Below are 56,813 nucleotides of genomic sequence, written 5' to 3' on the forward strand. Positions count from 1 at the left end.
GGATTGGGATCTTTCAGGTGCTGTTGGATGGAATCCTGACTATGAAGATCCATCAACTTATCTTGACATCCTTAAATCAACTAATAGTGAGCAAACGAAAACTTATATGGGCTATGATGACCCATCAAATGCAGCTACAGCAAAAGTTGGTATGAAAGATTACGATAAATTGCTTGATGAAGCTGGAAAAGAAACAAGTGATCTTAACAAGCGTTATGAAAAATATGCTGCTGCTCAAGCTTGGTTGACAGACAGCTCACTCTTCTTACCAGCTATGTCTTCTAGTGGTGCTGCACCATTTATTTCTCGTGTTGTACCATTCTCAGCTTCTTATAGCCAATCTGGAGATAAAGCTTCAGATGTCTACTTCAAATATGTTCAGTTACAAGATAAGGTTGTAACAAAGGCTGATTATGAACAAGCTCGTGAGAAATGGCTCAAAGAGAAAAAAGAATCAAACGAAAAAGTTCAAAAAGAATTGACTAAACACGTTAAATAAATAACTCTCAAGAGAACTTTCTCTCCATGAGGAGAAGGTTCTTTTGGGATTTAAAAAGGAAACGATATGAAGAAATATATTTTTATGCGTGTCTTGCGTTCATTGTTGTCTATTTTCTTGGTGACAACTTTAACCTACACGATTATCTATACGATGGTACCTCGTAAATTGATTTTTAAACAGGATACCAACTATAATAAGATTGCAACTACTCCAGATAAACGAGATAACTATGAAAATACTGTTTATGAGCGTATGGGCTATATCGAGTATTACGATACCAAGGAGCTGCAAGAAAAAGCTAGTAAATTAGACTCATCGGTAACAGTTGATGCTAATGATAGCAATAAAGCGATTTATGAAAAATACATTAATCAATTAGGTAATGGTTGGACACTAGGTGTATTTTCAGAGAGTGGTCAGTTCTATGCTACGCGTGAAATTCCAATTTTTGAACGTGTTTTCAAATTCTATGCTAACTTGCTTGATATTGATCATACAAACAAGATACAAGACCCTGAAAATCCAAACTTAGAACGCTATCTTCGCTTTGAAAATGACCCTGCTATTGGATGGTCGTTGGTTGGTTCAGGTACAAAACATAAGTATCTGTTGTATTTTAACAACCAATTCCCATTTGTACACCAAAACTTTGTGAATGTTAATTTAGGTGATTCTTACCCAACTTATGCAAACACTCCCGTACTTCAAGTCATTACACAAGGTCAAGGACAAACAAAGACTGGACAAGTTCAATTCCCTACTGGTAAGAAGACTTCATCTGTAGATATTTACTCACGTACTTATAAATCACCTAGTCAGGCAGACGCTCGTGAGGTAGCCAACTATGGTAAAAATGATCCGTATACAGCTACAGAGAGCAACTATCAGTATCCATCAATGATTGCAAGCTCTGCTGTTGCTGGATTAATTGGTTTGATTATTTCGTATGCTATTGCAATCCCTCTTGGGTCTGCTATGGCTCGCCACAAGAATACTTGGATTGATAGCTTCTCGACAGGTGCTTTGACCTTCTTGCTTGCTCTTCCAACGATTGCTTTGGTTTATATTGTTCGTTTGATTGGATCATCTATTGGTCTTCCAGATTCGTTCCCTATCTTGGGTGCTGGAGATTGGCGTTCTTATGTCTTGCCAGCAGTTATTCTAGGGTTGCTAGGAGCACCAAGTACAGCTATCTGGATTCGTCGTTACATGATTGATTTGCAATCTCAAGACTTCGTTCGTTTTGCTCGTGCCAAAGGTTTGTCTGAAAAAGAAATTTCAAACAAACATATCTTTAAAAACGCAATGGTTCCTTTGGTTTCAGGTATTCCTGGTGCCGTTATCGGAGTTATCGGTGGTGCAACTCTTACTGAAACAGTCTTCGCCTTCCCAGGTATGGGTAAAATGTTGATTGACTCTGTAAAAGCATCTAATAACTCTATGGTCGTAGGTCTTGTCTTCATCTTTACATGTATTTCTATCTTCTCACTTCTTTTGGGAGATATTTGGATGACTATTATTGACCCACGTATTAAATTGACTGAGAAAGGAGGCAAATAATGTCTACAATCGATAAAGAAAAATTTCAGTTCGTAAAACGTGACGATTTTGCCTCTGAAGCCATTGATGCGCCAGCCTATTCATACTGGGGCTCAGTGTTTAGACAATTTATGAAGAAGAAATCAACTGTAGTCATGTTGGGAATCTTGGTAGCTATCATTTTGATGAGTTTCATCTACCCAATGTTTTCTAAGTTTGATTTCAATGATGTCAGCAAAGTAAACGACTTTAGTGCTCGTTATATCAAGCCAAATGCTGAGCATTGGTTCGGTACAGACAGTAACGGTAAATCTCTCTTTGACGGTGTCTGGTTCGGAGCTCGTAACTCTATCCTCATTTCTGTGATTGCGACAGTGATTAACTTGGTTATCGGTGTTTTTGTCGGTGGTATTTGGGGAATTTCAAAATCAGTTGACCGTGTGATGATGGAAGTTTATAATGTCATCTCAAACATCCCATCTCTTTTGATTGTCATTGTCTTGACTTACTCAATCGGAGCTGGATTCTGGAATCTGATTTTTGCTATGAGTGTGACTACTTGGATTGGTATTGCTTACTCAATTCGTATTCAGATCATGCGTTATCGTGACTTGGAGTATAACCTTGCTTCACGTACACTTGGAACACCAACCTTTAAGATTGTTGTAAAAAACATTATGCCACAATTGGTATCTGTTATCGTTACGACGACATCTCAAATGCTTCCAGCCTTTATCTCATACGAAGCTTTCCTTTCATTCTTTGGACTTGGATTGCCGATTACAGTTCCAAGTTTAGGTCGTTTGATTTCAGATTACTCTCAGAACGTAACGACAAATGCATACCTCTTCTGGATTCCATTGACAACTCTTGTCTTGGTATCCTTATCCCTTTTCGTAGTTGGTCAAAACTTAGCGGATGCTAGTGATCCACGTACACATAGATAGGAGTAGAAATGACAAAAGAAAAAAATGTAATTTTGACTGCTCGCGATATTGTCGTGGAATTTGACGTTCGTGACAAAGTATTGACAGCCATTCGCGGCGTTTCCCTTGAACTAGTTGAAGGAGAAGTATTAGCCTTGGTAGGTGAGTCAGGATCAGGAAAATCTGTTTTGACAAAGACTTTCACAGGTATGCTTGAAGAAAATGGTCGCATTGCCCAAGGTGGCATTGACTACCGTGGTCAAGATTTGACAGCTTTATCTTCTCACAAGGATTGGGAACAAATTCGTGGCGCTAAGATTGCGACTATCTTCCAAGATCCAATGACTAGTTTGGACCCAATTAAAACAATTGGTAGTCAGATTACAGAAGTTATTGTAAAACACCAAGGAAAAACAGCTAAAGAAGCGAAAGAATTGGCCATTGACTACATGAATAAGGTTGGGATTCCAGATGCAGATAGACGTTTTGATGAATACCCATTCCAATATTCTGGAGGAATGCGTCAACGTATCGTTATTGCGATTGCTCTTGCCTGCCGACCTGATGTCTTGATTTGTGATGAGCCAACGACTGCCTTGGATGTGACCATCCAAGCTCAGATTATTGATTTGTTGAAATCTTTACAAAACGAGTACCATTTCACAACAATCTTTATCACCCACGACCTTGGTGTGGTGGCAAGTATTGCAGATAAGGTAGCGGTTATGTATGCAGGAGAAATCGTTGAGTATGGAACTGTTGAGGAAGTCTTCTATGACCCTCGCCATCCATATACATGGAGTCTCTTGTCTAGCTTGCCTCAGCTTGCTGATGATAAAGGGGATCTTTACTCAATCCCAGGAACACCTCCGTCACTTTATACTGACCTGAAAGGGGATGCCTTTGCCTTGCGTTCTGACTATGCAATGCAAATTGACTTCGAACAAAAAGCTCCTCAATTCTCAGTATCAGAGACACATTGGGCTAAAACTTGGCTACTTCATGAGGATGCTCCAAAAGTAGAAAAACCAGCTGTGATTGCAAATCTTCATGATAAGATTCGTGAAAAAATGGGATTTGCCCATCTGGCTGACTAGGAGGAAGGAAATGTCTGAAAAATTAGTAGAAATCAAAGATTTAGAAATTTCCTTCGGTGAAGGAAGTAAGAAGTTTGTCGCAGTTAAAAATGCTAACTTCTTTATCAACAAGGGAGAAACTTTCTCGCTTGTAGGTGAGTCAGGTAGTGGGAAAACAACTATTGGTCGTGCCATCATCGGTCTTAATGATACAAGTAATGGGGATATCATTTTTGATGGTCAAAAGATTAATGGTAAGAAATCGCGTGAACAAGCTGCAGAATTGATTCGTCGTATCCAGATGATTTTTCAAGATCCTGCCGCAAGTTTGAATGAACGTGCGACTGTTGATTATATTATTTCTGAAGGTCTTTACAATCATCATCTGTTCAAGGATGAAGAAGAACGTAAAGAGAAAGTTAAAAATATTATCCGTGAAGTGGGGCTTCTTGCTGAGCACTTGACTCGTTACCCTCATGAATTCTCAGGTGGTCAACGTCAACGTATCGGTATTGCCCGTGCCTTGGTCATGCAACCAGACTTTGTTATTGCGGATGAGCCCATTTCAGCCTTGGACGTTTCTGTGCGTGCTCAAGTCTTGAACTTGCTCAAAAAATTCCAAAAAGAACTTGGTTTGACCTATCTCTTCATCGCCCATGACTTGTCTGTCGTTCGCTTTATTTCAGATCGTATCGCAGTTATTTACAAGGGTGTTATTGTAGAGGTTGCAGAAACAGAAGAATTGTTTAACAATCCAATTCATCCATATACTCAAGCCTTGCTTTCAGCGGTACCAATCCCAGATCCAATCTTGGAACGTAAGAAGGTCTTGAAGGTTTACGACCCAAGTCAACACGACTATGAGACTGATAAGCCATCTATGGTAGAAATCCGTCCAGGTCACTATGTTTGGGCTAACCAAGCCGAATTAGCGCGTTACCAACAAGGGTTAAACTAATAATGGTTTTATAATTTCCATATCAATTTTTATGGGAATTATAAACCTTTTTTTGTTGGACTGATTTGAAAAAATCTTTGAAAGTATCCTGAAAGAATTTTCGAAAAATTTTAAAAAATTCTGAAATATTCTTGACAGCTGATGAAAAAGGTGGTAAGATAGGAAACATCAAAAAAGAAAGCAGAAAAAGAAATGAATAAGAAACAAGCTGCAACGATGAATCAAAACTTTTACTTTAGCTACTTTAGATAGTGTTTGTAGACATGTCACCATGGATGCAAACAGTTCAAGCAATTTGTTTGTATCTATGTGGCTAAGATTTTTGATTGTGGTCCATATAGATGAATATCTAAATGGACTAGCTAAGTTGTAACTTGTTAGATTATTTCAAGCATCCGTTTAGGTATTATCTAGGCGGTTTTTTGTTTTATACTCTTCGAAAATCAAATTCAAACCACGTCAACGTCGCCTTGCCGTACTCAAGTACAGCCTGCGGCTAGTTTCCTAGTTTGCTCTTTGATTTTCATTGAGTATTATCTTTTCTGAGAAGGAGTTTCATTATGAAAGTTGTTCGAAAATTACTAGCACCCCTCTTGGTAGTGGGAATTCTCTTGACCTCTCTGATCAGTTTGCATCAGTTGAAGGCAGATAAGAAAAAAGATGTGTTTCGTATCGGTATTTCGCAATTTATTACCCACCAGTCCTTAGACGCTACTAGAGAAGGGTTTGTGGATGAGCTAGCCAAGCAAGGCTATGTTGAGGGGAAAAATATCGAGATTGATTTGCAAAATGCACAGGGAGAACAACGAAATCTAAAAACGATTTCCCAGCAACTAGCAGAATCTAGTGATGTCGTTCTAGCTATCGCAACGCCTTCTGCTCAGAGCTTGGCCAATACAACACAAACGACACCTGTTATCTTTTCAGCGGTAACAGATCCTGTCAGTGCCAAGTTGGTTGAGTCAAGAGAGCATCCTGGGGGCAATGTAACTGGGACAAGCGATCAGTCATCAGATGCCATTTCAACCCAAATCAATTTGATAAAGAAAGTGTTGCCAAAAGCTAAAACAATTGGAATTCTTTATACTCAGAGTGAGCCAAACTCAGTTGTCCAAAAGGATGAAGCTAAGCGTCTTCTGGAAGAAAAAGGCTTTACCGTTGTTGAAAAAACAATCTTGGACAGTAACAACGTCAAGGCGGCTGCAGAAAGCTTGATGGCAGAGGTGGATATGGTTTTTGTACCAACGGATAATATCATTTCATCAACCATGGAAACAGTCAAGCAGGTTTCTATTAAACACAAGGTTCCAGTATTCGGTGGTTCAACAGAAATGGTTGCGGTTGGTGGCTTGTATAACTACGGAACCAATTATGAAGAATTGGGACGTCAGACAGCAAGAATGCTGGTTCGTGTCTTAAAAGGTGAGAAGCCAGAAAATATAGCAGTTGAGTTGCCTGAAAAACTGGAATTACATACAAATCAAGAAATGGCAGATGCATTGGGAATTGATATTAGTAAGTTAGAAGGCAAGGAATAAGGAGGTTTAAGATGAATTTTGTATTATCTAGTTTATCAGAAGGTTTATTGTGGTCGATTATGGCGATTGGGGTTTACTTGACTTTCCGTATTTTGGATATTGCGGATATGACTGCTGAAGGTGCCTTTCCACTTGGGGCGGCTGTCGTCGTATCTCAGATACAGGCAGGGATAAATCCTTGGATTGCGACCTTACTTGCTTTGCTGGCAGGTATGGTAGCAGGTCTTGTATCAGGAATGCTCCATACCAAGATGAAAATTCCAGCTCTCTTGACAGGGATTGTGACCTTGACAGGGCTTTATTCCATCAATATTAAAATCATGGGAAGTGTGCCTAATCTTTCCTTGGGAGATTCTTCAACTGTCTTTAAACAATTAGCGAGCTTGGGGATGACAACTGAAGAAGCTGTTTTCACGCTCAGCTTGGTTTGTCTCTTACTTGTTTGTTTGGTCTTGACTCTTTTGATGAAAACGGAGATTGGCTTGGTTTTGCGTTCGACTGGGGACAATATTCCTATGAGTGAGGCTAATGGGGTCAATGTAGACACCATGAAGATTGTTGGTTATATGATTTCAAATGGTTTGATTGCCCTGTGTGGTTCCTTGTTCGCTCAAAATGATGGATTTTCAGATGTGACTTCTGGGACAGGAACCATCGTTGTTGGCTTGAGTGCAGTCATTATTGCAGAAGTATTGATACACGACTTGACCATTGGAGGTCGCTTGTTATCCATCGGAATCGGTGCTATTGTTTACCGTTTGATTATTTTAAATATCTATGAAATTCCAAATCTAGATCAAAATTTGGTTCGTCTCTTTAATGCAATCTTGTTAGCCTTGGTTCTATTTGCACCAGAGTTGCAAAAGAGATTAAAGATTCGTGGTTTGAAACTGAGAAATGAATAGGAGGAGAAAGTTATGGCAAGTTTGTTAACACTTGAAAATATTCATAAAACATTTGAAGCAGGTACGGTCAATGAAAACCATGTCCTCAAAGGATTAGATTTAGAGGTTGAAGAGGGAGATTTTATCTCTGTGATTGGTGGAAATGGCGCAGGGAAATCCACTTTGATGAATATCTTGGCTGGAAATCTATCTGTGGACGAAGGGGACCTTTTGTTGGAAGGGAAATCCATTAAAAATCTGAGTGTACGAAAGAGAGCCAAGGATATTGCCCGTGTTTTTCAAGATCCTAAGATGGGGACAGCTTCTCGTTTGACGATTGAGGAGAATATGGCTATTGCCTTGAGACGTGGGCAGAAGAGAGGACTTGGTTGGGGCGTGAAGGAGAAGGATAGAATCCAGTTCCAAGAGGCCTTAAAAGAATTGAATATCGGTCTTGAAAATCGCTTGAAAGTAGATACTCAATACCTTTCAGGAGGACAAAGACAGGCCTTGACCCTAGTCATGGCAGCCTTGGTGAAGCCTAAGCTCTTGTTATTGGATGAACACACTGCGGCCCTTGACCCGAAAACGAGTCAAATGGTGATGGATTTGACGCAAAAGATTGTGGAGCACCATCAGTTGACTACTCTGATGATTACCCACGATATGAACCATGCGATTGAGTACGGTAATCGTCTCATTATGCTCTATCAAGGCAAGATAGTGGTTGATGTCAAAGGAGAAGAGAAAAAGCATCTGACAGTTGAAGACCTCATGCATCTCTTCCAGAAAAATAGTGGCCAAAGCCTCGTCAGTGATGAATTGGTTTTGGGATAAAGAAAAAGGCTGAAATCTAGTGTTTCAGTCTTTTATTTCTTACGTTTTGCAAAATCTACAAATCTGAATTTTTCGAGTTTATGGCGGCTTTCAGTAAACTGAAACTGGCGCCCGTCTTGGAGATAGACTTTTGACTTGATTGAAACGACATAAGGGTCTTTGCCTATGTCCATGAGAATCTTGTCTCTGTCATTTGAGTGGTCAATGGTTATTTCCTTTTGAGCATAATCAATAAGGAGTTTGAGGTCGTCCTCTATATAAGAATAGATGGACTGCTCAGCAATTTGGCGAGTGATATTTGGGATTAGTTCCATATCCAGATAGTCCGTATCCAGAACGGATACCAGATCATCCACCACACGCTGGCGGACCACCTTCCAAACCATACGAAACTCTGGGAAGCCAGTTATTAGTGAGGATTTTTTATCAATAATAATCTTGTCCAGACTGACCACGTTGGTTTTAGAGCGCAGTCTAAGTTCTTGAACTAGTTCTTGGTAGCTGGTTAGGTTGGATACAGGGAAATTGACAGTTTCTTCTTTGACGACTTGAGAACCTTGCCCTCTTATCTTTTTGATCAATCCTTCCTCTTGGAGGAGAGACAGGGCTTTTCGGACGGTATCACGGCTTACCTGATACTGGTTCATAAGGTCGTGCTCACTAGGAAGGAACTCTCCGACAGCGTAAGTCTCGTTTTGAATGGTTTCTTGGATTTGCTTAAATAATCGTTGGTATTTCTTCATTTTGCTTCCTTAAATGGCTTTTTAGTCTAGTTTAATGAACACCTGTATCTATTTTACCATACAAGTCCCAGAAAAATGACAAAAAAATTCTCTTTTTATGCCAAACAAGTTGCATACAAGTTTGGTATCGTTTACAATATACTTATCAAATCAAACTTGCTTTGACAAGTATAAGGAGAATCAAATGGGAAAATTTGAACAAGAAGCCAAAGATTTGCTTCAAGCAATTGGAGGCAAAGAAAATGTGACTGCCGTAACCCACTGTGCGACACGGATGCGGTTTGTTTTAGGAGATGATAAAAAGGCTAATGTTAAGGCTATCGAGTCAATTCCAGCTGTTAAAGGAACCTTTACCAATGCAGGTCAATTTCAGGTGATTATTGGGAATGATGTGCCCATCTTTTATAATGATTTTACAGCTGTTTCAGGCATTGAGGGTGTTTCTAAAGAAGCAGCCAAGTCAGCAGCTAAGAGTAATCAAAACGTGGTCCAACGTGTCATGACCACTCTGGCGGAAATCTTTACTCCGATTATTCCAGCCTTGATTGTTGGTGGATTGATCCTCGGTTTTCGTAATGTCTTGGAAGGTGTCCATTGGTCTATGTTGGATGGTAAGACCATCACAGAAACCTCTCAGTTTTGGGCAGGTGTCAATCACTTCCTCTGGTTGCCTGGTGAAGCTATCTTCCAGTTCTTACCAGTAGGGATTACTTGGTCTGTATCTCGTAAGATGGGAACCAGCCAGATTTTAGGAATTGTGCTCGGAATCTGTTTGGTTTCTCCTCAGTTGCTTAATGCCTATGCGGTTGCTTCGACACCTGCATCAGAAATTGCAGCAAACTGGGTTTGGAATTTTGGCTATTTTACTGTTAATCGTATCGGTTACCAAGCCCAAGTTATCCCAGCCTTGCTTGCAGGTTTGAGTCTGTCTTATCTTGAAATTTTCTGGCGCAAGCATATCCCAGAAGTGATTTCTATGATTTTTGTACCTTTCTTGTCTTTAATTCCAGCCTTGATTTTGGCTCATACTGTTTTGGGACCAATCGGTTGGACAATCGGGCAAGGACTTTCATCAGTTGTCTTGGCAGGATTAACTGGTCCTGTTAAATGGCTCTTCGGTGCAATTTTTGGTGCCCTCTACGCTCCATTTGTCATTACAGGTCTGCACCATATGACCAATGCTATTGATACACAATTGATTGCAGATGCTGGTGGAACTGCCCTCTGGCCTATGATTGCTCTTTCTAATATTGCCCAAGGTTCGGCCGTATTTGCTTACTATTTCATGCACCGTCATGATGAGCGTGAGGCTCAGGTTTCACTTCCTGCCACTATTTCAGCCTATCTCGGTGTCACAGAACCAGCCCTCTTTGGGGTTAATGTAAAATATATTTATCCATTTGTAGCTGGAATGACTGGTTCAGCCCTTGCAGGCATGTTATCCGTTACTTTTAATGTGACTGCGGCTTCTATTGGTATCGGTGGTTTGCCAGGTATCCTCTCTATTCAACCTCAATACATGCTGCCATTTGCAGGAACTATGCTAGTCGCTATTCTTGTTCCAATGCTCTTGACTTTCTTCTTCCGCAAGGCTGGTTTCTTTACAAAAACTGAGGATGATACAGACTTGCAGGCAGAATTCGTTGCACAAGAAGAAGCAGAATTTGTGAGCCATGAACCAGTAGAACATACTCCAGTAGAAATTGTTAGCCCACTTGAAGGACAAGTAAAAGAACTAAGTCAAGCAACTGATCCAGTCTTTGCTTCAGGTGTCATGGGGCAAGGTCTGGTCATTGAACCAAGTCAAGGTGAGTTGACTTCTCCAGTCAATGGGACAGTTACGGTTCTTTTCCCTACCAAGCATGCCATCGGTATTGTCTCTGACGAGGGGGTGGAATTGCTCATTCACATCGGTATGGATACAGTAGGTCTGGATGGCAAAGGTTTTGAAAGTTTTGTAGCCCAAGGAGACCATGTCACAGTTGGTCAGAAACTGATTCGTTTTGATATGGATGTCATTAAGGCCGCAGGCCTGGTAACAGAAACTCCTGTTATCATCACCAACCAAGATGCTTATACAGCGACCATCACTGGAACTTATCCGACAACAATCCAAGCTGGAGAAGCTCTCATGGTCGCAACACGAATCTAATCAAAATAGCACAAATAGGGAAGGAAGACTGCTTCCTCCCTTTTATCAGAAAAGGAGAAACAGATGACACTTGATAAAGGAAAAGTAGTCTATCAAATCTATCCAAAATCTTACAAAGACACCACTGGCAATGGTATTGGGGACTTACGTGGAATTATCGAAAAAATCCCCTATCTAGCCAAGTTGGGCGTGGATATGGTCTGGCTCAATCCATTCTATCCAAGCCCTCAACGGGATAATGGTTACGATATTTCAGATTATATGGCAGTTGATCCTCTTTTTGGTGATATGGCTGATTTTGAGGAAATGGTGCGTGTCGGTCAAGAGCACAAGATTGTCTTTATGCTGGACATGGTACTCAATCATTGTTCGACAGAGCATGAATGGTTTCAGAAAGCCCTAGCTGGTGACAAGTATTATCAAGACTTTTTCTTCATCCAAGACCAACCAACAGACTGGCAGTCTAAGTTTGGTGGCTCTGCATGGGCGCCCTTTGGGAATACAGGGAAATACTACCTTCACCTCTTTGATGAGACCCAGGCTGATCTTAACTGGCGCAATCCCAATGTCCGTAAGGAGCTTTTCAAGGTTGTTAATTTTTGGCGCGATAAGGGTGTCAAAGGTTTCCGATTTGATGTGATCAATTTGATTGGCAAGGACGAGGTCTTAGTGGATTGTCCTGAAAATGAAGGAAAGCCAGCTTACACAGACAAGCCCATCGTTCATGACTATTTGCGTATGATGAATCAAGCCACTTTTGGTTCCGACGATAGCTTTATGACAGTTGGGGAAATGTCTTCTACAACTATGGAAAATTGTGTCCTCTATTCATCGCCTGACCGTCAGGAATTATCCATGACATTTAATTTTCATCACCTCAAGGTGGACTACAAAGATGGACAAAAGTGGACCTTGGCTCCCTTTGATTTTGAAGAGTTGAAAAGTCTTTATCATAGCTGGTGCAAGGAGATGAGTGATAAAGATGGGTGGAGCGCTCTCTTCTGGAACAATCACGACCAACCACGCGCTTTAAACCGTTTTGTCGATATTCAGAACTTTCGCAAGGAAGGGGCTACCATGCTAGCAGCCAGCATTCACCTGTCACGTGGAACACCTTATATTTATATGGGCGAGGAAATCGGAATGGTTGACCCAGACTATGATTCCATGGCTGACTATGTGGATGTCGAGTCCATCAATGCCTATCAGATGCTCTTAGAAGAAGGGAAGAGTCAGGAAGAAGCCTTCCAGATTATTCAGGCTAAGTCGCGTGATAATTCACGAATTCCCATGCAGTGGGATGCTTCGGAAAATGCAGGATTTACAGTAGGGACACCTTGGCTCAAGGCAGGAAAATCCTCCCCTCACATCAATGTAGAAAATGAAATCCAAGGCCCGATTTTCACCTTCTACCAAGACTTGATTCGACTTCGTAAAGAAATGCCTATCATCTCAGAAGGAAGTTACAAACCAGCTTTTGAAGACAGTCAGCAAGTCTACGCTTTTGAACGCCAGCATGAGGATCAAAAGTTACTAGTGCTCAATAATTTTTATGCCACAGAAGTGGAAATCGACTTATCAGTAGCCTACCAAAATGGACGAATTTTGATTTCAAACTATGAAGATGCAGAAGTGTCTGAAAAAATTCTACTCAAACCTTATCAAACACTGGCTATCCATGTAAATTAAACTCAGTAAGGAGCTCTCTTTCGCAGAAAAGCAGGGTTCTTTTTGCTGTCTATTCCCTCCCTGAAAGCGTAAAACAAACTGGTCAGGGTGGCTAGTTTGTGGTATAATGAAAGAGACTTAAAAAGAAACAGGAGAAATATGATGGATTTACTTTTAGCAATTGTATTGATTGTGCTAGCTTTTCTAGGAGGAGCTCTTGGAGGAATGTACTTGATTCGTAAGCAAATTGAAAAAGAATTCGCTGACAACCCACGTTTGAATGCTGAAGCAGTTCGTACTCTTTTGAGTGCAAATGGTCAAAAACCAAGCGAAGCTAAGGTACAACAAGTTTACCACCAAATCATCCGCCAACAAAAAGCAGCCCTTGCTAACAATAAAAAGAAAAAATAAATAAGGAAAAGTCTGGGATGAAAGTTCCAGACTTCTCACTATGTTGGCTAAGGGTTTAGGGATGAGACTTTTTCCTTGCATTCTATTGATATTTGATTATGATTAAGAGAGATAGTTGTTGATGAAGTTGTTCTTCAGTTCATAAAGACAAGTAATCATAATGAACTATCAATCAGAAAAAAGACTAGAAAGAAGACTGTATGGATAATCGACCAATTGGTTTTTTGGATTCGGGTGTCGGGGGCTTGACCGTTGTGCGCGAGCTCATGCGCCAGCTTCCCCATGAAGAAATCGTCTATATTGGAGATTCGGCACGGGCGCCCTATGGTCCCCGTCCTGCTGAGCAAATTCGTGAATATACTTGGCAGTTGGTCAACTTTCTCTTGACCAAGGATGTCAAGATGATTGTCATTGCTTGTAATACTGCGACTGCGGTCGTCTGGGAAGAAATCAAGGCTCAACTAGATATTCCGGTCTTGGGTGTGATTTTGCCAGGAGCTTCAGCAGCCATCAAGTCCAGCCAAGGTGGGAAAATCGGAGTGATTGGAACACCCATGACGGTACAATCAGACATCTACCGTCAGAAAATCCATGATTTGGATCCGGACTTACAGGTGGAGAGTTTGGCCTGTCCCAAGTTTGCTCCTTTGGTGGAGTCTGGGGCTCTGTCAACCAGTGTCACTAAGAAAGTAGTTTATGAAACCCTACGTCCCTTGGTTGGAAAGGTGGATAGCCTGATTTTGGGTTGTACCCATTATCCACTGCTCAGGCCTATTATTCAAAATGTCATGGGACCAAAAGTTCAGCTCATCGATAGTGGGGCAGAGTGTGTACGGGACATTTCAGTCTTACTCAATTATTTTGAAATCAATCGTGGTCGCGATGCTGGAACACTTCATCACCGTTTTTACACAACAGCCAGCAGCCAAAGTTTTGCACAAATTGGTGAAGAATGGCTGGAAAAAGAGATTCATGTGGAGCATGTAGAATTATGACAAATAAAATTTATGAATATAAGGATGAACAGGACTGGTATGTCGGGTCCTATGGTATTTTTGGTGGCGTCCGGACGTTGACGGATGATGACTTGGATTTTCCTCTATTGGAGTTTGCTCAAAGATTTCGAGATGAGGATCGAGGTTTTCCTGTTTCTGTTACTGTTTTACGCTATGGTTCTCTCTATCGTTTATTGTCTTTTGTGGTAGATATCCTTAACCAAGAAATGGGACGAAATGTGGAAGTCATCCAACGTCAGGGGGCTCTGCTCTTGGTTGAAAATGGGCAACTCCTGCATGTAGAATTGCCTAAAGAAGGGGTCAATGTTCATGATTTCTTTGAGACAAGTAAGGTGAGAGAAACCTTATTGATTGCGACTCGTAACGAAGGCAAGACCAAGGAATTCCGAGCTATATTTGACAAGCTAGGCTACGATGTGGAAAATCTCAATGACTATCCTGACTTGCCTGAAGTAGCAGAAACAGGCATGACCTTCGAAGAAAATGCCCGTCTCAAGGCAGAAACTATTTCTCAATTAACGGGCAAGATGGTTCTGGCAGATGATTCTGGACTTAAAGTCGATGTCCTTGGCGGCTTGCCAGGCGTCTGGTCAGCTCGTTTCGCAGGTGTGGGAGCAACTGACCGTGAAAACAATGCCAAGCTCTTGCACGAATTGGCCATGGTCTTTGAACTCAAGGACCGCTCGGCTCAATTCCATACAACCCTAGTCGTAGCCAGTCCAAACAAGGAAAGTTTGGTTGTTGAAGCAGACTGGCCTGGCTACATTAACTTTGAACCTAAGGGTGAAAATGGATTTGGCTATGATCCTCTCTTCCTTGTAGGAGAGACAGGTAAGTCATCAGCTGAATTAACCCTTGAAGAAAAAAATAGCCAATCTCACCGCGCCTTAGCCGTTAAGAAACTTTTGGAGGTATTTCCATCATGGCAAAGCAAACCATCATTGTAATGAGCGATTCTCATGGCGATAGCTTGATTGTGGAAGAAATCCGTGATCGCTATGTGGGCAAAGTTGACGCCGTTTTTCATAACGGCGATTCTGAACTACGTCCTGATTCTCCCCTTTGGGAAGGCATCCGTGTTGTTAAAGGGAACATGGACTTTTACGCCGGCTACCCAGAACGTTTGGTGACCGAGCTTGGTTCGACCAAGATTATCCAAACCCATGGTCACTTGTTTGACATCAATTTCAACTTTCAAAAGTTGGACTACTGGGCTCAGGAAGAAGAGGCCGATATCTGTCTCTATGGTCACTTGCATGTGCCAAATGCTTGGATGGAAGGAAAGACCCTCTTTCTAAATCCAGGTTCTATCAGTCAACCACGTGGGACCATCAGAGAATGTCTCTATGCTCGTGTGGAAATTGATGACAGTTATTTCAAAGTCGACTTTTTGACACGAGATCATGAGGTGTATCCGGGCTTGTCCAAGGAGTTTAGCCGATGATTGCCAAGGAGTTTGAGACTTTCTTGTTGGGGCAAGAAGAAACTTTTTTGACTCCTGCTAAAAATCTAGCCGTTTTGATTGATACCCACAATGCAGATCACGCGACCCTCTTGCTCAGTCAGATGACCTATACCCGTGTTCCTGTTGTGACAGATGAAAAACAGTTTGTTGGGACGATTGGGCTCAGAGATATTATGGCTTATCAGATGGAGCATGACTTGAGTCAAGAAATCATGGCAGATACGGATATCGTTCATATGACGAGAACGGACGTAACGGTTGTTTCGCCTGATTTTACCATTACGGAGGTCTTGCACAAGTTGGTAGATGAGTCCTTCTTGCCGGTTGTGGATGCGTCTGGTATTTTCCAAGGGATTATCACGCGCAAGTCTATCCTCAAGGCAGTGAATGCCCTCTTGCATGACTTTAGTAAGGAATATGAGATTCGATGCAAATGAGAGACAGGATTTCAGCCTTTTTAGAGGAAAAGCAGGGCTTATCTGCCAATTCTAAGCAGTCATATAAGTATGATTTAGAACAGTTTTTAGATTTGGTAGGTGAGCGGATTTCTGAGACCAGTCTCAAGATTTACCAAGCCCAGCTAGTCAATCTAAAAATCAGCGTCCAGAAGCGAAAGATTTCGGCCTGTAACCAATTTCTCTACTTTCTCTATCAAAAAGGAGAAGTGGATAGTTTTTACCGCTTGGAATTAGCTAAACAAGCTGAAAAGAAGACAGAAAAGCCAGAAATTTTAGATCTAGACTCTTTTTGGCAGGAAAGTGCCTATCCAGAGGGCCGTTTACTGGCTCTTCTTATCCTAGAAATGGGGCTCTTGCCGAGTGAGATTTTGGCTCTCAAGGTTGCAGATATCAATCTGGATTTTCAGGTGTTGCGAATCAAGAAGGCTTCCCAACAGAGGATTGTCACCATTCCTACGACCTTACTGTCAGAATTGGAACCCTTGATGGCCCAGACCTACCTCTTTGAAAGGGCAGGGAAAGCCTATTCTCGTCAGTGGGCCTTTCGTCAGTTAGAAGCTTTTGTCAAGGAGAAAGGTTTTCCAGCCTTATCAGCCCAAGCCTTGCGGGAACAGTTCATTCTACGACAAATTGAAAACAAGGTCGATTTGTACGAAATTGCAAAAAAATTAGGATTAAAAACAGTCCTCACCTTAGAAAAATATAGATAATGGATATTAAATTAAAAGATTTTGAAGGGCCCCTGGACTTGCTCTTGCACCTGGTTTCTAAGTACCAGATGGATATCTACGATGTGCCTATTACAGAAGTCATCGAACAGTATCTAGCCTATGTCTCAACCCTGCAGGCCATGCGTCTGGAAGTGACGGGTGAGTACATGGTTATGGCCAGTCAGCTCATGCTGATCAAGAGCCGCAAGCTCTTGCCAAAGGTAGCAGAAGTGACAGACTTGGAGGATGACCTAGAGCAGGATCTTCTCTCTCAAATCGAAGAATACCGCAAATTCAAGCTCTTGGGTGAGCACTTGGAAGCCAAGCACCAAGATCGGGCCCAGTATTATTCCAAAGCGCCGACAGAGTTGATTTACGAAGATGCGGAGCTCGTGCATGACAAGACGACCATTGACCTCTTCTTGGCTTTTTCAAATATCCTAGCCAAGAAAAAAGAGGAGTTTGAACAGAATCATACGACTATCCTGCGGGATGAGTATAAGATTGAGGACATGATGGTTATCGTGAAAGAGTCCTTGGCTGGACGAGACCAATTGTGCTTGCAGGATTTGTTCAAGGAAGCCCAGAATGTCCAAGAGGTCATCACCCTCTTTTTAGCAACCCTAGAGTTAATCAAAACCCAGGAACTAATCCTCGTGCAAGAGGAGAGTTTCGGAGATATCTATCTCATGGAAAAGAAGGAAGAAAGTCAAGTAGCCCAAAGCTAGACTTGATAGAGAGGAAAGATGAGTACTTTAGCAAAAATAGAAGCGCTCTTGTTTGTAGCGGGTGAAGATGGGATTCGGGTCCGCCAGTTAGCTGAACTCCTCTCTCTGCCACCGACAGGCATCCAACAGAGTTTAGAAAAATTATCCCAGAAGTATGAAAAGGCCCCAGATTCCAGTTTGGCTCTGATTGAGACAGGGGGTGCTTATAGATTGGTGACCAAGCCTCAGTTTTCAGAGATTTTGAAGGACTATTCTAAAGCGCCCATCAACCAGAGTTTATCTCGGGCTGCCCTTGAGACCTTGTCCATCATTGCTTACAAACAGCCCATCACACGGATAGAGATTGATGCCATCCGTGGGGTCAATTCGAGTGGGGCTTTGGCAAAGTTGCAGGCATTTGATTTGATACGAGAAGACGGGAAAAAAGAAGTGTTGGGTCGTCCCAACCTCTATGTGACTACAGATTATTTCCTAGATTACATGGGGATAAATCATTTGGAAGAATTACCAGTGATTGATGAGCTTGAGATTCAAGCCCAAGAAAGCCAATTATTTGGTGAAAGGATAGAAGAAGATGAGAATCAATAAGTATATTGCCCACGCAGGTGTGGCCAGTAGGAGAAAAGCAGAAGAGTTGATCAAGCAAGGATTGGTGACGGTTAACGGCCAAGTGGTGCGTGAACTCGCAACGACCATCAAGTCAGGCGACAAGGTCGAAGTTGAAGGTCAACCTATCTACAATGAAGAAAAGGTCTACTATCTGCTTAACAAACCACGCGGTGTCATTTCCAGTGTGACAGATGACAAGGGCCGCAAGACGGTTGTCGACCTCTTGCCCAATGTCAAAGAGCGCATCTACCCTGTAGGTCGTTTGGACTGGGATACATCAGGAGTTTTGATTTTGACCAATGATGGAGACTTTACGGATGAAATGATTCACCCCCGTAATGAAATTGATAAGGTCTATGTCGCGCGTGTTAAAGGTGTGGCCAATAAGGACAATCTCCGCCCCTTGACCCGTGGACTTGAGATTGATGGCAAGAAAACCAAGCCAGCTGTTTATGAAATTCTCAAAGTGGACCCAGTTAAAAATCGCTCTGTGGTGCAGTTGACTATCCATGAAGGGCGTAACCATCAGGTTAAAAAAATGTTTGAAGCTGTTGGTCTTCAAGTGGACAAGTTGTCGCGTACACGTTTTGGGCACCTAGACTTGACAGGCCTTCGTCCAGGTGAATCCCGTCGTCTGAATAAAAAAGAAATCAGCCAACTACACACCATGGCTGTAACCAAGAAATAATGAAACGAATCTTAATAGCGCCAGTACGCTTTTACCAACGTTTTATCTCGCCAGCCTTTCCACCCTCTTGTCGCTTTGAGCCGACTTGTTCCAACTATATGATTCAGGCTATTGAAAAACATGGCTTTAAGGGTGTCTTGATGGGTTTGGCTCGGATTTTACGTTGTCATCCCTGGTCTAAAACAGGCAAGGACCCCGTCCCAGACCATTTTTCCCTCAAACGGAATCAAGAAGAAAAATGAGGCTAGGTAAAAATATTTTAGTGAAATGATAAAAACGCATCCTATCAGGTTTGAGTGAACTTGTACTGACCCCAAAAAGTTAGACAATTAATTTATCCAAAGGATTTAGTTCTGTATTGCACAGGGCTAAGTCCTTTTAGTTTTACCTTAATTCGTTTATTGTTGTAGTAATCAATATAGTCTACAATGGCTTGTTCCAATTGCTTAAGCGACTGAAATGACTTCTCATAACCATAAAACATCTCCGATTTCAGAATGCCAAAGAAAGATTCCATCATGCCGTTGTCTGGGCTGTTACCTTTACGTGACATGGATGCTTGAATTCCCTTACCCTCTAGAAACTGATGATAAGAATCGTGTTGATATTGCCAGCCTTGGTCACTATGGAGAATCGTATTCTCGTAGCGCTTCTCTGTGAATGCTTGTTCCAACATTGTTTTTACTTGTTCTAAGTTGGGTGAAGTTGAAAGATTATAGGCGATAATTTCGCTATTAAAGCCATCTAAAACTGGTGATAAGTAAAGCTTTTGAGCGCTTGCTGGAATGGCAAATTCTGTCACGTCCGTATAACACTTTTCCATTGGTTTAGCTGCTTCAAATTGGCGTTGAATAAGGTTGTCTGCTTTCTTGCCAACATCTCCTTTATGAGAAGAATACTTGCGTTTCTTGCGGATTCTAGCTTGTAAATTGAGCACTTTCATCAAGCGTTGAACTCTTTTATGATTGACCACATAACCACGATTTCTTAATTCTAAATGGATTCGACGATATCCGTAATTTCCTTTTTGTTCGGTAAAAATAGCTTGAATTTCAGCTTTAAGCTTTTGATCCTTATCTGGTTTGTCTAGCTGTTTCAAATGATAGTAGTAGGTCGAACGAGCGAGTTTAATGGTTTTTAGAAGAATATCTAACGAAAAATCAGTGATTAATTCTTGAACAATTTCTGTCTTTCTTCTTTCTCTTTTTCCTCCTTCAAGCGGAGTTCTCTCAACTTTTTTAGGACAGCATTCTCCGCTCTCAGATACTCGTTTTCTGCTTGAAGTCGTTCTAACTCTGTCATCTCTTCGGGTTTCTTCTTTGGTTTACGTCCCATTTTAGATGGTCTCCCTTTTGTTTTCTCAACAATAGTATACCCGTTTTTCTTGTATTGTGCCATCCAATTTGGAAGCATACCACGATTTGGGAGAGCATATTCGAGAGAAACTCTATCTTGAGACCAGTTTTCATGTAGAACTTTATCAATCATTTCTTGTTTTAATTCAGGAGAATAGTAACGATTTTTTTCTTTTTTGACGAACTCTATTCCGTAACGATCAATCAATTTAATCATGTACCTAATATTAGAATTGTTTATCCCAAATTTATTTGAAAGCTTCTCCAAGCTATAGCCTTGTTTTCTAAGTTCATAGATCTGAACTTTATCATCATAAGTTAATTTCATAATAAAAACACCCCAAAAGTTAGATTTTTTCTGTCTAACTTTTGGGGTGCAGTTCAACTTGATAGGATGCGTTTTATCATGTAAAGATGTGATTGAGTTTAAAGTAGCTTATTTCAAGGCTTTTTGTGCGTCTTCAATCATGAGTTTTGTTGATTCAAGTCCGCCTCCGCTTAGATACCAGAGGTCTGGTGTTAGTTGGATAATTTTACCATTTTTAGCTGCAGGTGTTTCAGCAATGAGGGCATTTTCTAGGACGCCATCGTTGCTTGAGTTGTCACCACCGATAGCAAGGGTACGGTTGATGACAAAGAGGATGTCAGGATTGATTTCTTTGACACTTTCAAAGCTGACTTCTTGTCCGTGGCGAGAATCTTCAAATTGAGTATCAGTTGGTTTGAATTTCAAGGTTTGGTACAAGAAAGAGAAACGAGATTGGGCACCAAAGGCTGCCATTTTTCCTTCATTGAGGAGAATTGCGAGGGCTTTTTTGTCAGAGCTTTCATTTTTAGTAGCGACTTCTTGGATGCTCTTGTCTAGCTTGGCCAATTCTTCCTTGGCTTTCTGTGTACCAGTTTCACCAAAGGCGCTTGCTAGGGATTCGATATTAGCCTTGGTAGAAGTCCAGTAGTCATCTTTGCCTGCTTGGAAGAGAACAGTCGGAGCGATTTCGTTGAACTTATCTACGAATTTTTGGGTACGTGGTGAAGCGATAATTAGGTCTGGTTCAAGAGCAGCAAGGGCTTCTAGGTCTGGCTCAACCATAGAACCAACATTTTTAACTTTTCCAGCTAGGTCTTTAAGATAAGTCGGAACAGTTTTTGTAGGCATTCCGACGATATTCTTTTCAAAACCTAAAACGCGAATAGTATCCGCAGCACCGAGGTCAAAGGTAATAATCTTTTCAGGCGCTTTTGAAAGTTTGACCTCGTCTAGTGAACTTTTAATGGTTACCTCTGTTGGAGCAGAGCTGCTTGTCTCCGACTGGCTGGTACTTGAGTTTGTACTACATGCACCAAGTAGGAGCAAGAAGCTGGCCACTAGGGCAGTGAAATAAAGTTTAAGGGATGTTTTCATGATTTCTCCTTTTTAAAATGTGATAACGATGTAGGGAGTCTCTAGGTTTTATTGACTAAGAGACAAAATTTCTTCTAACTCGAGTTTCTGAGTTGCTAGCTATAGATACAGATCTTTTTGCCATTGATGTCAGCCAGCGTGATGGGAATCTCATATAGTTGACTGAGCAGGTCAGACTGCATGATTTGATTGGTTGTTCCCTTGCTAAAGACTTGACCGTCCTTGAAGGCGACAATTTCATCTGCATACTGACTGGCCATGTTGATATCGTGGAGGACGATGATAATGGTCTTGCCGAGTTCCTCCACCAGTCGCCGAAGAATCTGCATCATGCTGACGCTTTGCTTGATATCGAGATTGTTGAGTGGTTCGTCCAGCAAGATAAAGTCCGTATCCTGGGCCAGTACCATAGCGATAAAGACCCGCTGGAGCTGGCCTCCAGACAGGCTATCGATGTAGCGGTCTTTTAAGGTGGTCAGTTCTAGATAGGTCAGGGTTTCTCGGATTTTTTCCCAATCTTCTGATCTAAGTCGACCTCGGCTGTAAGGAAAACGTCCAAAACTGACCAGTTCTTCAACAGTCAATTTGGCTTGGTAATTGATTTTCTGCTTTAGGATAGTCAGTTCTTGAGCCAGTTCTTGTGAATTCCAGCTTTCGATTTCACGGCCTTTGATACTGAGTATTCCCTGATCCTTCTTGGTCAGTCTGCTCATGATGGATAGGAGAGTCGATTTTCCAGCACCATTGGGACCAATAAAGGCTGTCAGTTTCTGAGGACTGACTTCAAGCGAAATGCCTTGCAAAATATCCTGTTTTTGAATGGATTTGTCAATGTTTTCCAGTTTCACTGACGCGCCCTCCTGTATAGTAAGATAAAGAATAGGAGCCCCCCTACACTCTCGATGATCATGCTGATGCGAATTTCCAGTGCAAAGACTCGTTCAATCAGGGCCTGCCCCAAGGTCAAGCTAATAAATCCAACCAGAATGGCTACGATAAAGAGTAATTTGTGCCGATAGTCTTTGACAATCAGGTAGGTGAGGTTGGCCAGCATAAAGCCGAAGAAGGCCATAGGCCCTACCAGGGCAGTGGCCGTTGAGGTCAAAAGCACGATGCCCCAGAGGAGTTCTTTCTGTTCTTTTTCAACATCGAGTCCCAATATCTGAGCCGTTTCTCTTTGCAGGTGCAAGACATCCAAAATGACTGCTTTTCGAAAGAAAGAGATCGTCAAAGCGAGGATGATCAGAGAACCGATGGCTAGGATGGAAGTGTTGAGATGTTGAAAGGAGGCAAAGAGACTGTTCTGCAATTTATCGTATTCATTTGGATCCATCAGGACCTGAAGGAAGGTACTGATATTTCGAAAGAGACTTCCGAGTGCTAGACAGATCAACAGGATGAAGACCAGGTCTTGTTTCATCAGTGTCTTCAAGTAACCTTGTAAGGCAAGAAAGAAGAGGGATTGGACGAGAAGTAAGATTAGGAATTCTAAGATGGGAGACTTCCCGAGTTGAAGAAATTTGCTTTCAAAAACCAGTAGTAGAGTTTGTAGTAGGACGTAGAAGGATTCGATTCCTAAAATACTTGGCGTCAGGAAACGATTTTCCGTCAGGGTTTGAAAACTAATGGTCGAAATCCCAGTCGCGATAGCTACCAAGAGATAAACGATGATCTTTTGGGAACGCAACTTCCAAGCAAAGACAGATAGGTGAGTAATGGGCCAAAAGTAGAGAAGGCAAGCTCCGATGGCCAGAATAATGAGAAGACCGAAGAGTTTGGTATGTTTGCTTTTAAACTGCATCTTTTCGTCCCCCTCTCCATAGAAGTAGGATAAAGACGAGGCTACCAATGATTCCTAGTAGAAGACTGACAGACAGCTCATAGGGCCGAATCAGAACTCGGGAAAGGATATCGCAGGCCAGAACTAGATTGGCATCGACCAGTGCTAAGATGAGTTTGGTATGACTTAGATTATCTCCATAGCGCTTGCGAACAAGATTGGGAACAATAACTCCGAGAAATGGTAAGCCACCCACGGTAATCATGGTGACACTAGTTGTTAGCGCCACCAGAAAGAGGGCCAGTTTTTCAAGTAGAGAGTAAGAAATCCCCAAACTTTCACTGGTTTCTTTTCCTAGATTCATGATGGTAAAAGTTTGGGATAATTTCCAAACGGCTATCAGGATAATGAGCCCTAAGAAAAGCCATTCATACTGATGAGTCTGAATCATGGAGAAGGAGCCCTGGGTCCAAGCTGTCATACTCTGAACCAGATTGAAACGGTAGGCGATAACTTCTGTCACAGAACCGATAATTCCACTATAGATGATCCCAATCAGAGGCAACATCCACCTTTCCTTTATAGTAAAAATGGTCATAAAGGCTAGGAAGAAGAGGGTGAATACGATGGATGAAACAAAAGCAAAGAGCATCTTTTGGGTCAGACTAGCCGACGGAAAGACAAAGAGGCTCAATACCATTCCCAGTTTGGCGGCTTCAGTCGTTCCAACTGTACTCGGAGCAGCAAACTGATTTTGGGTAATAGTCTGCATGAGGAGTCCTGCCATACTCATACTAGAGGCGGTCAGGAGAATGCTAATGGTTCTTGGAAGACGAGACTCTTGAAAGAGAAGCCAGGTCTGCTGGTCGAAAGCAAAGAGTTTTCCCCATGAAAAATCACTGGTTCCAATGCTAATAGAGAGAAAGACTAGGAGTAGGAGTAAGCCAATTAAATAATGAGAAAGTTTCATACCCCATCCTTTCATGTTGATTTGGTACCGAAAGATACCTGCGGATATTACTGTAACACGATTTCTTTAATCTGTGAATAAATTTTCTGACAATTTAATGAATAAAATAAAGAGAGAGCGCCGAGGCTTTCTCCTTTGTTATCCTATTCCAAAATGTTTTTGCCTTCTTTAACACGCCAATGATAATCTGATAAAATAATATCTTCAAGAGAGTAGCTAGCCTTCCAATCAAGATATTTTTTAGCTTTTGATGCGTCTGCTAGGACGCTGGCTGGGTCACCAGCACGGCGAGCAACAATTTCGTGTGGTATTTTTTGATTCAGTAATTCTTCAGCAGTTTTAAAGATTTCTTTGACGGTATAGCCTTTTTCAGTTCCTAAGTTAAAGATTTGAGAAGAACTGTCTTCTTGAAATAGGTAGTTCATTCCTTTAACATGAGCCTGTGCAAGATCCAAGACATGGATGTAATCTCGAATACATGAACCATCACGTGTATCGTAGTCATCTCCAAATATTTTCAGACTATCATTTTGTCCCAAAGCGGTCTTGTTGATATTTGGAATGATGTGAGTTGGATTTTTCACACGCAGACCGTTTGAAGTATCCATTTCAGCCCCAGCTACATTAAAGTAACGGAAAATGACATATTTCCAATCGTAGCGATTGGCCATCCAGTAAATCATTCGTTCGCCCATCAATTTTGTCTCTGCATAAGGATTGACAGGGTCGAGCGGGGTATCTTCAGTCGCCGGCTTGTCAATACAGTTATTACCATAGAGGGAAGCAGTCGAAGAGAACATGATTTTTTGAATGCCAACTTCAGACAAGACTTTGAGAACTTGGTTCATACCAGCAACATTGGCAGTGAAGTATTTGCTTGGGTTTTCAATGCTTTCGCTCACAACAATTTCACCTGCACAATGAAGAACAGCATCAATCTGATTTTCTTCTAAGTAAGCTTTTAGGGCACTAGAATCATAAACATCCAGTTGTTTAAAGCTAGCACGACTATCTACAGCTGAACGATTTCCTGTAGAGAGATTATCTAGAACATGTACCTGATAGCCAGCATTTAAAAGAGCTTTAACGGTATGGGAGCCAATGTAGCCAGCTCCACCTGTAACAAGAATTGTTTTGGTCATGATTTTTTCCTTTTCCTAGTTTTCTACTATTTTAAAGAAATAAGAAGGCGAAGTCAACCGTTTTCTGTAATTTTCGTGAAAATGTAAAAAATATATCATTGAATTATTTTTTTGTTTGGGAATTAATAGTTTGATTGGTCTTGGAATAGTTCTTAGATTTCACCTCACATGCAAGAAAATACAAGCTTTTTCTAAGATACAGTAAGACTAAGATACTAATTTAGAAATCCACCTTCCCGCTATCCTTCTCCTATAAAAAGTGGTAAAATGGATGAAAGAAAGAAGGAACTGAAATGACAACATTATTTTCAAAAATCAAAGAAGTAACAGAACTTGCTGCGGTCTCAGGTCATGAAGCACCTGTCCGTGCTTATCTTCGTGAAAAGTTGACACCGCACGTGGATGAAGTGGTGACAGATGGTTTGGGTGGTATTTTCGGGATTAAACATTCAGAAGCTGCAGATGCACCGCGCGTCTTGGTCGCTTCTCATATGGACGAAGTTGGTTTTATGGTCAGCGAGATTAAGCCAGACGGTACCTTCCGTGTCGTAGAAATCGGTGGCTGGAACCCCATGGTGGTTAGCAGCCAACGTTTCAAACTCTTGACTCGTGATGGTCATGAAATTCCTGTGATTTCAGGATCTGTTCCGCCACATTTGACTCGTGGTAAGGGCGGACCAACCATGCCTGCTATTGCAGATATCGTCTTTGATGGTGGTTTTGCGGATAAGGCTGAGGCAGAAAGCTTTGGCATCCGTCCTGGCGACACCATTGTTCCAGATAGTTCTGCAATCTTGACAGCCAATGAAAAAAATATCATCTCAAAAGCTTGGGACAACCGCTACGGTGTTCTTATGGTTAGCGAGTTGGCGGAAGCTCTGTCAGGTCAAAAACTCGGGAATGAACTCTATCTTGGCTCTAACGTCCAAGAAGAGGTTGGTCTTCGTGGTGCTCATACATCTACAACTAAGTTTGACCCAGAAGTCTTCCTCGCAGTTGACTGTTCACCAGCTGGTGATGTCTACGGTGGTCAAGGTAAGATTGGAGATGGAACCTTGATTCGTTTCTACGACCCAGGTCACTTGCTTCTCCCAGGAATGAAGGATTTCCTTTTGACAACGGCTGAAGAAGCTGGTATCAAGTACCAATACTACTGTGGTAAAGGCGGAACAGACGCTGGCGCAGCTCATCTGAAAAATGGTGGTGTCCCATCTACAACAATCGGTGTTTGCGCTCGTTATATCCATTCTCATCAAACCCTCTACGCTATGGATGACTTCTTAGAAGCGCAAGCTTTCTTGCAAGCCTTGGTGAAAAAATTGGATCGTTCAACGGTTGATTTGATTAAAAATTATTAAATCATAAGGGAGGTGGTAGGGATGGTAGAACCAAACCTAGAAAGCCTTGTAAAAGATCTTTACAATCATGCTCGACATGATTTGAGTGAGGATTTAGTTGCTGCTCTCCTAGAGACTGCTAAAAAACTGCCTACTACAAATGAGCAATTGCTGGCAGTTCGTCTCTCAGGCCTGGTCAATCGTGAATTGCTCAAGAATCCCAGACATCCGGCACCTGAGTTGCTCAACTTGGCTCGCTTTATCAAAAGAGAAGAAGCCAAGTACAGGGGAACTGCAGCTTCTGCGCTTATGTACGGGGAGCTCTTTAAAATGCTTTGATTCCATTGTGAATCAAAGCATTTTTCTATATGGTAGAAGAGCAATTCTTGATTAGGAGAAGAAAAAGCCATCCCATTTAGGATAGCTTCTTGGTTCTTAGATTTGTTCAGCGATGACCTTTTCAGCTAGATTCATAGCGTGATCAGACACACGAGTGTAGTGGGAAATGATGTCGATAAAGTTGACCCCAGCTTGTGTTGAACACTCGCCCTTGTTGAGGCGCTTGATGTGGGTCTTTCTGAGAACACGTTCCATATTGTTGATTTCTTTATGGCGGTCAATCAGACTTTGAGCTTTTTCAATATCATTGTTTTCTACACTATCAAGGGCATCCTTGATAAAGCCAGTAGTTTTTTGATAGATATCAGCCAATTCCTGCAAAGCAGCTTCAGAGAACTCAACATTTTTACGTTGAAGGTAGTCAGTTAGATTGATTAGGGCTTCTGCGTGGTCCCCAATCCGTTCCAAATCACGGGATGAATCCAGGATGTTGGTGAGCACTTCGCTTTCTTTCTGGCTAAGGGCTTCACTTGAAAGAGTAATAAGGTAACGAGTCAATTTTTCATCAATGGTATTGATGGCTTCTTCTGTCTTGTGGCCTTTTTCAGCTACCTTTTCATTAAGGTCAATGATGTAGTTGTATGAAAGGTCAAAGGCTTTAGAAGCATAATTTCCCAAGTGAAGGAGTTCTTTTTTGGCATTTCCGAGAGCGATTGATGGAGCTTGTTTAATCAAATGCTCATCAAGATAAAGTGGCTCGTACTTGACAACTTCATCTTCACCAGGGATGAGCTTGGTTACAAAGTAGGCCAAGGCTCCGATGAATGGAAATTGGATAATAGTATTTGTGATATTAAAGGTTCCGTGGGCGAAGGCAATGGTCATTTCTGGAGCCAGATTGAGTGTAGATTCAAACCATTGAATCAAGCCAGTGAAAGGTACAAGGAAGACAATACAGATAACCGTACCAATCACGTTAAAGGCGACATGGGCACCAGCAACACGTTTGGCAGCGATATTAGCTCCAAGAGAAGCAATAATAGCTGTAATGGTCGTTCCGATATTATCACCAAACAAGACTGGTAGGGCACCTTGTAGATCAATCAAACCACTTGCGTAAAGATTCTGTAGGATACCGATAGTTGCGGAAGAAGCTTGAATGAGTAGGGTTAGTCCAGTTCCGACAAAGACACCTAGAATAGGACTCTTACTTAGTTCAACCATATAGTCTCTAAAGACTTGCAGGTCTTTTAGAGGTTCCATTGCACCGCTCATAAGATTGAGAGCGAAGAAGATACCACCTACACCAAAAATGATACGTCCGATGTTATTGATAGAGCGATTCTTGGTGAAGAAGAGACAAAACGCTCCGATGAAAAGCATTGGTAAGGCGTAATCTCCTAGCTTAAAACCGATGATAAAGGATGTAACGGTAGTTCCAATATTGGCACCCATGACAATACCGATAGCTTGACGCAAGGTCAAAAGTCCTGCGCTGACTAGCCCCACTGTAATGACTGTGACACCAGAACTTGACTGAATTAGCGCCGTCATACCGATACCAACTAGCACACCGAAGAACGGATTGCTGGTATACTTGTCAATGTAAAAACGAAGGCGATCTCCAGCAGCTTGTTGCAAACCGTCTCCCATGGTCTTGATACTATATAAGAATAGTCCCAGCCCACCTAAAAAGTGAAATAAAATTTCCTGCCAATTAATGGACATTTCTTTTTCCTCCGAAAAATAATAACGGAATTTCTCCTATTCTATTTTAAAGGATAAAAGTAAATCTAACAAGTGTTTAGCTAAGATTTTAGAAAGAAAATTCGTTAGAATGGGCCTTAATTATATTAATTTTACCAATTTCTAGCCTAGATATAGGTATTTCCTTTTATATATTGACATTTAAAAGAAATATTTTAAAATGAGGGAGGAATTATCTTGGTCCCTGTGATTGGGATAAAAATTTTATAAAGAAAGTTAAGCGCTTTCTTTTGTGCAACAAAATCAATCTTTTATTTAGGAGGAGAAAATGAAGAATTCATTTTTTGAAAGACGTTGTCGTTACAGTATTCGTAAGTTATCAGTAGGAGCCTGCTCACTGATGATTGGGGCTGTTTTATTTGCTGGTCCAGCCTTGGCAGAAGAAACTGCAGTTCCTGAAAATAAGGGAGCCAATACAGCGCTTGTTTCAGGAGAGAGTGAGCATCCAACTAATGAAGCTGACAAGCAGCATGAAGGAGAACATGCTAGAGAAAATAAGTTAGAAAAGGAAGAAGGAGTAGCGACAGTATCTGAAACTGCTTCGCCAGCAAGCAATGAAGCTGCGACTACTGAAACCACAGAAGCAGCTAGCGCAGCTAAACCAGAGGAAAAACCAAGTGAGGTGGCTGCAGAAACATCATCTGTAGAAGCAAAACCTAAGTCTGACAAGGAAATAGAAGCAAAGCCTGAAGCAACTAGCCAAGGAGATGAGTCTAAGCCAGCAGCAGAAGCTAATAAGATTGAAAAAGAAGTCCAGCCAGATGTCCCTAAAAATACAGAAAAAACATTAAAACCAAAGGAAATCAAATTTAATTCTTGGGAAGAATTGTTGAAATGGGAACCCGGTGCTCGTGAAGATGATGCCATCAACCGCGGCTCTGTTGCCCTCGCTCCACGTCGGACAGGTCATTTGGTCAATGAAAAAGCTAGCAAGGAAGCAAAAGTTCAAGCTCTATCCAACACCAATTCTAAAGCAAAAGACCATGCTTCTGTTGGTGGAGAAGAGTTCAAGGCCTATGCTTTTGACTATTGGCAATATCTAGATTCAATGGTCTTCTGGGAAGGTCTCGTACCAACGCCTGACGTTATTGATGCAGGTCACCGTAACGGGGTTCCTGTATACGGTACACTCTTCTTCAACTGGTCTAATAGTATTGCAGATCAAGAAAAATTCGCTGAAGCTTTGAAGCAAGACCCAGATGGTAGCTTCCCAATTGCCCGTAAATTGGTGGATATGGCCAAGTATTATGGCTATGATGGCTATTTCATTAACCAAGAAACAACTGGGGACTTGGTTGAACCTCTTGGAGAAAAGATGCGCCAGTTTATGCTCTATACCAAGGAATATGCTGCTAAGGTAAACCATCCAATCAAGTATTCTTGGTACGATGCCATGACTTATAACTATGGACGTTACCACCAAGATGGTTTGGGAGAATACAACTACCAATTCATGCAACCTGAAGGAGATAAGGTTCCAGCAGATAACTTCTTTGCTAACTTTAACTGGGATAAGGCTAAGAATGATTACACTATTGCAACTGCCAACTGGATTGGTCGTAATCCTTATGATGTATTTGCAGGATTGGAATTGCAACAGGGTGGTTCCTACAAGACCAAGGTCAAATGGAATGACATTTTAGATGAAAATGGGAAATTGCGCCTTTCTCTTGGTTTATTCGCCCCAGATACCATTACAAGTTTAGGAAAAACTGGTGAAGATTATCATAAGAATGAAGATATCTTCTTTACAGGTTACCAAGGTGATCCTACTGGCCAAAAACCAGGTGATAAAGATTGGTATGGGATTGCTAACCTAGTTGCGGACCGCACGCCAGCAGTAGGTCATACCTTTACTACTTCCTTTAACACAGGTCATGGTAGAAAATGGTTCGTGGATGGTAAGGTTTCTAAGGATTCTGAGTGGAATTACCGTTCAGTTTCAGGTGTTCTTCCGACATGGCGCTGGTGGCAAAAATCAACTGGTGATAAGTTGAAAGCAAGCTATGATTTTGAAGATGCCTATAATGGTGGAACTTCTCTTAAATTTGCAGGGGATCTTTCAGGTGCGACCAAGCAAGATGTTAATTTGTACTCTACTCGCTTGAAGGTGACAGATACAACCAAATTGCATGTTGCCCACAAAGGAGGCAAAGGGACCAAGGTTTATGTAGAATTTGCAACCAAGAAAGATTATACCTACGGTGATGAAGCTGCCCGTAAAGAATTGACAGTTTCAGATAACTGGACTACAGATGATTTTGATTTGAGTGCCTTGGCAGGTAAAACAATCTACGGTATTAAACTCTATTTTGAAAATGACAAAGACTTAAAAGGCTATCAATTCAACCTAGGTCAATTGACCATCAGCAATAATCAAGATGCTCCTCAGGCACCAACCACAGTAGCTGTAGCCAAACAAGTTCTTAAAAATGCCCAAGAAGCAGAAGCAGTGGTGCAATTTAAAGGCAACAAGGATGCAGATTTCTATGAAGTTTACGAAAAAGATGGAGACAGCTGGAAATTACTAACTGGCTCATCTTCTACAACTATTTATCTACCAAAAGTTAGCCGCTCAGCAAGTGCTCAAGGTACAACTCAAGAACTGAAAGTTGTAGCAGTCGGTAAAAATGGAGTTCGTTCAGAAGCTGCAACCACAACCTTTGATTGGGGCATGACTGTAAAAGATACCAGCCTACCAAAACCACTAGCTGAAAATATCGTTCCAGGTGCAACAGTTATTGATAGTACTTTCCCTAAGACTGAAGGTGGCGAAGGTATCGAAGGCATGTTGAACGGTACCATTACCAGTCTTTCAGACAAGTGGTCTTCTGGACAGTTAAGTGGCAGTGTGGATATTCGTTTGACCCAGCCACGTACAGTTGTTAGATGGGTGATGGATCATGCTGGAGCTGGTGGAGAATCTGTAAACGATGGTTTGATGAACACCAAAGACTTTGACCTCTATTATAAAGATGCGGATGGTCAATGGAAGTTGGCTAAGGAAGTCCGTGGCAATAAAGCGCATGTTACAGATATTACTCTTGATAAACCAATCACAGCTCAAGATTGGCGCTTGAATGTTGTCACTTCTGACAATGGAACTCCATGGAAGGCTATTCGTATCTATAACTGGAAAATGTATGAAAAGCTTGATACTGAAAGTGTCAATATTCCGATGGCAAAGGCTGCAGCCCGTTCTCTAGGCAATAACAAGGTACAAGTTGGCTTTGCGGATGTACCAGCTGGAGCAACCATTACAGTTTATGACAATCCAAATTCTCAAACTCCGCTTGCAACCTTGAAGAGCGAAGTTGGAGGAGACTTAGCAAGTTCACCATTAGATTTGACAAATCAATCTGGTCTTCTGTACTATCGTACCCAGTTGCCAGGCAAGGAAATTAGTAATGTCCTAGCAGTTTCTGTTCCAAAAGATGACAGAAGAATCAAGTCAGTCAGCCTAGAAACAGGACCTAAGAAAACAAGCTATGCCGAAGGGGAGGATTTAGACCTTAGAGGTGGTGTTCTTCGAGTTCAGTATGAAGGTGGAGCTGAGGACGAACTTATTCGCCTAACTCACGCGGGTGTATCAGTATCAGGTTTTGATACGCATCATAAGGGAGAACAAAATCTTACTTTACAATATTTGGGGCAACCGGTACATGCTAATTTATCAGTGACTGTTACTAGTCAAGATGAAGCAAGTCCGAAAACTATTTTGGGAATTGAAGTAAGTCAGGAACCGAAAAAAGATTACCTAGTTGGTGATAGCTTAGACTTGTCTGAAGGACGCTTTGCAGTGGCTTATAGCAATGACACCATGGAAGAACATTCCTTTACTGATGAGGGAGTTGAAATTACTGGTTACCATGCTCAAAAGACTGGTCGTCAAACCTTGACGCTTCGTTACCAAGGTCATAAAGTCAACTTTGATGTTTTGGTATCTCCAAAAGCAGCATTGAACGATGAGTACCTTAAACAGAAATTAGCAGAAGTTGAAGCAGCTAAGAACAAGGTGGTCTATAACTTTGCTTCACCAGAAGTAAAAGAAGCATTCTTGAAAGCAATTGAAGCGGCTGAACAAGTGTTGAAAGACCATGAAACTAGCACCCAAGATCAGGTTAATGACCGACTTAATAAATTGACAGAAGCTCATAAAGCCTTGAATGGTCAAGAGAAATTTACGGAAGAAAAGACCGAACTCGATCGCTTAACAGGTGAGGCTCAAGAACTCTTGGCTGCTAAACCAAACCATCCTTCAGGTTCTGCCCTAGCTCCGCTTCTTGAGAAAAACAAGGCCTTGGTTGAAAAAGTAGATTTGAGTCCAGAAGAGCTTGCAACAGCGAAACAGAGTCTAAAAGATCTGGTTGCTTTATTGAAAGAAGACAAGCCAGCAGTCTTTTCTGATAGTAAAACAGGTGTTGAAGTACACTTCTCAAATAAAGAAAAGACTACCATCAAGGGCTTGAAAGTAGAGCGTGTTCAAGCAAGTGCTGAAGAGAAGAAATACTTTGCAGGAGAAGATGCCCATGTCTTTGAAATAGAAGGTTTGGATGAAAAAGGTCAAGACGTTGATCTCTCTTACGCTTCTATTGTGAAAATCCCAATTGAAAAAGATAAGAAAGTGAAGAAAGTATTCTTCTTACCTGAAGGCAAAGAAGCAGTAGAATTGGCTTTTGAACAAACGGATAGTCATGTCATCTTTACAGCACCACACTTCACTCATTATGCCTTTGTTTATGAGTCTGCTGAAAAACCACAACCTGCTAAACCAGTAGAAAAGGTTATTTCAAGCAAGGAACCAGCTGAAGGTGTCAAGAATTTGGTTGTAGATACTCCGAAATTGGAAATTGAAGAGACAAGTCTTGCTTTCGAACACCAAGAACGAACAAATCCAAATCTCCCAGTCGGTCAACGTCAACTTGTCCAAGTGGGAGTTGAGGGACAAATTCGCCGCTTGATTGAAGTAGATATCCAAGGCAATCGTACGCTTCGCGCTACAGAAGTTTTGAAAGAAGCAAGTCCTGAAATCGTAGAAGTAGGTACTGGTCTCATTCCTGCCAATCCAGCACCACAAAACACAGAACTTCCAAAACCTACTAATCAACCGGCTTCTGATCAACAAAAGGTTCCTAAATTGGAAGTTCAAGAGGAAAAGGTTGCCTTTGATCGTCAAGAGCATGAAAATGCTGAGATGCTAGTTGGGGAACAACGAGTCATCATACAGGGACGAGATGGTCTATTAAGACATGTCTTTGAAGTTGATGAAAACGGTCAGCGTCGTCTTCGTTCAACAGAAGTCATCCAAGAGGCAATTCCAGAAATTGTTGAAATTGGAACAAAAGTAAAAACTGAACCAGCAGTAGCGCCTACACAAGAAAAACCAGTCCAAAATACAGCAGTTCAATCAGAAGAAGCAAGCAAACAATTGCCAAATACAGGAACAGTTGATGCCAATGAAGCTCTAATAGCAGGCTTGGCCAGCCTTGGTCTTGCTAGTTTAGCTTTGACATTGAAACAGAAAAAAGAAGATGAAGACTAAATATCGAAAAATCTTGTGAAATCTTTCCTTATATTTCCAAAGTGTGATATAATAGTTTCGAATAAAATAAATAAAGGGGTTTTTGTAACATGGCAAAACTTACTGTTAAAGACGTTGACTTGAAAGGTAAAAAAGTCCTCGTTCGTGTTGACTTCAACGTACCATTGAAAGATGGCGTAATCACTAACGACAACCGTATCACAGCAGCTCTTCCAACTATTAAGTACATCATCGAACAAGGTGGACGTGCAATTCTTTTCTCTCACCTTGGACGTGTGAAAGAAGAAGCTGATAAAGCTGGTAAATCACTTGCTCCTGTAGCAGCAGACTTGGCAGCAAAACTTGGTCAAGATGTTGTTTTCCCAGGTGTCACTCGTGGTGCTGAATTGGAAGCAGCTATCAACGCTCTTGAAGATGGACAAGTTCTTTTGGTTGAAAACACTCGTTACGAAGATGTTGACGGCAAAAAAGAATCTAAAAACGATCCTGAACTTGGTAAATACTGGGCATCACTTGGAGATGGTATCTTCGTAAACGATGCATTCGGTACAGCTCACCGTGCACACGCATCTAACGTTGGTATCTCAGCAAACGTTGAAAAAGCAGTTGCTGGTTTCCTTCTTGAAAACGAAATTGCCTACATCCAAGAAGCAGTTGAAACTCCAGAACGTCCATTTGTGGCTATCCTTGGTGGTTCAAAAGTTTCAGACAAGATCGGTGTTATCGAAAACTTGCTTGAAAAAGCTGATAAAGTCCTTATCGGTGGTGGTATGACTTACACATTCTACAAAGCACAAGGTATCGAAATCGGTAACTCACTTGTAGAAGAAGACAAATTGGATGTTGCGAAAGCTCTTCTTGAAAAAGCAAACGGTAAATTGATCTTGCCAGTTGACTCAAAAGAAGCTAACGCATTTGCTGGTTACACTGAAGTGCGTGACACTGAAGGTGAAGCAGTTTCTGAAGGTTTCCTTGGTTTGGATATCGGTCCTAAATCTATCGCTAAATTTGACGAAGCTTTGACTGGTGCCAAAACAGTTGTATGGAACGGACCTATGGGTGTATTTGAAAACCCAGACTTCCAAGCTGGTACAATTGGTGTGATGGACGCTATCGTGAAACAACCAGGAGTTAAATCAATCATTGGTGGTGGTGACTCAGCTGCTGCAGCGATCAACCTTGGACGTGCAGATAAATTCTCATGGATTAGTACGGGCGGAGGTGCTTCAATGGAACTTCTCGAAGGTAAAGTATTGCCAGGTTTGGCTGCACTTACAGAAAAATAATTTCAGCCCGTTAGTCTCTACAAAATCCTGATTTTGTAGAAAAAGGAACAAAACTGAAACGTTAACAAAAAGGTGGCTATGTCACCTTTTTGTGTTAGTGTAGGTATTTGTGACGCGGTGGTGGAGCATCAATGGAACTTCTTGAAGGTAAAGTTCTTCCAGGACTTGCAGCCTTGACAGAAAAATAAGATTTTATAAATAAATCAAAGAAGAGAGGGGTGAAAGTTCCTCTTTTCTTTTGATTAAAATAAAAACGCTTCCTCTCAACTATTGCTCATAAAATCAGCCAATTTATGATAAAATGGAAATAGAAAGTTGAGATTATGAGTTATTTTAAAAAATATAAATTCGATAAATCCCAGTTCAAACTTGGTATGCGAACCTTTAAAACAGGTATTGCTGTTTTTCTAGTTCTCTTGATTTTTGGCTTTTTTGGCTGGAAAGGTCTTCAAATTGGTGCTTTGACAGCCGTTTTTAGCTTGAGGGAGAGTTTTGATAAGAGTGTCCATTTTGGGACTTCGCGTATTCTAGGAAATAGCATCGGTGGCCTCTATGCCTTGGTCTTCTTCTTATTAAATACCTTTTTCCACGAAGCCTTTTGGGTGACCTTGGTAGTTGTTCCAATCTGCACCATGTTAACCATTATGACAAATGTAGCCATGAATAATAAAGCAGGGGTTATTGGTGGGGTAGCAGCTATGTTAATCATTACCCTATCGATTCCGAGTGGTGAAACAATTTTGTACGTGTTTGCGCGCATATCAGAAACTTTCATGGGAGTTTTTGTCGCAATTCTCGTAAATTACGATATTGATCGTATTCGTCTCTTTTTAGAGAAAAAAGAAAAATAATGTTACATTTTATAACATTATCAATTGACGTTTGTCTTTTTTTAGACTATAATAGACAGAAAGAAGGAAATTGTAAATGAAGGAAAAAGAATTTCGCCGAAATATGGCTGTTTTTCCTATCGGCAGTGTTATGAAGTTGACCGATCTATCGGCGCGTCAGATTCGTTATTATGAAGATCAAGAGTTGATTAAACCTGATCGAAACGAGGGGAACCGTCGCATGTATTCCTTGAATGACATGGATCGTCTGCTTGAAATCAAAGATTATATCTCTGAAGGTTATAATATCGCTGCCATTAAGAAAAAATATGCTGAACGTGAAGCGAAATCCAAGAAAGCGGTGAGTCAGACTGAGGTGCGCCGTGCACTTCACAATGAACTCCTTCAACAGGGGCGCTTTGCTTCAGTACGGTCACCTTTTGGTCGCGGTTAGGCAACCGCAAGTAGTCATACATTAAGGAGAAAACTCATGCCAATCACAGCTGCAGATATTCGTCGTGAAGTCAAGGAAAAAAATGTTACCTTTATTCGTCTTATGTTCTCAGATATTTTGGGAACCATGAAAAACGTCGAAATTCCTGCTACAGATGAACAGTTAGATAAAGTCTTGTCAAATAAGGCTATGTTTGATGGATCTTCTATTGAAGGTTTTGTACGTATCAATGAGTCGGATATGTACTTGTACCCAGACTTGGATACATGGACAGTCTTCCCGTGGGGAGATGAAAATGGAAGTGTTGCAGGTTTGATCTGTGATGTCTATACAACAGAAGGTGAACCATTTGCAGGTGACCCTCGTGGCAATTTGAAGCGTGCTCTTCGTCACATGGAGGAAGTGGGATTCAAGTCCTTCAACCTTGGACCAGAGCCAGAATTCTTCCTATTTAAGTTGGATGAAAGTGGAGACCCAACACTTGAAGTGAATGACAAGGGTGGCTACTTTGATTTGGCGCCTACTGACCTTGCGGACAACACACGTCGTGAGATTGTGAATGTCTTGACCAAAATGGGATTTGAAGTAGAAGCGAGTCACCACGAGGTTGCGGTTGGACAACATGAGATTGACTTCAAGTACGATGAAGTTCTCCGTGCTTGTGATAAGATTCAAATCTTTAAACTTGTTGTTAAAACTATTGCTCGCAAACATGGGCTTTACGCAACTTTTATGGCCAAACCAAAATTTGGTATTGCTGGATCAGGTATGCACTGTAATATGTCCTTGTTTGATGCAGAAGGAAACAATGCCTTCTTTGATCCAAATGATCCAAAAGGAATGCAGTTGTCAGAAACTGCCTACCATTTCCTTGGCGGTTTGATTAAGCATGCCTACAACTATACTGCCATTATGAACCCAACAGTTAACTCATACAAACGTTTGGTTCCAGGTTATGAAGCGCCGGTTTACATTGCTTGGGCTGGTCGTAACCGTTCGCCACTTGTGCGCGTGCCTGCTTCACGTGGTATGGGGACTCGTCTTGAGTTGCGTTCAGTGGATCCAATGGCTAATCCGTACATCGCTATGGCAGTTCTTTTGGAAGTTGGTTTGCATGGTATTGAAAATAAAATCGAAGCACCAGCTCCTATCGAAGAAAATATCTACATCATGACAGCAGAAGAGCGCAAGGAAGCTGGTATTACAGACCTTCCATCAACTCTTCACAACGCTTTGAAAGCTCTGACTGAAGATGAAGTTGTCAGAGCAGCTCTTGGAGAACATATCTATACTAGTTTCCTTGAAGCCAAACGAATCGAATGGGCAAGTTATGCAACCTTCGTTTCACAATGGGAAATTGATAACTATTTAGATCTTTACTAATATAGAAGAAAGATTGCCTGAGGGTGGTCTTTTTTCTTGTGTTTTATATCGAGATGTGATATATTTTATATAACGAGGTGCGATATATCGAACTGAATAGGAGGTGGTTATAAATGGAATTAACGGATAAGATTCGTCGAGTTTATCTTCCGATGACGGAAACGGGTTTTTATATCTTGTTCTGTCTGCAAAAGGAAGGTCATGGGTACAGTATTACGCAAAAGGTCAAGGAGATGACAGATTTGCAAGTTTCGATTAGTCCTGGAACTATGTATGGAACCTTGTCAAAGATGGAAAAGGATGGTTTGATTTCCTTTGTCCGCGAAGAGGAAAAACGGAAAATCTATCAGATTACAGACTTGGGACGCAAAGTCTTAGATATTGAATTGAAGCGTATTGAACGGCTCTATAGAAACAGTCGGGAGGAAGGATGATGGAAAAGAAAATTGTTTATCGAATTTTTACAATTGCGGATTATGAGAGGGAGGCTCTATACTTTAGAGAAATGCATGCTAAGGGCTGGAAACTTAGGAAAGTAAGCTATTCTATCTTATTGTTTGCAGTTAAGTATACCTTTGAAAAGTGTCACCCTGAGCAAGTGTCTTATCAGTTGGACTTTTACCCAATGGAAAAATCAGAGAGAGCTTCCTATTTACAACTGTTTAAAGACTGTGGCTGGGAGCATATTACAGACTTTAATAGTTTTTCCTATTTTAGAAAAGTACATTCTGAAATTGAATCGGATGCAGAGTTTGAAATTTATAATGACGCGGCCGGGAAGTTAGCTATGGTTAATCGCATTTTAAGACTGCGATTAGTACCTGTTTTACTTTTGCTAGCCATACATATACCATTCTTACTTAAGTTGCTCAATAAAAGTAATGCGTATGGTCTATGGAGTTTATTTGCGGTCGGGCTAGATATTTTCTTGTCTTTAATCCTTTTGTTAATAGTTGCCTATATTAGCTGGAAGTTATGGCATAAAAAGAAGGAATTATCAGATTTATGATAGGGTAGGTATGCTCAAAATTGGAGGGGAAGTCATGATAAATAAAAAGCAATTTCGGATTTTCACCATTGTTGATTTGGACAAGAAAGAAGAATATTTACATGAGATGCACTTGAAAGGTTGGAGATATAGAACGAGTCGTTTTGGTTTTTTCTATTTTGACCAATGTCAACCAGACAATGTCATCTACTGTATCTATGATTCTAGATTTCTTAAAAAATATAAGCATGAACTGCAAGATTTTAGAAATAGAGGTTGGGAATTGGTAGGAGCAGGTTCTTGTTCAATTCTTCGTAAATCGTCTTCTGATTTACTTTCAGAGGATCAAGTCTACATGAGTAATAATCTCAGGTGGGAAGTTATGCGATCTAGACTTCGTTCTTGTACAGCTACTTTCTTAGGTGGTTTGGTTGTTTGTATGAGTTTAATTAAAGAAGAACTTTCTGTGTCTTTCTTCGTTATTTTTCTTTTATATGCTCTCTTGATTTCTTATCTAATCTATGGTTTTTTTAGACTTAAAAGGAAATATCAAGTAGATGAACAGTGAGTTTCTAGGCCTTCAGACTGATTTTTAGCACTCTTGATAAAAGAGTGCTAATTTTTTGAGTTTTTGTCTTGACATTCTCTTTTAAGGGTGTATAATAGAATCATGAGTTAGCACTTAGACGTGTTGAGTGCTAATTGATCAGACAGAGAGGAGTGATGAGATGGTTACAGAGCGTCAGCAGGATATCTTAAATCTGATTATTGACATCTTTACCAAAACGCACGAACCTGTCGGATCCAAAGCCTTGCAAGAGTCTATTAACTCTAGCAGTGCAACCATTCGTAATGATATGGCAGCTCTAGAAAAGCAAGGTTTGCTTGAAAAGGCCCATACTTCAAGTGGTCGAATGCCAAGTGTTGCTGGTTTTCAGTACTATGTGAAACACTCACTGGATTTTGACCGACTAGCTGAAAATGAGGTTTATGAGATTGTCAAAGCCTTTGATCAGGAATTTTTCAAATTGGAGGATATTCTGCAAGAGGCTGCTAATCTACTGACAGACTTGAGTGGCTGTACGGTAGTAGCACTGGATGTTGAGCCGAGCAGGCAACGTTTGACAGCTTTTGATATCGTTGTTTTGGGGCAACATACAGCCTTGGCAGTATTCACCCTAGACGAGTCGCGAACGGTTACCAGTCAGTTTCTGATTCCAAGGAACTTCTTACAGGAGGACTTGCTGAAACTGAAGAGCATCATTCAGGAACGTTTTCTCGGTCACACCGTTCTAGATATTCACTACAAGATTCGGACGGAGATTCCGCAGATTATCCAGCGTTACTTTACAACGACGGACAATGTCATGGATCTCTTTGAACACATTTTTAAGGAAATGTTCAACGAAAACATTGTGGTGGCGGGCAAGGTCAATCTCTTGAATTTTGCTAATCTAGCGGCCTATCAGTTCTTTGACCAACCTCAAAAGGTGGCTCTGGAGATTCGTGAGGGGCTGCATGAGGATCAGATGCAAAATGTTCGTGTTGCGGACAGTCAAGAGTCTTGTCTAGCTGACCTAGCGGTGATTAGTAGCAAGTTCCTCATTCCTTATCGGGGAGTTGGAATTCTAGCCATTATCGGTCCGGTTAATCTGGATTACCAACAGCTAATCAACCAAGTCAATGTAGTCAATCGTGTTTTGACTATGAAGTTGACAGATTTTTACCGCTACCTCAGCAGTAATCATTACGAAGTACATTAAGATTGAAATCATTAAAGGAGGCGAAAATGGCCCAAGATATAAAAAATGAAGAAGTAGAAGAAGTTCAAGAAGAGGAAGTTGTGGAAACAACTGAAGAAATGACTTCTGAGAAATCTGAGTTGGACTTGGCAAATGAACGTGCAGATGAGTTTGAGAACAAATACCTTCGTGCTCATGCAGAAATGCAAAATATCCAACGCCGTGCCAATGAAGAGCGTCAAAACTTGCAACGTTATCGTAGCCAAGACTTGGCAAAAGCAATCTTACCATCGCTTGACAACCTTGAGCGTGCACTCGCAGTTGAAGGCTTGACAGACGATGTCAAAAAGGGATTGGAGATGGTGCAAGAAAGCTTGATTCATGCTTTGAAAGAAGAAGGAATTGAAGAAATCGCAGCTGATGGTGAATTTGACCATAACTACCATATGGCCATCCAAACTCTCCCAGCAGACGATGAACACCCAGCAGATACCATCGCCCAAGTCTTCCAAAAAGGCTACAAGCTCCATGACCGCATCCTACGCCCAGCAATGGTAGTGGTTTATAACTAGGCTAGATAGCTTAAAAAAACTTGTCCGAAACGACAATAAACTATGAAGAAAGATAAAATATATTTGGCTTTGCAATAGTGAGCGAAGCGAACCAAAGACGATACTCTTCGCCGTGGCGCTATTTGCGCAAACTTTGAGACCTTAGGCTCAAAGTTTAGTCAAAGAGATTGACGAAGTCAAGCTCTGACGGCGCCGCCACTTAAGAAGAGTATCAAAAAGAAAAATAGAATATAAAATTTAAGGAGAAAAACACATGTCTAAAATTATCGGTATTGACTTAGGTACAACAAACTCAGCAGTAGCAGTTCTTGAAGGAACTGAATCAAAAATCATCGCAAACCCAGAAGGTAACCGCACAACTCCATCTGTAGTATCATTTAAAAACGGCGAAATCATCGTTGGTGACGCTGCGAAACGTCAGGCAGTTACAAACCCAGATACAGTCATCTCTATCAAATCTAAAATGGGAACTTCTGAAAAAGTTTCTGCTAACGGCAAAGAATACACTCCACAAGAAATCTCAGCTATGATTCTTCAATATTTGAAAGGCTACGCTGAAGACTACCTTGGTGAAAAAGTAACTAAAGCAGTTATCACAGTTCCAGCTTACTTCAACGACGCACAACGTCAAGCAACTAAAGACGCTGGTAAAATCGCTGGTCTTGAAGTAGAACGTATCGTTAACGAACCAACTGCAGCAGCCCTTGCTTACGGTTTGGACAAGACTGACAAAGAAGAAAAAATCTTGGTATTCGACCTTGGTGGTGGTACATTCGACGTATCTATCCTTGAATTGGGTGACGGTGTATTCGATGTATTGTCAACTGCAGGGGACAACAAACTTGGAGGTGATGACTTTGACCAAAAAATCATCGACCACTTGGTAGCAGAATTCAAAAAAGAAAACGGTATTGACTTGTCTACTGACAAGATGGCAATGCAACGTTTGAAAGATGCAGCTGAAAAAGCGAAGAAAGACCTTTCTGGTGTAACTTCAACTCAAATCAGCTTACCGTTTATCACTGCTGGTGAGGCTGGACCTCTTCACTTGGAAATGACTTTGACTCGTGCGAAATTTGACGACTTGACTCGTGACCTTGTAGAACGTACAAAAGTTCCAGTTCGTCAAGCCCTTTCAGATGCAGGTTTGAGCTTGTCAGAAATCGACGAAGTCATCCTTGTTGGTGGTTCAACTCGTATCCCAGCCGTTGTAGAAGCTGTTAAAGCTGAAACTGGTAAAGAACCAAACAAATCAGTAAACCCTGATGAAGTTGTTGCCATGGGTGCTGCTATCCAAGGTGGTGTCATTACTGGTGATGTTAAAGACGTTGTTCTTCTTGATGTAACACCATTGTCACTTGGTATCGAAACAATGGGTGGTGTCTTCACAAAACTTATCGACCGTAACACAACAATTCCAACATCTAAATCACAAGTCTTCTCAACAGCAGCAGACAACCAACCAGCCGTTGATATCCACGTTCTTCAAGGTGAACGCCCAATGGCAGCAGATAACAAGACTCTTGGACGCTTCCAATTGACAGATATTCCAGCTGCACCTCGTGGAATTCCTCAAATCGAAGTAACATTTGATATCGACAAGAACGGTATCGTGTCTGTTAAAGCCAAAGACCTTGGAACCCAAAAAGAACAAACAATTGTTATCCAATCAAACTCAGGTTTGACTGACGAAGAAATCGACCGCATGATGAAAGATGCAGAAGCTAACGCTGAAGCAGATAAGAAACGTAAAGAAGAAGTAGACCTTCGTAACGAAGTTGACCAAGCAATCTTTGCGACTGAAAAGACAATCAAGGAAACTGAAGGCAAAGGCTTCGACGCAGAACGTGACGCTGCCCAAGCTGCCCTTGATGATCTTAAGAAAGCTCAAGAAGACAACAACTTGGACGAAATGAAAGCAAAACTTGAAGCATTGAACGAAAAAGCTCAAGGCCTTGCTGTTAAACTCTACGAACAAGCTGCAGCAGCTCAACAAGCTCAAGCAGGAGCAGAAGGTGCACAAGCAACAGGAAACGCAGGCGATGACGTCGTAGACGGAGAGTTTACTGAAAAGTAAGATGTTGAGGCGTTAAGAAAACGAAAGAAAAATAGGAAGCCATCGCCTTGTGCGATGCACAAAAGATGGCTTATCTTTTTTCCGAAGTTTTTAGCCGAAACTCAGTTAAGCCTAACTCGTTAAGAATGACTAATCACTAAAGTGATTGTCATTCTGCGGCAATAGCTATGGTGACTTGTCTAAACTCCTTACTAGTTCAAAAACAAAGTATAATCGACTTTATTTTTGAACGTCGTAATGATAGGAAGAAATCCAGAGGTTGCAACCCAGCCTCTGTTTTTCGATAAAATAGAGGATGTTGCGTATGAAAAAAGTACTTTGTGTCATTTATCCTAATTTTTCTCTTTATGAGATAGCCTCTTTAACAAGTACTTTAGCTCTGTCTTTTGATATCACGATTGATTATGTAGCTTCAGATCATTTGATGGTGGTCTCTGAGGATGGTTTGCCCTGTCAACCGACGAAAACATTGGATCAAATCCGTATAGAAGATTATTCTTGTGTGATTTTGCCAGGAATGGTAAATATAGGTCCTGCTCTACAAGATGAGAAATTGATCTCGTTTTTGAGAAGTCTTAATGAGCAAGATATCCTAATTGCAGCTATTTCTTCAGCGCCTCTTTTATTGGCGAAAGCAGGCTTGTTGAACGACACGAAATTTACAGGTGGAATTTGGCAAAACTTCTTTGACTATTTTGAATTTCTTCCACGTGAGAATTTCCAACCGAAAGTTCTTGTCCAAGATAAACAAATCATTACGGCTATCGGTTTTGCACATCAAGAGTTTGCAAGAAAAGTGATTTTCGGTTTAGGGTTGGCAGAGAATACGGACAACTATTTTAAAGAACAGAACGAGTATGCTGAAGAGGATTTGATATTTACTCTATCAGATGAAGAGTTTAATCAAGTGAAGCAGAGTATAGAAAACAGCCTCTAAAGATTTACATGAAAATTATAGAAAGGAACAAGGGTGTTCAGGGAATTGAACACGGGTTTCCAAATTTCTTACTCAATATAACAGAAAGGAATTGAACCCGACCTAAATTCTCGGAAAAAAGATAAATCTGTCTAGGAGCATCGCTCCAGCGTCAGATTTCCTATTTTTCAGTTGAATTTTACGGTCTTGGTATCTTGTATGAACAATACTGAATTTTATGATCGTCTGGGGGTGTCCAAAAACGCTTCGGCAGACGAAATCAAAAAGGCTTATCGTAAGCTTTCGAAAAAATATCACCCAGATATCAATAAGGAGCCTGGTGCTGAGGAAAAGTACAAGGAAGTTCAAGAAGCCTATGAGACTTTGAGTGACGACCAAAAACGGGCTGCCTATGACCAATACGGTGCTGCTGGAGCCAACGGTGGTTTTGGTGGAGCTGGTGGTTTCGGCGGTTTCGATGGGGCAGGTGGCTTCGGTGGTTTTGAAGATATCTTCTCAAGTTTCTTCGGCGGAGGCGGTGCTTCGCGCAATCCAAACGCTCCTCGTCAGGGGGATGACCTCCAATACCGTGTGAACTTGACCTTTGAAGAAGCTATTTTTGGAGCTGAAAAAGAAGTCAAATATAACCGCGAAGCAAGCTGTCGTACATGTAATGGCTCAGGTGCTAAGCCAGGAACAAGTCCAGTCACTTGTGGACGCTGTCATGGCGCTGGTGTCATTAACGTCGATACGCAGACTCCGCTTGGTATGATGCGGCGCCAAGTAACCTGTGATGTCTGTCATGGTCGCGGAAAAGAAATCAAAGATCCATGTATAACTTGTCACGGAACAGGGCATGAAAAACAAGCCCATAGCGTACATGTCAAAATCCCTGCTGGTGTGGAAACTGGTCAACAAATTCGCCTAGCTGGTCAGGGTGAAGCAGGATTTAACGGTGGACCATACGGTGACTTGTACGTGGTGGTTTCTGTGGAAGCCAGCGACAAGTTTGAACGTGAAGGGACCACTATCTTCTATAATCTGAACCTTAACTTTGTCCAAGCAGCTCTTGGTGATACAGTTGATATCCCAACTGTTCACGGTGATGTTGAATTGGTTATCCCAGAGGGAACTCAGACTGGTAAGAAATTCCGTTTACGTGGTAAGGGAGCTCCAAGCCTTCGTGGCGGTGCAGTTGGTGACCAATACGTTACTGTCAATGTCGTAACACCGACAGGCTTGAACGACCGACAAAAAGCAGCCTTGAAAGAATTCGCAGCTGCAGGTGATTTAAAAGTCAATCCAAAGAAAAAAGGCTTTTTTGACCATATTAAAGATGCTTTTGAAGGAGAATAAAAGTAAAAAGAGCCGTTGGGCTCTTTTTGTCTTGTCTTTGAAGATTTAGCGTCGAAAAATCATTTTCCAGTTAGCCTATTATTTATACTTTTGCTTGAGCAAGCCAGCTGCATCCATCTCCTGGATAAGTTGCTTGAATTCTGCTTCCTTACCAGGCTTAATGGTAACGGTATCAATATGGTTGATTGCTGAGTTATCCTGAATATCCACCAAAGTCAAGGCTTTTTCATAGAAAGCAATTCCCTTTTTTAGACTTTCCTGATCCTTCCAATATAGAACTGAGTAATCAGGATTTGGTTTCTTTCCGATTTCTTGTAAATAATTCCTACTTTCCTTCTCTAAAAATTGCAATAAACCATGATTGAACAAGTTATCCCCTACTTTATAGTAGGAGATATCTCCTGTCAGTACGACATAGACTTCGAGTTGGTTTTTGGTGAGTTTTGGACTTTCTTTTAGGACAGGGTGACTATTGATGACCTCATCTGAGAAAGTAACATAAAAAATTAAGCCCCCACCTTCGTATTTATATCTTCCATTTGATTTTACTTTCTTAGGAGGCATGTCAAGGGAGGTAAAGATTTGTTTTAAGTCTTCGTTCCCTTTTCGGATGTCACTCGGTGAGGCTCTGAAAGTAAAGAATAGTAGTAGAAATGCTAGGGCGGCAAGAAGGGTAAGGCAACCACAAGGGATCAGGATGATCTTAGCCAGATCTTTTAAGAAGTTTTTCATGATTATTCCCTTTCTATTCTGTTAGGATCTAGTAATCCTAAATGTAGCTAAGGGGATTCCAGTAAAGTTGGAGACTTTCATTTCCTTGCTTTTTCTTCTTGGAGAAGCGCCATTCGAGTCTGGATATCTTTTTCCAAGACCTTAAACTTGTAGGTGAGGTCTTCTTGGTATTCCTTGATGAGTTCTTTTTGCTGGTCGATGATTTGCAGGCTGTTTTGGATAATATCTACATCGTCCTTGATAGCTTGAACGCGGTCAGTGGTATTCAAGACTTCATCTGTGATGGTTTGGCGATTTTTTGTGAGCAGATAACTTCCAGCTGCAGCTCCTGCAAATAGCAGTAGGTTGGATAATTTCATGGCAACTCCTTAGGCGTTTTTGATGGTTTCAGCTACTTGAGCAAGTTTGTCAAAGTCTGGTTCGTGGGCGATAAAATCAATCTTGAGGTCATCGTCCGCACTAAATCGAGGCACGAGGTGGACGTGGGTATGAAAGACTGTTTGACCAGCGATTTCTTCACAGTTGGCAATGATATTCATACCAGCAGCCTTGGTAGCTTTCATGACTTTTTGAGCCACTTTTGGTACTTGGGCAAAGAGTTGGCTGGCGCTAGTAGCGTCCATTTCCAAAAGATTGCGATAGTGTTCTTTGGGTACGACCAAGGTGTGTCCTGGTGTCACTTGAGAGATATCAAGAAAGGCAAGAACCTGCTCATCTTCATATACTTTTGAAGCAGGAATTTCCCCTGCAATGATTTTACAAAAAATGCAATCTGACATAAAATCTACCTCTACTGTATTGAATTTTGATATAATATAGCTACATTATACCAGATTTGGAGAAAATATGTTAGAAATTAAAAACCTGACAGGTGGCTATGTTCATGTCCCTGTCTTGAAAGATGTGTCCTTTACTGTTGAAAGTGGGCAGTTGGTCGGTTTGATTGGTCTCAATGGTGCTGGGAAATCGACGACTATTAATGAGATTATCGGTCTGTTGACACCTTATAGCGGTTCTATCAATATCAATGGACTTACTCTTCAAGAAGATGCAACGAGCTACCGTAAGCAAATTGGCTACATTCCTGAGACACCTAGTCTGTATGAGGAATTGACCCTCAGAGAGCACATCGAAACGGTTGCTATGGCTTATAGTATTGAGCAAAAGGTAGCTTTTGAGCGAGTAGAACCTTTGCTAAAAATGTTCCGTCTGGATCAGAAATTAGATTGGTTCCCTGTTCATTTTTCAAAAGGGATGAAGCAGAAGGTCATGATTATCTGTGCTTTTGTGGTGGATCCGAGTCTCTTCATCGTGGATGAGCCTTTCCTTGGGCTCGATCCGCTGGCTATTGCAGACTTGATTCAGCTTTTGGAAGTGGAAAAGCAAAAGGGCAAGTCCATTCTCATGAGTACCCACGTGCTGGATTCAGCGGAGAAGATGTGTGATGCCTTTATCATTCTTCACAAGGGAGAGGTGCGTGCCAAGGGGAATCTCCTGCAACTGCGCGAAGCCTTTGATATGCCTGAGGCTAGTTTGAATGATATTTACTTGGCTCTGACCAAAGAGGAGGAGCTATGAAAGACTTGTTTTTAAAGAGAAAGCAGGCTTTTCGTAAGGAGTGTGTCGGTTATCTGCGCTATGTTCTTAATGACCACTTTGTCTTGTTCCTGCTTGTCCTGCTGGGCTTTCTAGCCTACCAGTACAGTCAACTCTTGCAAGATTTTCCTGAAAATCATTGGCCTATTCTTTTATTTGTAGGAATTACGTCTGTTTTACTTTTGCTTTGGGGAGGAATTGCCACCTATATGGAGGCTCCAGACAAGCTCTTTCTCTTAGTTGGAGAAGAGGAAATCAAGCTCCATCTCAAGCGTCAAACTGGCATTTCTCTAGCCTTTTGGCTCTTTGTCCAGACCCTTTTCTTGCTGTTATTTGCGCCCTTATTTTTGGCAATGGGCTATGACTTGCCTGTTTTTCTGATCTATGTGTTTTTATTGGGAGTAGGAAAATATTTCCTCTTTCGTCAAAAGGTCAGCAAATTTTTCACGGAAACTGGGCTGGACTGGGACTATGTTATTTCTCAAGAAAGCAAGCGTAAGCAAGTCTTGCTTCGTTTCTTTGCCCTCTTTACGCAGGTCAAAGGAATTTCAAACAGCGTCAAGCGTCGTGCCTATCTGGACTTTATCCTAAAGGTTGTTCAGAAGGTGCCTGGGAAGATTTGGCAAAATCTCTATCTGCGTTCTTATCTGCGAAATGGAGACCTCTTTGCGCTCAGTCTCCGTCTGCTCTTGCTTTCCATACTGGCGCAGGTCTTTATCGAGCAAGCTTGGATTGCGACAGCAGTGGTGGTTCTCTTTAACTACCTCTTGCTCTTCCAGTTGCTGGCCCTCTATCACGCCTTTGACTACCAGTATTTGACCCAACTCTTTCCACTGGACAAGGGGCAAAAGGAAAAAGGTTTGCAGGCGGTAGTCCGAGGATTGACCAGTTTTGTTTTACTTGTGGAATTAGTTGTTGGGGTGATTACCTTCCAAGAAAAACTAGCCCTTCTAGCCTTGCTGGGAGCTGGTTTGGTTTTACTAGTCTTGTACTTACCTTATCAAGTAAAACGTCAGATGCAGGATTAACATTGTCTATATGACACTAAAAAAGAAGTTGAGTTCCGTTTGTCTCAGCTTCTTTTTAGTTGCTACAGGATAATGGTTGGTCCGTAGAGGCTCAACTTGGTCTTGACTTGGTCAAAGTGGAAGCGGTCATAGGCTCGCCAAGCGGCGCGAGTAGGAGCGTCTGGATCAAGAGCGCTGAGTCCCATGAGAAGACTGGAAGTCTGGTAAAATTTTTCCAGTTCAATCAAGACTCGATTATCCACTGTTTCAGCCTTGGCTAGAAAGCCAAGAATAGAGTTTAATTGCTCCTGAAAGCGGACGTCGTCAGCGGTTGCCTGTTTGCATGCTTGGTAGGCTTTGTTTAAGTCAGTAATCAAAGTATGAGCTCTTTTGATGGGGTCTGTATCTGTCATGGGAATGCCTCCTTTAATCTGGGTGCCAGTCTTACTTCTGGCAACTGTGTTTTGATACTGTTAGTTTATCATTTTTAATTCTTTTTTTTATTCAAATTTTTAATTGTCATTGAAATGTCTTGAATTGCGCTGAGTGAATTTTATGATAAAATAGTTGTAAGCTCATCATGATGTTGTAGAAAAATAATCCTTTTAGGAGCTTTCAAAGACTGTTTAGGATTGGGTGGGCTTGGGCTAGAACTTTTCTGTTATTCTTTTCTTAGGAGGAGAATACAATGAAACATATGATTATTCAGACGCAGAAAACAGTCTATAAAGTAAACGTCGACGATATCTACTATATCCAAACACATCCAACTAAAGCCCATACCGTACAGATTGTTACAGAAGAAGCTAGTTTTAATATGCTTCAAAATTTAAGTAATCTTGAGAACCAATATGGGGAAACCTTGATGAGATGTCATCGAAATTGTTTGGTTAATCTTGATAAATTAAAATCGATTGATTTTCAAGAAAGAATCCTTTTTCTCGGAGAAGAAGGTCAATACGCTGTCAAGTATGCCAGACGTCGCTATAGAGAAATTCGTCAAAAATGGTTGAAAGAAGGAGAGTAAGAAGATGAGAATATTTGTTTTAGAGGATGATTTTTCCCAACAGACTAGAATTGAAACGACGATTGAGAAACTCTTGAAGGAACATCATATCACTCTGAGTTCTTTTGAAGTTTTTGGTAAGCCAGATCAATTGCTGGCAGAGGTGCATGAGAAGGGGGCCCATCAGCTATTCTTTTTGGATATTGAGATTCGAAATGAGGAGATGAAGGGTCTGGAAGTGGCTAGAAAGATTCGGGATCGGGATCCGTATGCCCTGATTGTCTTTGTGACGACTCACTCGGAGTTTATGCCCCTGTCCTTTCGCTACCAAGTGTCTGCTCTGGACTATATTGATAAGGCCCTTTCGGCAGAGGAGTTTGAATCTCGTATCGAGACAGCCCTCCTCTATGCCAATGGTCAAGACAGTAAAAGTCTAGCGGAAGATTGCTTTTACTTTAAATCAAAATTTGCTCAATTCCAGTATCCTTTTAAAGAGGTTTACTATCTCGAAACGTCCACAAGACCCCATCGTGTTATTCTCTATACCAAGACAGACAGGCTGGAATTTACAGCGAGTCTAGAGGAGGTTCTCAAGCAGGAGCCTCGTCTCTTGCAGTGCTATCGCTCTTTTCTCATCAATCCTGCCAATGTGGTGCATTTAGATAAGAAAGAAAAACTGCTTTTCTTTCCCAATGGTGGAAGTTGTCTAATCGCGCGTTATAAGGTCAGGGAAGTGTCTGAGGCTATTAATAACTTACACTGAGCTAGGAGAGTTTATGAATGTTGCTTGGATATTGTTGTATACACTTGTTACTCACGGATTAAAAATTGTCATATTCTTTAAGGTAGATGGAATTAGTCTCACTTTTGAGAGGATTTTTAAGGCCTTTCTTTTTAAGATACTGTTGGCCGTTGTTTTTGGAATGCTTGGCTATATGGTAGGAAATGTTTACCTATCTTATTTTATGGAACCCTTGTACGGCATAGGCTTATCTTTCTTATTGTTAAGAGAACTTCCTAAAAAACTCCTTCTCTTTTATGGTCTCTTTCCAATGATATTAGTGAATCTCTTTTATAGAGGTGTTTCCTATTTTGTGCTTCCATTTTTGGGACAAGGGCAAGTATATGATGACTACTCATTTATTTGGTTATGTATAATAATTTTCAATTTCTTCATTTCTCTAGCTTTTTTGAAATGGTTGGACTATGATTTCACTAGCTTGAGAAAGGGGATTCTCGATAAAGATTTTCAAAAGTCCCTGACTCAGATTAACTGGATAATGGGGGCTTACTATTTGGTGATACAAAATCTGTCTTACTTTGAATATGAACAGGGGATTCAATCAACGACTGTTCGCCATCTCATCCTAGTCTTTTACCTGCTCTTTTTTATGGGGATTATCAAGAAATTGGATACCTATTTGAAGGACAAACTCCATGAGAGACTGAACCAAGAGCAGGACTTGCGCTACAGAGAGATGGAGCGGTATAGTCGGCATATAGAGGAGCTTTATAAGGAAGTACGGAGTTTTCGCCATGACTACACCAACCTCTTGACTAGCTTACGTCTGGGCATTGAAGAGGAGGATATGGAGCAGATAAAAGAGATCTACGACTCGGTCTTAAAGGATTCTAGTGAAAAATTGCAGGACAATAAATATGACCTGGGCCGATTGGTGAATGTTCGGGATCGTGCCCTCAAAAGTCTCCTAGCTGGAAAATTTATAAAAGCTAGAGATAAGAACATTGTCTTTAATGTCGAAGTTCCAGAGGAGATTCAGGTAGAGGGGATGAGTCTACTTGATTTTCTAACCGTTGTGTCTATCCTTTGTGACAACGCTATTGAAGCTAGTGTAGAAGCCTGTCAACCTCATGTTTCAATTGCCTTTTTTAAAAATGGAGCACAGGAGACCTTTATCATTGAAAATTCCATCAAAGAAGAGGGAATCGATATTTCTGAAATCTTCTCCTTTGGAGCAAGTTCTAAAGGGGAGGAGAGAGGAGTTGGTCTCTATACCGTTATGAAAATTGTGGAAAGTCATCCCAATACCAGTCTCAATACCACCTGCCAAGATCACGTTTTTCGTCAGGTACTTACTGTAATACATATAGAATGAAGAAAAAATAAGACCGAGAGTGCGTTCTCTTGGTCTTGTTTTTTTATAGTTGTATTGGCTGATGAAATCCTTTTGTATTTTTTTGTTCAATTATATTAAATCTATATAAGAAATCTTCCCACCATCCTCCACCTATAATTTGGTTGAGTTCGGTAGTTGTTAGTTCTTGAAATGAAGTTAGGTTTTGTTTCTTATCCATGTTATGATTCTCCTTTTTGATAAGATAATAAATAGTTATAGAGTGTTATCTGAAAATTAATCAGAATGGGTTAAAATTTTATCTTTGAAATAATCAAAATATGTTTTCTTTGTAGTTACACTAGTGACGCGACCTTGTAAGCCATATTGGATGAGTTTACTATCCTCGTTAGATAGTTTTGCAAGAGCGGTTAATTTAAAGAGATTTCCTTGCTCTGTTCTGGTAGGAGTTTGATCAATTGTCTGAAGTTGGCCGATGATGGTGGTGCCGTGATTTCCAATCTTCTCCAGTTTTAATCTTACAGTTTGTCCTTTATCTAGTAGAGGTAGATAGTCAGAAGATACGTAGTAAGTGATTAGTACTTCTCTTGTATCTGTGATGACAGGGAATATTTGAGCAATTTCTGTACCAGTTGGAATTCTATTTTTACCTTCAAATTCGCTGTTCAGATGAACGATACCTTTACTTGGAGCGGTTAAGGTATTATTTTCTAAGCGCTGTGTCGCTTGATCTAGTTGTACTTTTAATTCTGTTAATTGATTCTCCACGGTTAGTTGTTGCTGTGAGGCTGTTTGTAAAAACTGAGTGCGGAGTACTTCAATTTTGGTTGCTAAACTATTATCATAAGTTGCTACACTTCCGATACCAGCTTGCTGAATTTTGAGGCTTGCGATAGATGATTCCAGACCTGCAATACTTTGATTAATTTGAGATAAAAATGGCTCCTCTGCCGTTCCTTGTGTTTGTTCTTGAGAGGCTATAAGATAACGATTTAAAATTGACTGGTGCGGATTGCCAGTTGGTAAGCGAGCTCTTTTATTTACGATAGCATCTCTCAGCTCTTGATATTCTCCAATTTGTTGTTGAACTTTTGTAATTTCTTGTTCGATGGCTGATGAACTGCTATTGGTAAGATTAGCTTGATTTGAAACTTCAGTGTTAGTCTTTGAGATACCCAGTTCAATATCATGGGATTGTTTAGTAAAATTCATAAAAGTATTATGGTAGCCAAACTCATCCTCGCTAGAAAAAAGATCAGTCGCTTTTTCTAAGCTTTGTTTCAAGATTCCAAGTCCTTCTTTTTGCTTCTCAAGTCTTTGTAATTGAGTTTCTAAGGCAGTTTTCTGACTCTCTTCCATTGTTTCAGAGTATTTGATGAGTAAGTCACCTTTCTCAACTACTTGATTTGCCACTAAATGATTAGCAAGGATAGGATTATCACTGGTCGACTGAATAGATGCAATGACACTTGTAGGGGTGATTTCCCCTTGGGAAGTAACAGTAATTTCTTTTGTGGCAACAAGGGAGAAAATCAAGATGAAAGTAAATAATAATGAAAGAGGTATGATTAATACTGTCGCATAGTTATGGTAACGTCTCTGATAAAACTCGACGCTTCTAAAAAGATTAGGATTCATGACATTCTCCTTATTTATTGAACAGATGATGGTAGAAGCCTTGCGCCTGCATTAACTCTTGGTGACTACCAACTTCAATGATTTTCCCCTGGTCAAGAACAATGACACGGTTAGTTCGTTCGGCTATACTGAGACGATGGGCTACAAAGAGAATGGTTTTATCAGTTAGGGACATAAGATTATCTATAACTTTTTTCTCAGTCAAGACATCAAGACCGCTAGTAGCTTCGTCTAGTATTAAAACAGGAGCTTTAGTTAAAAGAGCACGAGCGAGGGCTATTCGTTGCTTCTGTCCTCCTGATAGACCAGCTCCATCAGAGAGCTGAGTTTGATAGCCCATAGGCATTCTTTCAATGTCTTGACGGATTTCAGCTAATTCACAAGCTCTTAGAATATCTTCTTGGCTAATCATATGATTACCGCCCAAGGTTAAATTTTCCAAGATAGAGCCATTAAAGATATAGGCTTGTTGGGGTAGGTAATTAATATGACGGCGCAAGACTTTTTTATCAATGTTTTTAATATCCTGATGATTGATGGAAATATGCCCTTTGTAGGGTTCAAAGAAATTGACAATCATTTTGGCTAAAGTTGTTTTACCAGAACCACTAACTCCAACTAGGCTAACCTTATCTCCTTGTTTAATCGTGAGATTAATATCTGTTAAGGTATCTCGTCCAAAACCATACTTATAAGAAAGGTCATCAAATTCAATATCGCCCATCAAAAAATGTGAATGGACAGGGTTTTCTTGAACTTGAAATTCAGATTCGACTAGATAGACTTCGTTCAAACGGTTATTAGCGACCTTCGCAGATTGGAGTTTGGTTTGGAGGTTGATAATATTTTCCATAGGAGTTGTAAAGTAAGAAAAAAGTGTGTTAAAGGTAATCAGCTGACCGATAGAAATTTTACTCGACATGACTAATTGAGCGCCAAACCATAGGATAAGGATATTCAGAACTAATTTTGTTCCCTGCTTTAAACTCGTTTGTAAAATAGAATATTTACTGAGCTTAAAGGATTTTTCCAAATAATCTACAAATTCGCTGTCTATATTTTGATAACGATTTTCTTCACTCGTGAGCGACTTTATAGTTTCAATCCCGTTGATATCTTCGATAATGGCAGAGCTAACCATAGAATTACTTTGCATGACATCATGGTTCATTTTTTCAAAAGGTTTCATAAAAGAAAAGATGATGAACATGTATATAGGAATGGAAAGAAGAGAAAGGAGGAAGAGATTAGGGTTTTGTGCCAGTAAGACGCCCCCTACAAGAATCAGAATAGAAACATCCAGAAAAAGAGAAAGAATGGTAGAAGCCAAGGCATCTATAATAGAGTTAGCATCTGTGAACCGTGAAATGATTTCTCCTGTACGACGTGTCGCAAAGAAAGACATGGGAAGTTCAAAAATATGGCGAATATAGGATAAAATCACATCAATGCTTAATCTCTGGCTCAGAACGGTTAGGAGATAATCTCTGGAGAAGCTCATGACTTGTTGGAGGATATAGGTGATAACCAGACCAACTGAGATGATTCCTAAAGTTGATTTCATCTGATTTGGAATGTATTCATCCAAGATTCCTTGGAGATAGTAAGAACCACCTATATTGATAATAGTGACCAATAAGCTTGAGAGAACAATGTAAGCAATGAGAGATTTTTGTTTGAAAATCAGAGGAAGGAAGCTTAGTAGACCATTCTTTTTATCTTTATGGGGTTGATAGCTAGGTTTGGGAGCTAGAAAAATAGCTACTCCAGTCCATTCAGAGAAAAAGCGTTCTTTTGACATTTTGGTGATTTTTACAGAAGGGTCAGGATCACCAATAATCAGATAGTCTTTCTTTGTTTGATAGACAACATAGTAATGTTGGAGTTTTCCTTCTTTGTTAACGTGAACGATAAATGGATAGGGGACATCACTCATGTCAAAGAGCGTTTTATCTGCTTGAACAGGTCTTGTTTCAAAGCTCATTTCATCAGCGGCTTTTACAATGCCAAGAGCAGTCGTCCCTTCTTTATTGGTCTTTGCAAGTTCTCTCAAGTGAGCTAGAGAAAAATCTGAACCATAGAATTTAGCAATCGAGGCTAAGGCAGCAACACCGCAGTCTCTAGCATCTATTTGAGGAACAAATGTACGTTTATAAGAAGTCATTGGCAATTCCTTTCATATAGTAGATAGGTATATTATGCCATAAAAATAAGTTCATATTTTATGAAATCTTGAATAGTCATTGAAACTTCCTGAATGGTAAAAAAGTGATTAGAAATTATCTTTTAAAAAAAATTTAGAGGTGGTTTTAAATAAAAAAGCTAATTTAAGACGTTTCGATGACAATTCAAGATTTGGATGAAAAATTTTAAAAAACAATGATATACTAAACTTGTCAAAGTTGCAACAGTACAAAAAATTAAAAATAAAAAAAGGAGTATTTGTCATGAATACAAAAATGATGGAACAATTTGAGATTATGGATACTGATATGCTTACTTGCGTTGAAGGTGGCGATTGTAATTGGGGAGATTTTGCAAAAGCAGGTGTTGGAGGAGGAGTAGCAAGAGGTCTTCGGCTAGGAATTAAAA

56 protein-coding genes and 1 pseudogene (2 of these 57 only partly in view) are annotated in these 56,813 nt (G+C 40.9%); 42 read left to right on the top strand and 15 right to left on the bottom strand.

Translation table 11 applies throughout. The features are described 5' to 3' along the window. The 8 genes from STYK_RS01620 to STYK_RS01655 form a co-directional block, all read left to right on the top strand. Positions 1 to 499, top strand: the 3' portion of a protein-coding gene (locus STYK_RS01620; RefSeq protein ID WP_261805117.1) for a peptide ABC transporter substrate-binding protein. The gene continues 1,481 nt to the left of window position 1, outside the view; only the last 499 of its 1,980 coding nucleotides appear in the window; its start codon lies off the left edge, out of view; the stop codon is at positions 497 to 499. Positions 500 to 565: 66 nt separating this feature from the next. After that, positions 566 to 2,062 carry an ABC transporter permease gene (locus STYK_RS01625; protein WP_261805118.1) on the top strand — a complete coding sequence of 499 codons (1,497 nt, stop codon included), beginning with the start codon at positions 566 to 568 and terminating at the stop codon, positions 2,060 to 2,062. After that, the gene (oppC, locus tag STYK_RS01630; RefSeq protein ID WP_004255894.1) at positions 2,062 to 2,988 is read left to right on the top strand and encodes an oligopeptide ABC transporter permease OppC; all 927 of its coding nucleotides are present in this window, start codon (positions 2,062 to 2,064) and stop codon (positions 2,986 to 2,988) included. Before STYK_RS01625 ends, oppC begins: the two co-directional genes overlap by 1 nt. 8 nt (positions 2,989 to 2,996) lie before the next feature. After that, on the top strand, positions 2,997 to 4,064 hold the full coding sequence (locus STYK_RS01635) for an ABC transporter ATP-binding protein (RefSeq protein WP_084927004.1): 1,068 nt from the start codon (positions 2,997 to 2,999) through the stop codon (positions 4,062 to 4,064). A 10-nt stretch (positions 4,065 to 4,074) separates the two neighbouring features. Further along, positions 4,075 to 5,001, top strand: coding sequence for an ATP-binding cassette domain-containing protein (locus tag STYK_RS01640; protein ID WP_001291284.1), 927 nt, complete (start codon positions 4,075 to 4,077; stop codon positions 4,999 to 5,001). A gap of 560 nt (positions 5,002 to 5,561) precedes the next feature. Next, positions 5,562 to 6,539 carry an ABC transporter substrate-binding protein gene (locus STYK_RS01645; RefSeq protein WP_000869840.1) on the top strand — a complete coding sequence of 326 codons (978 nt, stop codon included), beginning with the start codon at positions 5,562 to 5,564 and terminating at the stop codon, positions 6,537 to 6,539. Positions 6,540 to 6,550: 11 nt separating this feature from the next. Beyond that, positions 6,551 to 7,444, top strand: a complete 894-nt coding sequence (locus STYK_RS01650) for an ABC transporter permease (protein ID WP_023947094.1) — start codon at positions 6,551 to 6,553, stop codon at positions 7,442 to 7,444. 12 nt (positions 7,445 to 7,456) lie between these two features. Beyond that, positions 7,457 to 8,260, top strand: coding sequence for an ABC transporter ATP-binding protein (locus STYK_RS01655; RefSeq protein ID WP_000157668.1), 804 nt, complete (start codon positions 7,457 to 7,459; stop codon positions 8,258 to 8,260). Positions 8,261 to 8,292: 32 nt separating this feature from the next. On the opposite strand, the gene treR is transcribed toward STYK_RS01655, so the two are convergent. Continuing rightward, complete coding sequence (treR, locus tag STYK_RS01660; RefSeq protein ID WP_227325707.1) at positions 8,293 to 9,003, bottom strand: trehalose operon repressor; 711 nt, start codon at positions 9,001 to 9,003, stop codon at positions 8,293 to 8,295. A gap of 184 nt (positions 9,004 to 9,187) precedes the next feature. On the opposite strand from treR, the gene treP reads away from it, so the two are divergent. The 12 genes from treP (at position 9,188) to yidD (ending at position 19,150) form a co-directional block, all read left to right on the top strand. Beyond that, on the top strand, positions 9,188 to 11,155 hold the full coding sequence (treP, locus tag STYK_RS01665; protein WP_223330200.1) for a PTS system trehalose-specific EIIBC component: 1,968 nt from the start codon (positions 9,188 to 9,190) through the stop codon (positions 11,153 to 11,155). Between the two features lie 63 nt (positions 11,156 to 11,218). After that, on the top strand, positions 11,219 to 12,844 hold the full coding sequence (gene treC / locus STYK_RS01670; RefSeq protein WP_261805119.1) for an alpha,alpha-phosphotrehalase: 1,626 nt from the start codon (positions 11,219 to 11,221) through the stop codon (positions 12,842 to 12,844). 141 nt (positions 12,845 to 12,985) lie between these two features. Continuing rightward, on the top strand, positions 12,986 to 13,234 hold the full coding sequence (locus tag STYK_RS01675) for a YneF family protein (RefSeq protein WP_076984790.1): 249 nt from the start codon (positions 12,986 to 12,988) through the stop codon (positions 13,232 to 13,234). A 200-nt stretch (positions 13,235 to 13,434) separates the two neighbouring features. Further along, entirely contained in the window at positions 13,435 to 14,229 is a 795-nt protein-coding gene (racE, locus tag STYK_RS01680) for a glutamate racemase (RefSeq protein WP_004255911.1), read from the top strand. Continuing rightward, positions 14,226 to 15,197 carry a nucleoside-triphosphate diphosphatase gene (locus STYK_RS01685; protein ID WP_000182446.1) on the top strand — a complete coding sequence of 324 codons (972 nt, stop codon included), beginning with the start codon at positions 14,226 to 14,228 and terminating at the stop codon, positions 15,195 to 15,197. Before racE ends, STYK_RS01685 begins: the two co-directional genes overlap by 4 nt. Then, positions 15,173 to 15,694 (top strand): metallophosphoesterase, encoded by a 522-nt coding sequence (locus STYK_RS01690; RefSeq protein ID WP_020902175.1) that lies wholly within the window; start codon positions 15,173 to 15,175, stop codon positions 15,692 to 15,694. Before STYK_RS01685 ends, STYK_RS01690 begins: the two co-directional genes overlap by 25 nt. After that, the gene (cbpB, locus tag STYK_RS01695; RefSeq protein ID WP_049550792.1) at positions 15,691 to 16,152 is read left to right on the top strand and encodes a cyclic-di-AMP-binding protein CbpB; all 462 of its coding nucleotides are present in this window, start codon (positions 15,691 to 15,693) and stop codon (positions 16,150 to 16,152) included. The genes STYK_RS01690 and cbpB overlap by 4 nt, the downstream gene beginning before the upstream one ends. Further along, the gene (gene xerD, locus STYK_RS01700) at positions 16,149 to 16,883 is read left to right on the top strand and encodes a site-specific tyrosine recombinase XerD (protein ID WP_315972279.1); all 735 of its coding nucleotides are present in this window, start codon (positions 16,149 to 16,151) and stop codon (positions 16,881 to 16,883) included. The genes cbpB and xerD overlap by 4 nt, the downstream gene beginning before the upstream one ends. Then, positions 16,883 to 17,611 carry a segregation/condensation protein A gene (locus tag STYK_RS01705; protein WP_060627149.1) on the top strand — a complete coding sequence of 243 codons (729 nt, stop codon included), beginning with the start codon at positions 16,883 to 16,885 and terminating at the stop codon, positions 17,609 to 17,611. The genes xerD and STYK_RS01705 overlap by 1 nt, the downstream gene beginning before the upstream one ends. An 18-nt stretch (positions 17,612 to 17,629) precedes the next feature. Continuing rightward, a complete protein-coding gene (gene scpB, locus STYK_RS01710) occupies positions 17,630 to 18,199 on the top strand; it encodes an SMC-Scp complex subunit ScpB (RefSeq protein WP_060627148.1) in 570 nt (189 codons plus the stop codon). Next, positions 18,186 to 18,908: a pseudouridine synthase gene (locus STYK_RS01715; RefSeq protein WP_001222228.1), complete on the top strand. Its 723-nt coding sequence runs from the start codon at positions 18,186 to 18,188 to the stop codon at positions 18,906 to 18,908. Before scpB ends, STYK_RS01715 begins: the two co-directional genes overlap by 14 nt. Next, entirely contained in the window at positions 18,908 to 19,150 is a 243-nt protein-coding gene (gene yidD, locus STYK_RS01720) for a membrane protein insertion efficiency factor YidD (protein ID WP_000821624.1), read from the top strand. Before STYK_RS01715 ends, yidD begins: the two co-directional genes overlap by 1 nt. A 92-nt stretch (positions 19,151 to 19,242) precedes the next feature. Here yidD and STYK_RS01725 read toward each other — a convergent pair. From STYK_RS01725 to galE, 6 genes are all read right to left on the bottom strand, one after another. Further along, positions 19,243 to 20,591 (bottom strand): IS3 family transposase gene (locus STYK_RS01725; protein ID WP_261804648.1). Its coding sequence is split into 2 segments (ribosomal slippage): positions 19,243 to 20,150 and positions 20,150 to 20,591, totalling 1,350 coding nucleotides; the frame shifts between segments, so codons are not numbered across the junction. Positions 20,592 to 20,699: 108 nt separating this feature from the next. Beyond that, positions 20,700 to 21,665: a siderophore ABC transporter substrate-binding protein gene (locus STYK_RS01730; RefSeq protein WP_084930068.1), complete on the bottom strand. Its 966-nt coding sequence runs from the start codon at positions 21,663 to 21,665 to the stop codon at positions 20,700 to 20,702. A gap of 95 nt (positions 21,666 to 21,760) precedes the next feature. Then, positions 21,761 to 22,513, bottom strand: a complete 753-nt coding sequence (locus tag STYK_RS01735; RefSeq protein ID WP_084930067.1) for an iron ABC transporter ATP-binding protein — start codon at positions 22,511 to 22,513, stop codon at positions 21,761 to 21,763. Next, a complete protein-coding gene (locus STYK_RS01740; RefSeq protein ID WP_261805121.1) occupies positions 22,510 to 23,466 on the bottom strand; it encodes an iron chelate uptake ABC transporter family permease subunit in 957 nt (318 codons plus the stop codon). Before STYK_RS01740 ends, STYK_RS01735 begins: the two co-directional genes overlap by 4 nt. Continuing rightward, positions 23,456 to 24,415, bottom strand: coding sequence for an ABC transporter permease (locus tag STYK_RS01745; RefSeq protein ID WP_261805122.1), 960 nt, complete (start codon positions 24,413 to 24,415; stop codon positions 23,456 to 23,458). Before STYK_RS01745 ends, STYK_RS01740 begins: the two co-directional genes overlap by 11 nt. A gap of 143 nt (positions 24,416 to 24,558) precedes the next feature. Then, a complete protein-coding gene (gene galE, locus STYK_RS01750; RefSeq protein WP_261805123.1) occupies positions 24,559 to 25,557 on the bottom strand; it encodes a UDP-glucose 4-epimerase GalE in 999 nt (332 codons plus the stop codon). Between the two features lie 293 nt (positions 25,558 to 25,850). Here galE and pepA point away from each other — a divergent pair, with 293 nt between their 5' ends. Further along, positions 25,851 to 26,915: a glutamyl aminopeptidase gene (gene pepA, locus STYK_RS01755; RefSeq protein WP_033684763.1), complete on the top strand. Its 1,065-nt coding sequence runs from the start codon at positions 25,851 to 25,853 to the stop codon at positions 26,913 to 26,915. Positions 26,916 to 26,936: 21 nt separating this feature from the next. After that, complete coding sequence (locus tag STYK_RS01760) at positions 26,937 to 27,233, top strand: bacteriocin immunity family protein (RefSeq protein WP_060806107.1); 297 nt, start codon at positions 26,937 to 26,939, stop codon at positions 27,231 to 27,233. Between the two features lie 96 nt (positions 27,234 to 27,329). Here STYK_RS01760 and STYK_RS01765 read toward each other — a convergent pair whose 3' ends face one another. Then, positions 27,330 to 28,961 carry a Na/Pi cotransporter family protein gene (locus STYK_RS01765; RefSeq protein WP_261805124.1) on the bottom strand — a complete coding sequence of 544 codons (1,632 nt, stop codon included), beginning with the start codon at positions 28,959 to 28,961 and terminating at the stop codon, positions 27,330 to 27,332. A gap of 307 nt (positions 28,962 to 29,268) precedes the next feature. Between STYK_RS01765 and STYK_RS10270 the strand changes: the two are divergent. From STYK_RS10270 to dnaJ, 14 genes and pseudogenes are all read left to right on the top strand, one after another. Then, positions 29,269 to 29,331, top strand: a pseudogene (locus STYK_RS10270) (YSIRK-type signal peptide-containing protein); the annotation flags it as partial. A gap of 291 nt (positions 29,332 to 29,622) precedes the next feature. After that, a complete protein-coding gene (locus STYK_RS01770) occupies positions 29,623 to 34,542 on the top strand; it encodes an endo-beta-N-acetylglucosaminidase (RefSeq protein ID WP_390625148.1) in 4,920 nt (1,639 codons plus the stop codon). Between the two features lie 89 nt (positions 34,543 to 34,631). Beyond that, positions 34,632 to 35,828, top strand: coding sequence for a phosphoglycerate kinase (locus STYK_RS01775; protein ID WP_001096743.1), 1,197 nt, complete (start codon positions 34,632 to 34,634; stop codon positions 35,826 to 35,828). A 323-nt stretch (positions 35,829 to 36,151) separates the two neighbouring features. Then, positions 36,152 to 36,679 (top strand): FUSC family protein, encoded by a 528-nt coding sequence (locus STYK_RS01780; protein ID WP_261805126.1) that lies wholly within the window; start codon positions 36,152 to 36,154, stop codon positions 36,677 to 36,679. A 76-nt stretch (positions 36,680 to 36,755) separates the two neighbouring features. After that, positions 36,756 to 37,112 (top strand): transcriptional repressor GlnR, encoded by a 357-nt coding sequence (gene glnR, locus STYK_RS01785; protein WP_000659548.1) that lies wholly within the window; start codon positions 36,756 to 36,758, stop codon positions 37,110 to 37,112. Between the two features lie 36 nt (positions 37,113 to 37,148). Next, positions 37,149 to 38,495 carry a type I glutamate--ammonia ligase gene (glnA, locus tag STYK_RS01790; protein ID WP_261805127.1) on the top strand — a complete coding sequence of 449 codons (1,347 nt, stop codon included), beginning with the start codon at positions 37,149 to 37,151 and terminating at the stop codon, positions 38,493 to 38,495. 113 nt (positions 38,496 to 38,608) lie between these two features. Beyond that, on the top strand, positions 38,609 to 38,929 hold the full coding sequence (locus STYK_RS01795) for a PadR family transcriptional regulator (RefSeq protein ID WP_031233152.1): 321 nt from the start codon (positions 38,609 to 38,611) through the stop codon (positions 38,927 to 38,929). Continuing rightward, positions 38,929 to 39,504: a DUF2812 domain-containing protein gene (locus STYK_RS01800; protein ID WP_084887533.1), complete on the top strand. Its 576-nt coding sequence runs from the start codon at positions 38,929 to 38,931 to the stop codon at positions 39,502 to 39,504. Before STYK_RS01795 ends, STYK_RS01800 begins: the two co-directional genes overlap by 1 nt. A 34-nt stretch (positions 39,505 to 39,538) precedes the next feature. Continuing rightward, entirely contained in the window at positions 39,539 to 40,051 is a 513-nt protein-coding gene (locus STYK_RS01805) for a DUF2812 domain-containing protein (protein WP_261805128.1), read from the top strand. A gap of 160 nt (positions 40,052 to 40,211) precedes the next feature. After that, positions 40,212 to 41,246: a heat-inducible transcriptional repressor HrcA gene (gene hrcA / locus STYK_RS01810; RefSeq protein WP_020902187.1), complete on the top strand. Its 1,035-nt coding sequence runs from the start codon at positions 40,212 to 40,214 to the stop codon at positions 41,244 to 41,246. A gap of 26 nt (positions 41,247 to 41,272) precedes the next feature. Next, positions 41,273 to 41,797: a nucleotide exchange factor GrpE gene (gene grpE, locus STYK_RS01815; RefSeq protein ID WP_060627135.1), complete on the top strand. Its 525-nt coding sequence runs from the start codon at positions 41,273 to 41,275 to the stop codon at positions 41,795 to 41,797. 253 nt (positions 41,798 to 42,050) lie between these two features. After that, positions 42,051 to 43,874: a molecular chaperone DnaK gene (dnaK, locus tag STYK_RS01820; RefSeq protein ID WP_000034667.1), complete on the top strand. Its 1,824-nt coding sequence runs from the start codon at positions 42,051 to 42,053 to the stop codon at positions 43,872 to 43,874. Positions 43,875 to 44,178: 304 nt separating this feature from the next. After that, positions 44,179 to 44,811 (top strand): DJ-1/PfpI family protein, encoded by a 633-nt coding sequence (locus STYK_RS01825; protein WP_150922872.1) that lies wholly within the window; start codon positions 44,179 to 44,181, stop codon positions 44,809 to 44,811. Between the two features lie 198 nt (positions 44,812 to 45,009). Beyond that, positions 45,010 to 46,146 carry a molecular chaperone DnaJ gene (gene dnaJ / locus STYK_RS01830; RefSeq protein ID WP_261037822.1) on the top strand — a complete coding sequence of 379 codons (1,137 nt, stop codon included), beginning with the start codon at positions 45,010 to 45,012 and terminating at the stop codon, positions 46,144 to 46,146. Between the two features lie 78 nt (positions 46,147 to 46,224). Here the strand turns inward: dnaJ and STYK_RS01835 are convergent, their stop codons facing one another. From STYK_RS01835 to STYK_RS01845, 3 genes are all read right to left on the bottom strand, one after another. Next, a complete protein-coding gene (locus STYK_RS01835) occupies positions 46,225 to 46,878 on the bottom strand; it encodes a hypothetical protein (RefSeq protein ID WP_084887540.1) in 654 nt (217 codons plus the stop codon). A 77-nt stretch (positions 46,879 to 46,955) separates the two neighbouring features. Next, positions 46,956 to 47,237, bottom strand: coding sequence for a hypothetical protein (locus tag STYK_RS01840; protein WP_261805129.1), 282 nt, complete (start codon positions 47,235 to 47,237; stop codon positions 46,956 to 46,958). 9 nt (positions 47,238 to 47,246) lie between these two features. Next, the gene (locus STYK_RS01845) at positions 47,247 to 47,657 is read right to left on the bottom strand and encodes an HIT family protein (protein WP_261056507.1); all 411 of its coding nucleotides are present in this window, start codon (positions 47,655 to 47,657) and stop codon (positions 47,247 to 47,249) included. A gap of 67 nt (positions 47,658 to 47,724) precedes the next feature. On the opposite strand from STYK_RS01845, the gene STYK_RS01850 reads away from it, so the two are divergent. Further along, positions 47,725 to 48,456: an ABC transporter ATP-binding protein gene (locus tag STYK_RS01850; RefSeq protein WP_261100319.1), complete on the top strand. Its 732-nt coding sequence runs from the start codon at positions 47,725 to 47,727 to the stop codon at positions 48,454 to 48,456. Next, positions 48,453 to 49,502 (top strand): ABC transporter permease, encoded by a 1,050-nt coding sequence (locus STYK_RS01855; protein ID WP_125447817.1) that lies wholly within the window; start codon positions 48,453 to 48,455, stop codon positions 49,500 to 49,502. The genes STYK_RS01850 and STYK_RS01855 overlap by 4 nt, the downstream gene beginning before the upstream one ends. A 62-nt stretch (positions 49,503 to 49,564) precedes the next feature. Here STYK_RS01855 and STYK_RS01860 read toward each other — a convergent pair whose 3' ends face one another. Further along, the gene (locus STYK_RS01860; RefSeq protein ID WP_261805130.1) at positions 49,565 to 49,894 is read right to left on the bottom strand and encodes a helicase BlpT; all 330 of its coding nucleotides are present in this window, start codon (positions 49,892 to 49,894) and stop codon (positions 49,565 to 49,567) included. 275 nt (positions 49,895 to 50,169) lie between these two features. Between STYK_RS01860 and STYK_RS01865 the strand changes: the two genes are divergently transcribed. Genes STYK_RS01865 through STYK_RS01875 form a run of 3 tightly spaced genes read left to right on the top strand, consistent with a single transcriptional unit; the run spans position 50,170 to position 52,604 of the window. Further along, a complete protein-coding gene (locus STYK_RS01865) occupies positions 50,170 to 50,508 on the top strand; it encodes a LytTR family DNA-binding domain-containing protein (protein ID WP_000682133.1) in 339 nt (112 codons plus the stop codon). Between the two features lie 4 nt (positions 50,509 to 50,512). After that, complete coding sequence (locus STYK_RS01870) at positions 50,513 to 51,250, top strand: response regulator transcription factor (protein WP_261805131.1); 738 nt, start codon at positions 50,513 to 50,515, stop codon at positions 51,248 to 51,250. 13 nt (positions 51,251 to 51,263) lie between these two features. Further along, positions 51,264 to 52,604, top strand: coding sequence for a sensor histidine kinase (locus STYK_RS01875; RefSeq protein ID WP_001099893.1), 1,341 nt, complete (start codon positions 51,264 to 51,266; stop codon positions 52,602 to 52,604). A 43-nt stretch (positions 52,605 to 52,647) separates the two neighbouring features. On the opposite strand, the gene blpC is transcribed toward STYK_RS01875, so the two are convergent. From blpC to blpA, 3 genes are read right to left on the bottom strand one after another with little or no spacing between them, the layout of a single operon-like run. Continuing rightward, positions 52,648 to 52,803: a quorum-sensing system pheromone BlpC gene (gene blpC / locus STYK_RS01880; protein ID WP_000358811.1), complete on the bottom strand. Its 156-nt coding sequence runs from the start codon at positions 52,801 to 52,803 to the stop codon at positions 52,648 to 52,650. A gap of 56 nt (positions 52,804 to 52,859) precedes the next feature. Continuing rightward, complete coding sequence (blpB, locus tag STYK_RS01885) at positions 52,860 to 54,221, bottom strand: peptide export ABC transport accessory protein BlpB (RefSeq protein WP_001865175.1); 1,362 nt, start codon at positions 54,219 to 54,221, stop codon at positions 52,860 to 52,862. 10 nt (positions 54,222 to 54,231) lie between these two features. Continuing rightward, complete coding sequence (gene blpA / locus STYK_RS01890; protein WP_261805132.1) at positions 54,232 to 56,385, bottom strand: peptide cleavage/export ABC transporter BlpA; 2,154 nt, start codon at positions 56,383 to 56,385, stop codon at positions 54,232 to 54,234. 283 nt (positions 56,386 to 56,668) lie between these two features. Here blpA and STYK_RS01895 point away from each other — a divergent pair, with 283 nt between their 5' ends. Next, a protein-coding gene (locus STYK_RS01895) for a bacteriocin class II family protein (RefSeq protein ID WP_261233410.1) crosses the window boundary here: on the top strand, positions 56,669 to 56,813 show its 5' portion. The gene runs 86 nt beyond the window's last position; the window shows 145 of its 231 coding nt (coding positions 1-145); its start codon is at positions 56,669 to 56,671; the stop codon falls past the right edge of the window.

This window comes from Streptococcus toyakuensis, from assembly GCF_024346585.1.
GTDB classification, from domain to species: domain Bacteria; phylum Bacillota; class Bacilli; order Lactobacillales; family Streptococcaceae; genus Streptococcus; species Streptococcus toyakuensis.

What these genes read in the sequence shown, in the direction of transcription:
- treP (WP_223330200.1), top strand. Translation starts at nt 9,188, where the DNA reads ATGGGAAAATTTGAACAAGAAGCCAAAGATTTGCTTCAAGCAATTGGA.
- pepA (WP_033684763.1), top strand. Translation starts at nt 25,851, where the DNA reads ATGACAACATTATTTTCAAAAATCAAAGAAGTAACAGAACTTGCTGCG.
- grpE (WP_060627135.1), top strand. Translation starts at nt 41,273, where the DNA reads ATGGCCCAAGATATAAAAAATGAAGAAGTAGAAGAAGTTCAAGAAGAG.
- dnaK (WP_000034667.1), top strand. Translation starts at nt 42,051, where the DNA reads ATGTCTAAAATTATCGGTATTGACTTAGGTACAACAAACTCAGCAGTA.
- blpB (WP_001865175.1), bottom strand. Translation starts at nt 54,221, where the DNA reads ATGAATCCTAATCTTTTTAGAAGCGTCGAGTTTTATCAGAGACGTTAC.
- STYK_RS01860 (WP_261805130.1), bottom strand. Translation starts at nt 49,894, where the DNA reads ATGACAGATACAGACCCCATCAAAAGAGCTCATACTTTGATTACTGAC.
- STYK_RS01675 (WP_076984790.1), top strand. Translation starts at nt 12,986, where the DNA reads ATGGATTTACTTTTAGCAATTGTATTGATTGTGCTAGCTTTTCTAGGA.
- glnA (WP_261805127.1), top strand. Translation starts at nt 37,149, where the DNA reads ATGCCAATCACAGCTGCAGATATTCGTCGTGAAGTCAAGGAAAAAAAT.
- STYK_RS01825 (WP_150922872.1), top strand. Translation starts at nt 44,179, where the DNA reads ATGAAAAAAGTACTTTGTGTCATTTATCCTAATTTTTCTCTTTATGAG.
- STYK_RS01795 (WP_031233152.1), top strand. Translation starts at nt 38,609, where the DNA reads ATGGAATTAACGGATAAGATTCGTCGAGTTTATCTTCCGATGACGGAA.
- yidD (WP_000821624.1), top strand. Translation starts at nt 18,908, where the DNA reads ATGAAACGAATCTTAATAGCGCCAGTACGCTTTTACCAACGTTTTATC.
- STYK_RS01805 (WP_261805128.1), top strand. Translation starts at nt 39,539, where the DNA reads ATGATAAATAAAAAGCAATTTCGGATTTTCACCATTGTTGATTTGGAC.
- blpC (WP_000358811.1), bottom strand. Translation starts at nt 52,803, where the DNA reads ATGGATAAGAAACAAAACCTAACTTCATTTCAAGAACTAACAACTACC.
- scpB (WP_060627148.1), top strand. Translation starts at nt 17,630, where the DNA reads ATGAGTACTTTAGCAAAAATAGAAGCGCTCTTGTTTGTAGCGGGTGAA.
- oppC (WP_004255894.1), top strand. Translation starts at nt 2,062, where the DNA reads ATGTCTACAATCGATAAAGAAAAATTTCAGTTCGTAAAACGTGACGAT.
- STYK_RS01740 (WP_261805121.1), bottom strand. Translation starts at nt 23,466, where the DNA reads ATGCAGTTTAAAAGCAAACATACCAAACTCTTCGGTCTTCTCATTATT.
- racE (WP_004255911.1), top strand. Translation starts at nt 13,435, where the DNA reads ATGGATAATCGACCAATTGGTTTTTTGGATTCGGGTGTCGGGGGCTTG.
- STYK_RS01875 (WP_001099893.1), top strand. Translation starts at nt 51,264, where the DNA reads ATGAATGTTGCTTGGATATTGTTGTATACACTTGTTACTCACGGATTA.
- STYK_RS01685 (WP_000182446.1), top strand. Translation starts at nt 14,226, where the DNA reads ATGACAAATAAAATTTATGAATATAAGGATGAACAGGACTGGTATGTC.
- glnR (WP_000659548.1), top strand. Translation starts at nt 36,756, where the DNA reads ATGAAGGAAAAAGAATTTCGCCGAAATATGGCTGTTTTTCCTATCGGC.
- blpA (WP_261805132.1), bottom strand. Translation starts at nt 56,385, where the DNA reads ATGACTTCTTATAAACGTACATTTGTTCCTCAAATAGATGCTAGAGAC.
- STYK_RS01655 (WP_000157668.1), top strand. Translation starts at nt 7,457, where the DNA reads ATGGCAAGTTTGTTAACACTTGAAAATATTCATAAAACATTTGAAGCA.
- STYK_RS01775 (WP_001096743.1), top strand. Translation starts at nt 34,632, where the DNA reads ATGGCAAAACTTACTGTTAAAGACGTTGACTTGAAAGGTAAAAAAGTC.
- STYK_RS01640 (WP_001291284.1), top strand. Translation starts at nt 4,075, where the DNA reads ATGTCTGAAAAATTAGTAGAAATCAAAGATTTAGAAATTTCCTTCGGT.
- STYK_RS01780 (WP_261805126.1), top strand. Translation starts at nt 36,152, where the DNA reads ATGAGTTATTTTAAAAAATATAAATTCGATAAATCCCAGTTCAAACTT.
- STYK_RS01730 (WP_084930068.1), bottom strand. Translation starts at nt 21,665, where the DNA reads ATGAAAACATCCCTTAAACTTTATTTCACTGCCCTAGTGGCCAGCTTC.
- STYK_RS01800 (WP_084887533.1), top strand. Translation starts at nt 38,929, where the DNA reads ATGGAAAAGAAAATTGTTTATCGAATTTTTACAATTGCGGATTATGAG.
- STYK_RS01765 (WP_261805124.1), bottom strand. Translation starts at nt 28,961, where the DNA reads ATGTCCATTAATTGGCAGGAAATTTTATTTCACTTTTTAGGTGGGCTG.
- galE (WP_261805123.1), bottom strand. Translation starts at nt 25,557, where the DNA reads ATGACCAAAACAATTCTTGTTACAGGTGGAGCTGGCTACATTGGCTCC.
- xerD (WP_315972279.1), top strand. Translation starts at nt 16,149, where the DNA reads ATGAGAGACAGGATTTCAGCCTTTTTAGAGGAAAAGCAGGGCTTATCT.
- STYK_RS01845 (WP_261056507.1), bottom strand. Translation starts at nt 47,657, where the DNA reads ATGTCAGATTGCATTTTTTGTAAAATCATTGCAGGGGAAATTCCTGCT.
- STYK_RS01625 (WP_261805118.1), top strand. Translation starts at nt 566, where the DNA reads ATGAAGAAATATATTTTTATGCGTGTCTTGCGTTCATTGTTGTCTATT.
- treR (WP_227325707.1), bottom strand. Translation starts at nt 9,003, where the DNA reads ATGAAGAAATACCAACGATTATTTAAGCAAATCCAAGAAACCATTCAA.
- STYK_RS01850 (WP_261100319.1), top strand. Translation starts at nt 47,725, where the DNA reads ATGTTAGAAATTAAAAACCTGACAGGTGGCTATGTTCATGTCCCTGTC.
- STYK_RS01690 (WP_020902175.1), top strand. Translation starts at nt 15,173, where the DNA reads ATGGCAAAGCAAACCATCATTGTAATGAGCGATTCTCATGGCGATAGC.
- STYK_RS01835 (WP_084887540.1), bottom strand. Translation starts at nt 46,878, where the DNA reads ATGAAAAACTTCTTAAAAGATCTGGCTAAGATCATCCTGATCCCTTGT.
- STYK_RS01715 (WP_001222228.1), top strand. Translation starts at nt 18,186, where the DNA reads ATGAGAATCAATAAGTATATTGCCCACGCAGGTGTGGCCAGTAGGAGA.
- STYK_RS01870 (WP_261805131.1), top strand. Translation starts at nt 50,513, where the DNA reads ATGAGAATATTTGTTTTAGAGGATGATTTTTCCCAACAGACTAGAATT.
- STYK_RS01760 (WP_060806107.1), top strand. Translation starts at nt 26,937, where the DNA reads ATGGTAGAACCAAACCTAGAAAGCCTTGTAAAAGATCTTTACAATCAT.
- STYK_RS01650 (WP_023947094.1), top strand. Translation starts at nt 6,551, where the DNA reads ATGAATTTTGTATTATCTAGTTTATCAGAAGGTTTATTGTGGTCGATT.
- STYK_RS01645 (WP_000869840.1), top strand. Translation starts at nt 5,562, where the DNA reads ATGAAAGTTGTTCGAAAATTACTAGCACCCCTCTTGGTAGTGGGAATT.
- treC (WP_261805119.1), top strand. Translation starts at nt 11,219, where the DNA reads ATGACACTTGATAAAGGAAAAGTAGTCTATCAAATCTATCCAAAATCT.
- STYK_RS01840 (WP_261805129.1), bottom strand. Translation starts at nt 47,237, where the DNA reads ATGAAATTATCCAACCTACTGCTATTTGCAGGAGCTGCAGCTGGAAGT.
- STYK_RS01705 (WP_060627149.1), top strand. Translation starts at nt 16,883, where the DNA reads ATGGATATTAAATTAAAAGATTTTGAAGGGCCCCTGGACTTGCTCTTG.
- STYK_RS01865 (WP_000682133.1), top strand. Translation starts at nt 50,170, where the DNA reads ATGAAACATATGATTATTCAGACGCAGAAAACAGTCTATAAAGTAAAC.
- dnaJ (WP_261037822.1), top strand. Translation starts at nt 45,010, where the DNA reads ATGAACAATACTGAATTTTATGATCGTCTGGGGGTGTCCAAAAACGCT.
- STYK_RS01855 (WP_125447817.1), top strand. Translation starts at nt 48,453, where the DNA reads ATGAAAGACTTGTTTTTAAAGAGAAAGCAGGCTTTTCGTAAGGAGTGT.
- cbpB (WP_049550792.1), top strand. Translation starts at nt 15,691, where the DNA reads ATGATTGCCAAGGAGTTTGAGACTTTCTTGTTGGGGCAAGAAGAAACT.
- STYK_RS01745 (WP_261805122.1), bottom strand. Translation starts at nt 24,415, where the DNA reads ATGAAACTTTCTCATTATTTAATTGGCTTACTCCTACTCCTAGTCTTT.
- STYK_RS01635 (WP_084927004.1), top strand. Translation starts at nt 2,997, where the DNA reads ATGACAAAAGAAAAAAATGTAATTTTGACTGCTCGCGATATTGTCGTG.
- hrcA (WP_020902187.1), top strand. Translation starts at nt 40,212, where the DNA reads ATGGTTACAGAGCGTCAGCAGGATATCTTAAATCTGATTATTGACATC.